Origin of the sequence: Leptospira limi (genome assembly GCF_026151395.1) — a bacterium.
In the GTDB taxonomy this organism is placed as follows: Bacteria; Spirochaetota; Leptospiria; order Leptospirales; family Leptospiraceae; genus Leptospira_A; species Leptospira_A limi.
In genome coordinates this window covers 1,862,501-1,920,171 of sequence record NZ_JAMQPV010000001.1, presented here as the reverse complement: position 1 = coordinate 1,920,171, position 57,671 = coordinate 1,862,501, and the positions used below count along the sequence as shown (strand labels likewise).

The window sequence follows — 57,671 nt, the reverse complement described above, 5'->3', positions numbered from 1 at the left end:
AATACCCTTGGATGTACCTGGCTCCGTAATTCAAAGCGTTGTATAATTCATCTTCCGATTCTATCCCTTCGAATAACAAACTACTGCCAAGTGACTCACCTAATTTTGATAAGTTGAGTAAGATCTCTTTAAAATTTCTGGAAAAAGTAGACCTACGTAACATCTGTAAATCTACTTTGATGATCTCAGGGTGAAATAAACCGATTCTATCTAAGTTACTTGCCTCCGAACCAGCATCATCTACGGCGATGGAAAATCCTTCGTTTCTGTATAAATTGAGAACAGGTTTTAAAAGTTCCAAATTATGTGGAAAACGTTCTTCGGTAATTTCAATCACGATCCTAGAAGGATCAAGTTCCACTTCTCTCACCATCCGAATGGTCTGAGGTAAGGTTGTTTCCAAATTGAGGAGAGCATGGTACAAAATGTTCGGCGAGATATTCAAAAAAAGTTTGGTTTCGGGAGGTGCTTCTTTTGCAAATTTCTGTAAGGCAGAAAATCGAATTTCTTCATCCACCTGTTTTTTCAAAAAAAACAATTCATCATAACCTAAGGTATGAGTGAGAAAAAAATCACCTAAACTGAATAAACCTTGGTCAGTGGACAATCGGCCGAGCAGTTCATAACCATAAATTCCAGTGGATTCTGAGGATAAGATAGGTTGGAAAACGGGTGTGAGTTCTCCACTGGCAAGCCACTCTTTCCACTCGCGAACCAGTTTATGACTTTCACTTTCTATTTGCATAGAGGGGTACATACATTCCTGTTGCAAGAACGGTACCAGTGAGCAATGTAGTGAAGTTTACTGCATCATGCTTGTTTTTTTAGCATTAGCGAACAAATATTGTAAAAATCTGGTTTTTATGTAGAAGTTTTTAGCAAAATGGTAAAAAAAAAGCCACCCAAGTCTCCTTGAGTGGCTTCCGAACACAATGCATCAATTACTTGATGTCTCTTGCTCTTGTTTTGAATGAGTCATCCAATTTTGGCTTTTTAGAAGGTTTTGGTTCTTCTACCACTGGCTGAGTCGGTTGTTTCACTTCTTCAGAGGCACAGTTGATCATAAATACAGCCAATAAAGCAATGATTAGCATAGACGAAATTTTTTTCATGTATTTGCTCCTTAGACTAAACTGTCGAATTTCGTAAATAAGTCGAGGAAAAAACGATGATTCTGAATATGGAGGAGATATGCCAGTAAAGTCGCAGTTTTTTGTCTTCGAAGGGATCGATGGTTCAGGGAAAACAACAGTTTCAAAGAGGGTTTCTGAAATTCTAAATGAAAAATTGTTCCCAAATGTATGGCACAGAGAACCTACCGATAGTGTTTTCGGTCAGAAAATCAGAGAATTCCTCCAAGGGAAAATCAAACTCACCCAAGAAGAACAATTAAAACTATTTTTACAAGACAGAGAACTATCAGTACAGGACGTCATCTTACCAACGTTAAAGAATGGTAAATCAATTGTGCAAGACAGGTATTATTTTTCAACTGCAGCTTACCAAGGTAGAGACGAAGAACATGCTGCGGACATTTTGTACATGAATGAGGACAAAGGTTTCCCAGAACCAAACAATGTTTATTTTTTAGATTTATCTCCAGAAGAAGCCCTAGAGAGAAGGAATACTCGTGGGGGAAAACAAGAAGTATTTGATGAAAGTTCCGAACAAACCCGAATTTACCAAAACTATCTGGCAATTTTACCTGAATCGACAATTTTTGTAGATGCAACTGCCGATTTAGAGGAAGTTGTTAACTTTTGTGTTGAGGATATTTTAAAATCACTTTCTGTTTGATTTGTCTTTTGTCACACGAAAGACCATCATGTCTCCCATTCGGAACCATTTCACAAAACGATCAAAAAATGCCTTTCGCATTCGGAAGAAAACACTGGCATTTTTTCGACTTGTGAGCCCACTTCCGTAGGTAAACGCTTTGGGAGATATGTAACCAAGCGAAGTGAGTAATTGTTTTAGACCAGAAAAAGAATAATAATAAAGATGTTCTGGTACATTCAAATACCTCCAATGGATTCCATTCCATTTTGCAAGGAATCCATGCCGACAAGTGGACAAAATCAAAATCCCACCAGGTAACAAGTGTTTCATAATTTTTTCTAAGGTTTCTTTGGGTTTGTGTAAATGTTCGATTGTTGCCCAAAGAGTGATGACATCAAATTGATTTTGGTAACCAAGGTCCCATTCTAAAAAATTTTCTTGGAAAATCGAAAGACCAAGAGTTTCCCTAGCATACTTTACAGGACCATCTGCAATTTCAATTCCTTTGGCATCATACCCTCTTTCCTTCATATAAGCGACAAAGTACCCGGCAGCACATCCTATATCCAGTGAGGAAAGTTTAGTCAAGGTAGACTCCTTTTCCTTGATTCGATTTTTCTCCCATTGAAAAAAATCTAAATCTTGTAGATTCAATTGGAAAACACGAGAAATTTCCTTTCTGAGGTCACTGGAATAATAATTATCATACCCACGTTCCGTCCTCTGGGTAAAATAAGAATCATCATAGTATTTTTTGACTTCTATCAAACTTGGCTGTGGGTTCACTTGTACGAGTCCACAATCATCACAACTAACAATCGAAAATGATTCGCCTAATGGGCTATTTTTCGTATGCAAATGGGTAAAAGAACTTTTGCCACAGGTATTACAAGGAATGGTTTCCACAGATTTCCTATCGGCTTTTTTGCGAAAAAAAGGAAGTGATTAGATATCGACTGATATGAATAAAAAATGCAAAAAAACAAAGAACAAGGATGATACTGGAGGAAGTGGGAAAATAAATCATTTCGCCATTCCTCTCCAATCCAATGAGAGATACCATAAATCCCAAACAAGTCGAAGTGATCGAAAACAATACACAAACAACAGTTAAAATTTTTAACGAACGAATGATGGGAAGTAAAGCAAACACAGGGAGTAAAAGGTGAGCAATGCTGTAAAAGGTTCCAAGTAAATTAACTGCAACAGTTAGGGAAGCAGCAAGGATGATATAAAACAAAAGATCAAATGGAAGCGGATTTCCTACTTGTATTTTGTATTCGTCTCGATCAAAACTAATAAACAAAAACCTCCGAAAAAAACTCAAATACAAGATAAAAAAGAAAATGGCAACATAGATACCAAGTGAATCTGCTCTGACTTGTGAGGTTAAAATATCTCCAAAAAACGCTGCCATCAAATGATTTTGAACATTTCCGCCGAGTGCTAACATAAACTGCGATGCTGCCGAAAAGAAAACAAATAAGATACCTAGGATCACTTCTTCCTTCATACCAGGAAGTTTTCGCACATACAATAAAGGAAACACTAAGATACAAGAGAATAGGATGGGAAAAATTTCACCAGGCCACTCCATAAACAAAGACAAGGCAACTGAAAACGTAACCGCTTGGGAAAGGGTCACACCAAAAAATGTCATACCCCTTAATACAATCAGAATACCGAGTACAGATAATAAGGCTCCAACAAGGCTACCGACTAAAATTTGAGGCAAAAATAAATTCCAACTGGAAAGGAGACTAGTCATGATGGTGGCAATTGGGAGGCCTTTCTCCTTTTGTGATGTTGAATAATTTCCCTTCATCGATTTCAAAAATCTCATCAAACCCAAATCCCCAATCATGTTCTAGGCTGTGGGTGATGAAAAACAAAGAGCGATTTCCTAGTTTTAGATATTCGGATAAAACAGACTGAAAGAGTTCCCTTGCATTATGGTCCAATGAATCCATTGGTTCATCTAAAAATATCAAGTTTGCTTTCGTCAGTAAGGATCGTAAAATCAGAACTTTTTGAAGTTGCCCACCACTACACAATGAAATTTGTTTTTTCAAATAGGAACTAACACCGGTTCGTTCTATTATTTCTCTATCCTCTTCTGAAAATTTAGATTTAGGTAAAAAACTTAGTCCAATATTTTTGGGCATAAGCAATACATCCTCCACTCTGAGAGGGAAATCCATTGCCATTTTTTTCGCTTGGGGAACATAGGAAGTGGTAATTGATTTTGAAAAACTGATGTTTCCCGCAAGTGGTGGGAGTAAGTCAGTGAGTGTTCGAAACAATGTTGTTTTTCCTGCACCATTTCCACCGACTAGAGCGTAAGTTTTCCCGGATTCAATGTGTAGGTGGATGTCTGAAACAACAGGAAACTCTTTTCTGTACCCAACAGACAAGTGGTCTGCATGGATAAAAGTGGTGTGAGCTTCTGGACTATTTAGTTTTGTCGATTGCATCGCGTATCTTTTGTAAACTCAAACGTAAGGTCTCTTCATAACTAGTGGTGTCTAATGCACCAACAGAAACGGGGAGAGTGACCACAACCGATCCTGGCACCTTGGACGATACGTACTCAGCATACTTTGGATTATGATAGGGTCCGATCAAGATAATTTTTATCTTTTCTGCTATCATATATCCGATCACCTGATCCATATAACGAACAGAAGGTGGAACTCCAGGACGTTCTTCGATAGTAAGGTTTGCATTAAATTTAAACCGAGATGCCAAATAAACAAATTGGTCATGGAACACCGCAACTTTTAAGCCAAAATAGGGTTCCATTTTTTTCATCTCTTCTTTTGTCAGTTGGATGATACGTTTTTTAAAGGAATTAAAATTAGTTTCATAGTACTCCCCATTGAGTGGATCCACTCTTGTAAGGGCATTTTTGATGTTTTGTGCCATTTGGATGGCATTGATCGGGTCATTCCAATAATGAGGGTTCCCATAAATGTGCATGTCTCCCATGGACCGATCCATCATCACTGTTGGTTCCCCAAGGATTTTGACCCCAAAAGAAGTGTCACAATACCCTGGTTGGCCTTTTTGGATTTTCATATTGCGAGATTGTTGTTGGAGATAAGGGATCCAACCAATTTCTAAATCGAGACCCACAACGCATAAAACATCAGCTTCACTGAGTTTGACCAAAAAATCAGGACGGGTCATCACAAAATGTGGATCATCAACTCCACGGATCATTCCATAAACATCGGCCCTATCACCTGCAACCTGTTCGGCGATGTACTTGATATCCGAGATACTGGCAACGAGTGATACCTTTCCGAATACAGGTGAAGAAAAAAACAAAAGGCTAAAGAGTATCAGATAATGAAAAATATGTTTATTCTTTAAATTTTGATGATGGTAAAATGCAGAATCAAATTGAGGCATGATTTCCTATTTCCTTAATAACTATGTGCTGGATGAGAACCTAAAATGGCGACTGCTTGCACATAAAATCTCCACTCGCGTTGTTCCTGGAATTCTTGTTTGGAAAAATCCTGGATGTATCGCCTTTCGATCGAACCACGAATCCTTCCAAATTCTGAACTATGAAAAGTAATTTGAGTCGAATGTGCTTCTATAGCATTGTCTGCTAGTTTTCCATTTTTGTCGACAAGTGATTTATCAGTAAAATAATCATACCGATATCCGAGTGACCAAAGTTGGTGGAATTTATAATCCACAAAAAAGTAGTAACCCCACTGGTCTCTGGATGCTGCTTTTGATTTTTGGAAGGTACTTGGATCCATTTGTTCAGGGAAAATTTCTTGTTGGTACCAACCTTCGGACATGATCATGAGTTCCCTGAGATTGGAACGATTCCACCTTAAAACTGCATCCATTCCATACAAATACCTTTGGTTTTTTCTATCCGTTGTTGGTTCATACCGAACTCCAGAAAATCCAAATTGGGTTCCCCAGTTATTTCCAAAATAATAAAAATGTTTGAGGTGGGCATAACCCATTGGATTATTTTTCTGTTGGCCTTCCGTATGGGCGTGCCCCCACTTCCTTCCATTTGTTGCACCTAACACTAATTCCTGGGTAATCCATTTCCATGGTAATAAAATACTAAACTCTGCTCCCGTATCCATAGCAGACTCAAAACCAATGAATTTTTCATGTACAATTGGATTCATCGTGAAGGGTCTGTCATGAAGGTGAATTCGATTCAACCTTCCAATATCGAGGAACATCTGTCCTACTTTGAGTGAAGTATTAAAAGGTAAAAATGGGAACAAAACATTGGCTTCATGGACTTCAAAATAATACTTACCATCTTCCCCGTGAGCAGCTCCCAAAAAATTAGCACGCATCCATTGGTCAACTGCCGCCGTAAATCCAAACTCAGCAGAACGGACATCCATTTTATTATCGATACGTTCCCCAGTCCCTCTTGGTTTATTACGATCCCATGCACCTACAATGTCAATCGCGGCTGAAACATCCATCATCAAGTTTTGTGCGGAACGATTAATTTGGTTGGGTTGTTGTACGTTGGATGTGACTCCACGACTTCCTTCTGTACTTTTACTTCTTGTTTCTTGGTCTTTTAAATCTTTGTCAAGTTCTGCTTCCCAATCATTGGGTTCTGGATTTGGCGATTTGGTTTTAAGTGAGTTTGATTGTTTTTTGGTATCTGGTTCTTCTAGTTCTTTTTCCCAGTCATTTGTATCCGCATACAACCAAAATGCAAAAAAGACTGGTAGCATAACAACCACCAGCCGAAGAAAAGAAAAATGTTTATGGAATCCAAGTTTCACAGTAATGTCTATTATTACCTATCGAATCATTCCAGAAGTGCCAATGACAGACGAATAAATTGTCATCGATTTGACAATCACCTGATTCAGTTTAAGCCCAACTCGATCACCATTGATATTCACAGTCACACTGTCCTCTTCAAATTGGTAAGTTCCTCGATTGACAGAATCACAAGATCCTTCCCAACCAAAAATATGTGCACCATTTTCTTCATGTACTTCTAAACAAAGAGTTTTTTCAATCCCAACAGAGGTGCCCCAAGAGGCAGGAGTGCTAAACGCAGAAGATACATTATCCACTAATTTCTGAATGGTAGTAGCAGATATCAGAAAACCAGGTCCATTAAAATTGGTTTCTCCAGGTAAAATTGCTTTTAATGTAGACGAACCTGAATTCAACACGTATGTAATTTCAATCCCCGCTTTTTTTTCCCCACCAGAAGAAGATAAACTGCTGGCACGTGTTACAATTGTAGATGCATCACTGCTTCCAGAAATCCCACCATTAAAACTCACATTCTGGGCAGTAAACCCTAAACCAAGTAAGGTTGTTGTAACATCACCAGAACAACCAAAAAAATTATACCGCGTTCCGTTTCCCGCTGCGCCAGAACGTGCCGATTGACCGCAGGATCCATTATTTGCAAGAAGTGCCGCAAGGATCGCATCATTATTATTGTCTTTTTTAGAAGATTGAAAAAGTTCCGCACAATTGCCCAGAGAGACAAATACCACAAATACCAGGATCGGTTTTAAGAAATTCATAATTACCTCTGTGGAGACATCATTTGCAACGCTGTTGCAAATGCAACCACGTTTCATTTAAAAAATCGGTTTTTTCCGTTTTCGAAGAGGATTTTTTGTTTGGCTTTGTCGGAGATGGGGAGGTCCCAAATTTTTGAAATGGGATGGTTTAGATTATAAGGAATATTAGGAAAATCAGATCCAAAGTAAATCTGATCCTTATAACGTTCTAGGAGAGGGATTGCCGCATCCACATCAGTTTCCTTGCCAGTCGCTAAAAAATCCACAAAGACCATTGTTGTATCCAAGGCTAAATTTTGATAGTCATCAAGTAACGAAGCATAGGCGGATATTTCATGAGCTCCCATATGAGCGACTATTACATGTATTTTTGGATAGGTTTGGATAAATGGTTTAAAAAATTGAATCCCAGTAAATTCGCCTGGTAATGGTGCGGTACCTGTATGGATGACGATTGGAATTTCTTTTTTTTCCAAATAACCAAAACAATCACTGAGTTCTGGATCGTTTAAATTGAGTTTGGAAACTTCACAGTGGAGTTTAAATCCTAAAAAACCATATACCTCTACCGCTTCTTTCACGTAGGAGTACACACCTTCTTCAGGGTAAAATGTCCCAAAGGGTATGGCACCTTGCCAATTTTGATAATTGTTATAGGTCCAATCATTGAGCGATTTTGCCATATTCTTTTTATGAGCATAGTTAAGAGTTGTAAACTGTTTGATACCATTGTGGTGCAGTCGTTTGACTCTTTCCAATTCTGGCAAGCGGTATCCAATTGCCCAATTGGCATTATCAAACCAACGCCAAATTAATTTCATAATGGTTTCTGGAAAAAAATGAGTATGGATATCAAATAGATGTGGGATTCCTAAATCGGAAATCTTTTCTAAGTGACCAGGGATTGGATCGTCAAGAATGGGAGGGAAAAAACCTCCCCTCCATGGAAAGGGAGAGGAGATTCGTGTGTCTGTAACATTTGCAGAAATTCCATCTTCTACTTCCTTCGCAAAACAAGCGTAACAAGGAAGTAGAGGTGAATCCAGTTTGTGGTTATGCAGTGACCGGAGTTTTTTTCTTTCCACGAATTTTAGTTAGGTTAGATGCCAAAATTGCTGCACTGTCTAATATATAACTTTCAGTCAGTGTCTTTCTATGATTTCGTCTTTCAACTTTGGATCTTCCAATACTTCTTTCAAGTAACAAACTGTTATGGAATCTTGCAGCAGATTCTACCACTTCAAATGCTAACTCCTCACGAAGAGGTGTTGAATCAATTTCAGCATATTCTGCCACAACAGTTTCAAATTGTTTGAAGAGTTCGTTTAATTCAGAAGAAGAAACAAAACCAGACATTTCCGATTTTAAGTATTCACGGTAAATTCCAGTTTCTGTCATACCAGATACTATACCACCGATACAAGCTACTGTTTGGAGTTGTGTGGTTCCTTCGTAAATGTTTGTGATCCGAACATCTCGATATAACCTTGCCACATCATAGTCTTCTGTATAACCTGATCCGCCATGGATTTGTAAGGCATCATAAGCAACAACGTTTGCCATTTCCGTGATGTAGTATTTGGAAAGTGGTGTGAAGAGAGAGGCTAGTTTTTCCCATTTTTTAAAGGTTTCATCCTTTTTGATGTCCTTTTCAGTGAGGCCTTTCATTTTTCCTCGTTCTTCTTTCCAACGGTATTGGTCGACTGCAAAACTTGCTTCGTATAAAATACAACGCATTGCAGCAACTTCACGTTCCATTCTTTCTAACATTTTTTTCACAGCTGTGATGTTGCTGATGGTTTTACCAAATTGGACACGTTCTTCTGCATATTTTTTTCCTTCAAAATAAGCAGCAGTTGCGATTCCCATAGCTTGGGCTGCAATGTTTAACCGTGCTTGGTTCATCATTGCCATTGAATATTTAACGAGTCCCTTTCCTTCTTCACCAATGAGGATACCTGGCGCATTCTCAAAGACAACTTCACAAGTTGGTGAACAATGAAGACCCATTTTCTTTTCAATGGAGGCAACAAACACATCCTTTGAATGAACTAAGAAAAAAGAAAGTCCTCTTGCACCACTGGTTGTCGTTCCAGTTCGTGCTAAGGTTAAAATGATGGAAGGTGCATTCCCAAATCCACATGCATGGGTGATAAATCGTTTCGTTCCAGTGATTCTCCAAACTCCATCCTCACCCTTAACTGCTTTTGTTTGTAAATTTGGGAGATCGGAACCATAGTTAGGTTCTGTAAGTGCCATCGCACCACAAAGTTCACCAGAAGCCATTTTTGGAACATACTCATGGATCATTTCATCTGTTCCAAATCGTTCCACAGTTTCCGCAAGGTTCATACAACCAAGTGTGATTGCAAGGGATCCGTCACCACGTGAGACACACTCAGATAACATAGATTGAACGACAGAAGGTAATCCAAGTCCACCGTAGTGTCTATGGATTCCATACGGCAATAAACCAGCAGATTTAATTTTTTCTACTACGTCTAACATTGGTTTTGGGAAACCAACTTGGCCATCTTTGTATTTGAGTCCCTCTTCATCCATTTGTTTGGCGATTTGGGAGATGTCATTTCCAGCAATGTCCCCACCAGCTTCGAGTGTGGATCTGTAAAATTCGATTGCATCTTCGTAATTTCCAGGAGCAAAGGTAAGTTCCTCTTTTCCTGATTTTTGGAATTCTGCAAAATCTTCGAACCCTTGTTCATATTGGTCAATGACCGCATTCCAAGGTGTGAGAGAATCAAAATGATCAATTAGGTCATCATTATCATTAAAATAGTTATTAGATATCATACAATTTATTGGCTCCTAACAAGGACTTTCACTCACCTTTCAATATCGTGAAAAGAATTACAAATGATTTTCCCTGGTGGATTCCTGAACGAATGTCCAATCCGTTAAGTTAATGGTGTTAAACAAGGATCATTTGATGCGATTGGCAAGGACTTGGATGTCTTCAATGTGTTCTGCAAGGACCCTAGTATTCTCAGCCACTACTTGGACTGCATCTTCAATGTTTTGGGCGGCACGCATCACTTCTTGGTTACCTATGGATTGTTCTTTGGCAATGGTTTCCAGTTGCGAAGAAATATCTTTTAATTCTTTTTGAGAATCCACTACCCTTGCATTTAATTTTTGTAATTCGATGATTTTTGTATTAAAACTTATGACCTTAGATTGGATATTTAACATCTCTTTTTCTTGGTTATTGGCTAGAGAATTTGCTTCTTTCGCAGATAAATTCCCTTTCATCAAATCTGACTTTGATTTCAAAATGGTTTTGGAAATGATACTCGCATTTGTTGCAGAATTATCCGCTAGTTTGGCTACCTCTTGTGCGACTACAGCAAATCCCCTTCCATGTTCTCCAGCCCTTGCAGCTTCAATTGAAGCATTTAACGCAAGCAAGTTGGTCTGATCTGCAATTTCTTTCATGATTTGGTTGACATCTTCCACTTTTTGAAAACTATCACTGACTTCGGAGAGTACGTTGTTTAGATTTTCCATGGAAAGTGTTACCATATTACTGAATTTTGAAGACTCTTTGATTAAACCAGAGATCAATTCAATTTCGGAACGAACCGAAGTAACAATACCTTCTAAAGTTTTACTTTCTTCATTTAAGGATTCAATCCTTTGGTATTGGTCTTTGACAAAGGAAAATGAATTTTCTGTTGATTGTGCAATTTCGGTGAGGGATGCTGATATTTCTTCTATCGATGCGGCTTGGTTTTGAACAAGACCATTCAAATCATCAGTAAAAACTTTTAAAGCAGCAACAGATTGGTTTAAGTTTTCACCAGTTTCGACCATTGCTTCTTTTTGTTCCGATACAACTTTTGCATGGGCATCAGCTTCTTTTTTGCCAACCATTGCTTCATCTCGGATAGATATAAGTAGTCCTACCATCTTACTCATAAAGTAGGTTGCTAAGATTAAAAAAATAATTTTGACAATCTCAATTGGTAAAGATAAGGAATAAGGCAAATGATGGACATCGTTTCTATCTACAAAACTTACCCCCATTTGGTATGAAAATACCAATGAACCAATATGGATAAAAATAAGAAGTACACCTACGATGATGGTTTGTATGGAAGAAAATAAAAACCCGGAATACAAGATCACAAAAAAACAAATTGTATAATTCACTCCCAGTTTAAGAGCAGCTGCTGATAAATCTAAAGTGATAAGTGACTGGCCTAATGTGGAGATTCCCACAAGAACTGCATCTCCTATCACAAACAAAAAAGGGTATGGATTTCGATGACTCCGAAATAAATACAATTGTGTAAAAGCAAAAATCCCATAGAAGGCAGTTGCAATGACCATCACAACCAATTGGTCAGTCCGAAGAGAACCTAAACTTCCCAAAATGCCCAATACATAAATTCCAAATAAAATAAAACGTATGGTATTGATGGTTTTGGCTGATTTTAATTTGTATTCGTCCATGGTATTTTTCTCGTATTTTTTACCCTATCAGATTGATAGGGGTAACAAAAATTAAGAGTTCAGTTGATACTTAATTCTTTAATTTATTATTTAATAATCGATTTCGCAAAGCAAGAAAGGGTTTTTCAGTCATTAGGTAATACAAATAAGCATAACCGAGGATAATGACTCCAATTGGAATTGTCCAAATCAAAATCTCATAATAATGAATTTTATTATAACCAATGAATTTTTTCGATAAAAACCCCAAACACAACAAATGTATAATATAACCACAATACGATAATTTAGCGACTGGAGAAAAAATTGGCACTGACAATACTTTATAAGTCACACTGTTTTCATCTAATGTTTTAATTAAGATAATTGACCAAGCGATGGAAGCAATTAGAAAACGGAAAACACATGTAAACAGATCTGGTCTGTCTTCAGATGTGAAAATCATAATGGAAAACAAAGTTACCAAAGACAAAAGAACAAAATAGAAGGAATTACGATTTTTCAAAAACTGATCAATTTTTTCTGGAAAATAATTTTGAATTGCTGCCAATAACACACCGAGAAACAGTCCGTCCATTCTCGAATGAAATGGATAATAAAATGTAACGGTATATTTCCAAAAATTCAATTCATCAGGATTGATTTGTAAAAATTGAATCAACCGTATAATAGTAGGTAATACTACCAATATAGATAGGGAATACAAAACCTGTTTTTTTTGTTTCAACTTTAGAATGAAAAAAAGTAAGACTGGCAATAAAATATAAAATTTTTCTTCCACACTAAGTGACCAGCCATGAACCATAATGCCTGCGAAATAATCACTCAGATAAGTATAATCCCAAACCACTCTCTTCACTAAATGTAGTGATTCAGTCTTAATCAGCTCATCAGTTGCAATTTTTGATAAGTTGTAGATTACTATAAATTGGAATGTTAAAAATATATAATAAGGAGGAAAAATCCTTAACACACGTTTTGTGATGAAATTCCCATAATTAATTGAATTTGTTTTGATTTTTTCTTTTAATAATTGGCCACCTATCAAATATCCGCTTAAAACAAAAAAGGCATCCATACACAAGGAGCCGTTATTTAAAAAATTTTCCATCCAAACATTTGGTTCATAAAATCCAAAATGTTTGTAAGGTCTGAACATATGAGTGTAAATCACCATAAAAAATGCAATCCCACGGATTCCATTGAGGCCCTTCATTTCTAGGGGATTGGTCTTAAAAACGGAAAAAAAATAATCTTTCATGAATTAATCTGTCAACTTAAGGAAACCAGGCTTACCCTTTCGGTCACTTTATTTTTTTACTGTATGTAAAAATTACGACTCTCTAAGATTCTGCACCTCACTCGAATGTTCATGGAGGAAACGTTAAAACCCGCAACAATGTTGCATTTATGTCAATCAGACAATACACGAAGACCTCCCCATTTCACCAACTGGGACTTCGGAACCCCTCATCGATGAAACGTTTTATGGAAAAACAAATCCCGATTAAGGATTTGCCTTCACCCAAAGATTCCACTCTTTAGCGGTTCTAAATTTTTGACCCGTAATGGCTGTTAGCGCATAATAACTTAATTTGCGTTTTTCAGCATTATCCCCATTTACAAATAAAATCAGGAGTGGAATGGATTTTTTGTCTTTTCGTTTGGCAATTTCTTCCATCGCAGGTCTGTATACTTCTGCATCCTTAGAACGAGTGGCTTCTTCGATGAGATACCTTGCCTCTTCTGTTGGAATTAGGGCAACGGTTGATAGGATTTGAGGAGCCATTTTAGGACGATCTGATAATAGTACTTTTAGTTTTGGTAAAGAACTTGGATCTGCAATGGATCCGAGTGCTTCCAATGCATATCCCATCAGTTTGGCATCCCCTTGGTCTAAGGCTTTGATGAGATCTGGTACGGCTTCTTTTGCTCCCATAACACCGAGGGCCCAAGCAGAACCATAGGGTCCCTCTTTTTCACCAGAAAGTAAAACTTTGCGAAGGATAGGAATGGAACTTGGATCACCAATCCATCCAAGTGCTTCTGCAAAATGATCCCTCTCAGGAGTTGATGGTTTTAGGAGTAATTCTTCGATTCGATTTTTTCCTTCTTTGTACTTTTGACGGCCAATGATTTTTGCCGCATAACCCCAGTTTTTCGTTTCGTCAGAAGTTAAGATTCCAAAGGCGAGTTTTGCTGCTTCTTTCGAAGGAATTGCACATAAGACATCTGTTGCGTACATTTTTGATTCTAAATTATCAGATTTTAAAACTGCAAATACCTTAGGAACAACAGTTGGATTAGCAATTTCAATGAGGGCCATGGAAGCATTTTCTTTTCCTTTATCATAAGGTATGGTAAGTGCTCTTATGAGGACTTCACTGGCATTTTTTGATTTAATCCTTCCGAGAGCTAAATAGGATGCAGCGAGTGTTGGAGTTTCATCTTGGATTTTTGTTAGATTGAGTAAATACGATTCAGCAGAAGTTACATTTAATTTCCCGAGAGCCATGGCAAAGGTTTTGTCTTTTTCTCTGTTTTTGTTTTTTAAAGCCAAGGCCAAAATTTGGGAACCTACGGATCGATTTCCAATCTGCACCAGTGCATCCACAGTTTGTAATCGTAGAGTTGCATTATCATCATCTAATAATGGATAAATGCGGTTTACGACAGAAGGTTCTTTCATACGAGTTAATGCATCCAAGTAAACATCTTTAGGATTTTCTGTATCAGACCACATCAAATTGGCAATGGTAGAGGAAGAAACTTTGTCCTTTAATTCTCCCAATGCAATCGCTGCGCCAGCCCTTAAGCCAGGATCTTTTTCATTTAACATCTTTCGAAGACTTGGAATTGCTTTTGTGATCCCACGGCTTCCCAGTTGGATCGCAGCTTGGCCTCGGTCAAAATTAGAACCAGTTTCCAATGTTTTGATGAGCATTTCAGTCGGAATCTCTTCTTCCACAGGTAGTACCTCCTGAGTTTCAGGTTCGTTCGGGCCACCAAAACAATTTAGGCTAAGGCTACATACGAAAAGGAAAAGGAATGATTTATCTAAAAGTTGCATGGATGTATCTATCGTTTTATATTTGGCGAGGATTGTAAAACAAAAAGCTTCCTAATACTAGGAAGCTTTATTCTTTGGAATGAATTGAATGTTTAACTATTAGGAACTTGGTTCCTTACTTCTTTTAATGTCGCTAGTTCTTTTCGCCAGGTTTGTAAATCTTTCTCTGCTGAACCTTTGACTTCGTTATCAGGTTTTTTGTTTTCGAGCCAATATTCAACCATTTGGATCCGTGATTCTAACTCATTGATTTTAAAATCAAAGTAAGCTTTTTGCGTTTTAGGAGAAGGACGTTCTCCTGCATTCGGCTCTTCACTCGAAGGTTTGTCTGACCATTTTTCCTTCGATTGGCTCGCAGAAAAACTCGCATCCATTGCGGTAAAAGAATCCAACATATCGAGTTGTTCTTTCTCTTGTTTTTCAGTGAGAGGAGCACGAATTTCACGAGGAATGTAAAAATTATTTGGGTATTTCGCCGCAAAATCTCTCCACTCCTCCTTAATCTCTTCCTTACGATTTGGTTTTTTTTCGAGAGCAAACGGCCAAAGTACTTCAGCCTGCGCCAATTCCAATTCTTCTGGATTGGGAGCATCCGCAAATTCTGGATCATCAAACAACGAATTTGCGTGTTTTTCGGAACTGCCAAAATCGGAATTTGACACAACTGTATCTTGTTTCGTTTTATCAGAAGTGAACTTCCAAATGGAAAAAACAAACAAGGCTAAGAAAAAACCACAAACCGAAAGAATTCCTATAAACCGTTTACTCATCGCTAACACCTTACGTAAAGATAGATACTACCCAAGAAATTGCCTGACCAAAAATATTCTCAGTTAAGAATTTTTTCAAATCAACTGGATTTCGATTCAAAGTATCATAGTACCAAGCAGTGTATTCACTAACTTGCGGAATTGAATATCCATAACGAGTGTTAATAGCTTTGATTAACTCGTTGGCAAAAAGTGAGTGCCCATACATATTTGGGTGAACACCATCTAAACCAAAAACACCTGGTTGGTTAGGAAGTGGCCAATTTGCACGTGCATTTCCTGGTGACCAACCTGAAGCACTACGAATAGGTCTTCCATTTTCTTTTAGGTCATCAAAAATCACACGTAAGTCAGCAACTGCAAAACGCATAGTAGCAGCCTGTGCTTTGATTTCATTGTTCAACATATTTAAGAAGTTGGAAATAGTTCCAATTTCAGTCGCATCTAAAACTTGGTTAGGATCTGATACAGAGTTTCTAAAAAATGCTTTGAGTCCTGAGTAATTTGCTCTGCCATTTGGATCTTTGTAAGGTTCAAGGAAAGCAATTGCTGTTACGTTTGGAACAGTAAATAAAACTCCACCTTTTAAACTTCCCATAGCGGCCATTCTTCTGAAAAATTCACGAATGTCTCTTTTGAAACGAGTTTCGTCTAAACAATCGATAGAAGTATGAAGTGCAGTACAAAGTACATGGTTTGCTCCAGCAGAACCAAACAAGAAAGTTGGTTTTACTTTCTCCATTACTTGCGCTTGAGTTCCTGCATCTCGTAAACCAAACTGGTGAAACTTGTCTGGTTCTTTACAATCAGCCACTGTCACCCAACGATAGGTGTACCAATACCAAGTTGCCCAATACCACTCTTTTTCTTGTTTGGTGGCCGTGATATCTTCACATTTACCAGATGTTTTTAAGAGCGTTGTATACTCAGCACCTGTGATACCAGCATGTGTTGGTAAAGAAACAGTGGATGCGTTTCCACCAATGATACTCTCAGCAATACAAAAAATCCCACAATCCCACTTGAGTACATCTTCTAAATTTACAAAAGGACCTTTCAAAACATTATAGGAAACAGAAGCTCCTGCTTGTTTTGAAACCAGAACGGGGTATGCCCAGTCTTGCGTTTTTTTCTCTACGGTGACACCAAAGAAACCTTGGCTCAGGGAATCTCCTACGACCCCAACTCTTTGGAACATTTCACCTTGTGTTTGTGCAGATACTGAACCTGCTAGAAACAAAGCGAGCACCAAACTGAATGCTTTATTTGTCTTCATATTTCCTCCCAATCGGAACATTTTCAACATACTTTGAACAATTGAGACATTTTGGTGTCTTTTTGAACGAGTGTCAAATAATTTATTTCCGAACCATTGCAATTTTTTGAACTAAGTTCATAACAAATCCCACTACAATTGATCCCGATTTTTCCTTTACGCAGAGAAGACAGGAAGAGAACCTTGTTTAATTGACAATGAGATTAAATCTCATTCGCATGAGGAGAGACGCCTACCATGTTCTGCAAGCGAATTTTTACAATGGTACTAACACTTGGGATATCCACCATGGGATGCACCAAACAGGAAAATAACGACACTTCCCTACTCGCTTCCTTAGCGCTTGTTAGTGCGGGTGGAAACCAAGCTGCTTTTTTAGAAACCTATTCGCAAATTGCCTTCCAAAACTATAGCGATGCTTATGCAGATGTAGTGTTGCTGCGGGAAAAAGTAACCACTTTCACGCAAAAAGCATCACCTACTCTATCCGACCTAAATGAAGTCAGAACTCTATGGAGAAAAGCAAGGATAAGCTACATACAAACGGAAATCTTCCGTTTTAGCCAAGGTCCAGTAGATAACCCAAATCTCACAAGTGGTGTGGAACTAGAACCATTAATGAATTCATGGCCTTTAGATGAAGGATACATTGATACAGTTGTGTTAACAGGAACTGTATCAAAACAAGGGTTAATCGATAAGAACCAGGGTGATTGTTCTAGTGGAACATGTCCCGATGGAGATACTGCAAAGAATATTTCCGTTGGTTGGCATGCAATTGAATACATACTATGGGGAGTTGATACAGCAAATAATACAACGCCAGGTACAAGCATCACCCAAGCTAACTTTACCACTGCGAACGGATCTGGCAGTGCACAAGCAAAACGTTCCGCTTATTTATTGTATGCTACAGAAATTTTAGAATCACATTTACTAGTCCTTAAAAATGCATGGGATCCTTCTATCTCAGGTTCCTATGTTCAAAAATTCAAGTCGAGTTCCACTTCTTTTGAAAATATTCTAAGAGGGATTGCAAAGTTTGCTGGTGGTGAATGGGGAGGAGAAAGAATGACAGGCGTTTTTGGTGGAGACCAAGAAGAAGAACAGTCTTGTTTTTCCGACAATACAAAATCAGATTTTTATTATGACGCCAAAGGTTTAGAAAATATCTATAACGGAACCTACTCAGGTTCCAAAACCATAACTGGGTATGGACTAAAAAACCTTTTAGGAAAAGAAACAAATTATATCAAAGATAGAATCACAACTTCTGAACAGTTTTGTTTGAATGAATTTAATGAAGATACTTCCCTCAATCAAACCTGCAGTGGCAGTCTTATTTCCAGTCGTTTTGATCGAATTATTGCAACAGTCAATGTTTCTGGCTCTCCCACTGAAAATGCAGACTACCAACTCTTTCGTTATCAAATCCAACCAGCTGTACAAGAAATCGCAAAGTCAATGCAAAGAACTGCAGCAAGTTTCGGAGTTTCTATTGGAAACGATGGTCTTGTAGTAGAATAAAAATAGAATCAAAATGAAATACATCCACCTTATCCTTGTTCTAATATCATTTGCCATTGTGAATTGCAAAACCAATCCAAATGATGACGAGAAAAATTCTTTGTTACTTGTGGCACTTTTATCTGCTACTTCCTGTTCTGCGGGAGACTCACTGAACGACCCTTGCGAACAATACAGTGGTGGAGAAACCACAACATTCGATTCAACAGAATCTGCCTTTGATCTTGAAGCTGCCAATGTTTTAGATTCCAGAAGGTCTATTGATTTCCAAGATGGAAATGCTAACTTTAACCGAACATGGTTACCGGCAGGTAACTCTTCAGTTACTGGACTTGGCCCAGTTTTTAATAACAGGTCTTGCCAAAGTTGCCATGTAAAGGATGGACGTGGACGCCCTCCCGCAGACGGAACAAGTTTATCCTCCATGTTGATTCGTTTGAGTATTCCAGGAAACAACCCAACAACAGGGGGACCTGTTGCGATGACAAATTTCGGGACACAATTGAACACAGAAGGGATTATCGAATATGGAACTGGGACTCAAATTCCAAAAGAAGGAATTGTTACCATTACGTATACAGAGGAACCAGGAACCTTTCCCGATGGAGAGTCCTATTCATTAAGAAAACCAAGTTATGCAATCACATGGAATGTGGGAGGTGGAGCCACTCAAATCAACGTAGCAAACCCTGGCCAACCTTACCACCCAACAAACAATGCTTCTGGATCCTATCTGATCTCACCAAGAACATCACCTATGATGCCAGGACTCGGCTTACTGGAAGCAATCCCAGAAGCCACCATACGATCGTTTGCTGATGAATTCGATACAAATGGAGATGGGATTTCAGGTAGACCTAATATTGTTTGGGACACCGCACAAGCTAAAACGTTCTTAGGTAGATTTGGTTGGAAAGCAAACCAACCAAACTTAAACCACCAAAATGCGAGTGCCTTTCTTGGAGACATTGGTCTCACAACATCCATTTTTCCTACAGAAAATTGCGCAACAGGGCAAAACTTATGCTCCTCCAGTCCCACTGGAAACGGAACAAATCCTGAAATTTCAAATGATCGTCTAGCGAGAGTTACATTCTATACAAGTTTAGTCAGTGTTCCTGGCCGAAGGGGATGGAAAACTGAAGATGTTAGAAAAGGAAAAGAAATTTTCATTCAAATAGGATGTGCATCTTGTCATATCCCTAGAATCAAAACAGGAGATCATCCTATTCCTGAAGTAGCAAACCAAGAGATTAGGCCTTATACAGATTTACTCATCCATGATATGGGAGATGGGCTAAGTGATTTCCGACCTGATTTTAAAGCGAGTGGGAATGAATGGAGGACAACACCATTATGGGGATTGGGTCTGATCGAAAGAGTCAATGGTCATGAACTTCTATTACATGACGGCAGGGCAAGAGGAATCCAGGAAGCGATTCTTTGGCATGGTGGCGAAGCAGAACAATCCAAAAATAGCTTTAAGTCATTAACCAAAGACCAAAGAACCAAATTAATTTCATTTCTAAAATCATTATGAAAACAAACAGCATTCGATCAAAAATTATCTTCTATAGTTTCTACATACTACTGGTCAATTGTGGAACAAAACCTGGCCAATCCTCTGATAATGCCCAAATATTAGGACTTGTTGATACTTACTTTCGAAACTATTCAACTTCCAGTTTACTGCTGGATATTTCTAATAATCTAATCCTTCCTAAATATACCAATTTAAACAACAAAATAAGCGCCTTGCAGACTGCTGCCAATGCATATGTAACAACATCTGATGTTACAAACCTTACAAATGTAAGAAATGCTTGGATTGATGCAGATTTAGCCTATCGGCAAATTGAATGGGCCTATTTTGGTCCCGCATCAATTCCTTATAATGTGTATTTATATTTAGATAGTTTTACTAGATCCTATCCCATTGATCCAACTTCCATTGAATCAAAAATCACTTCTAATTTAGCACCAACTGGATTAAGAGTTGATGGTATGGATGCAGTTGAATATCTACTTTTCAAAGACAATGTTACAACTACCAATACAGCATTTGCAGATACTAATCGAAAAACATACTTAACCAAACTCATTCAAGACATTAAAACACAATCAGGATTGTTACTATACTATTGGGATAAATCCAGATCATCTTCGTTTTATAATTCCTTCACAACAGCTGGGAAAGGAAGTGTTGATTACCCAAATACAAAAGACGGTTTAACTGAAATTACAAACCAATTGGTTTTTTTCTGTAATACAATGATCGATATTAAAATTGCCGAACCTTCTGGCTTACGTGCAACCAATTTAGGCGTAAAAGATATTACAAAAGTGGAAACTCCCTATGCAAATTTATCCTTAGACTCACTCATCCAAAATTTACAAGGAATTTCTGATTTAGGAGACGTAGGACTCTATCGATTTTTATCTCTCAGAAACGAATCCATAGTCCCAAGGCTACAAGAACAAATTAAAGCAACAACTACATCCGTTAATAATCTTAAAACAAAGTATGGAACTTTACAAAATGCTATTACAAACGGGAATCAGGATGTAGAGTTAATGTTAGATGAATTCAAAGAACTCAGAGTGATGATCAGCACAGAATTAATTAGTTCTCTTGGTGGGACCATTGGAGCGAGTACCAATGACGGTGATTAAAAATTTTAATCACCCCGTCTCCTCTTTATCATTACAGTTTCTAAGATTTGGTTATGGGCTTACAACGACGATCGTCGTCATTCGATACTTTTATTTTGGATGGATCCATACCTACCTCGTCCAACCTACTTTTTTCTTCAAACATTTTGGCCTGGAATGGATTCCAAATATACCATCAACTTTTACATACCTTCTCTTTTTCATTTTACTTTTAACTTCCATTGGCATTTTACTTGGTTATTTTGTAAGAATTAATTTATTGATTTTTACAATCGGATTCACTTGGTTTCATTTTATAGATGCAACCATTTACCTAAATCATTATTATCTGATTTCGATTTTAGGTTTTTTACTTTGGTTATCTCCAATCTCAAAATATGATACACCGCTCATAGGAATTCAAAATTGGATCCATACTCCCATTCCAATCGCAAAACTATGGATTGTTGCATTTCGTTTGCAAATTGGATTGGTTTATTTTTTTGGTGGACTTGCCAAATTACAACCCGATTGGATGTGGGAAGCATTACCTTTAAAATTATGGTTATACCAATCCGAAGGGAAACTTCCTTGGCTCGATCCAATTCTTGGATTACCAGTTACCGCTTATGTTTTCTCATGGATTGGGATCCTATTTGATCTATCGATACCTTTTTTACTAAGTATCCGCCGCTTTCGATTGTATGCATGGAGTCTTGTCCTTCTCTTTCATTCATTTACGTCGTTTTTATTTCCGATTGGTGTTTTTCCAATTGTGATGAGTTTATCTTCTTTAGTATTTTTTCCTCCAAACTGGCCAAAACAAGTATGGAATCGATTTCTTAAACAGAATGATCATAAGATTCAATTGGAAGACGATGAGAATGAAATGCCATCAAACAGTCGTTTGTTCCCAATCGAATGGATTCTCATTGTTTTCCTTCTATTTCAAATTCTAATTCCTTTTCGCCACTTAATTTATCCTGGTCAGGTGATTTGGACAGAAGAAGGGATTAAATTTTCATGGCAAGTGATGGTAGCCGATAAAGTGGGTGAAGCCCTCTTTTTTGTCCAAGGCAAATCCATTGATCCAAGGAACGAACTTACAGAATACCAATACAGAATGATGGTGATTCAACCTGAACATCTCATTCAATACGCCAAACACATCCAATCGAAAGCCGCAATCGAAACAGGCCAAAGTGGTCTACCAGTGTATGTTCAATCTCATGTATCATTGAACGGTAAACAAGCAAGGCCCTTATTCTCACCCGATCTAGATTTAACTAAAATTGAAATTAATTTTTTACCATTAAAAGGACTCATTCGATGAATACTTTCCGATTTCACTTCCTCTTACTTCTTGTTCTCTTTTTCTTACTGAGTCAAAAAAATTACGCACAATCTGGGACAGAAGAGAAAGAACCAACTTCTCAAAAGAACGAAGGAATCCATGTCATTGGTAACAAAAAAGAAGACCTAAAAAAAATCCCAGGTTCTGCTTATATCCTCGATAATAAATATCTACAAGAAGCATCACCAACTGATCCAATGGAAGCATTAAGGAGGGCTCCTGGAGCAAGCGTTAGGTTCCAAGACGCAGCAGGACTCACGCCTAATATCGGATTTCGAGGGGTAAGTAATGAAGAATCAAGAAAAACACTAATTCTTGAAGATGGTATTCTCACATCTCTCTCTCCTTATGGGCAACCAGAAAGTTATTACTCTCCATCAATTGAAAGAATGGAAAGAATTGAAGTGATTAAAGGATCTGGTTCCATTTTATTTGGACCCAATACAATTGGTGGAATTGTAAATTTTGTCACCAAACGTCCGCCAGTTGAATCGACTTTTTATACAAAAAACGTAGGTGGTGAAAATGGTTATCTTTCCACATATAATTCATATGGTAAAAGTTTTGGATCAAGTGCTTTTGAAGTTTCTCTCTTAAGAAAACAAGGAAATGGATTTCGTAATTATCAAAATTTTGATGTAACCGAAGGAAACGTTAAATGGATTCAAGATTGGAATGAGAACCATAGCACAACAATCAAATTAGGTTATCATATGCAAAATGCGCAGTCGACTTACTTAGGTTTGTCGCAAGGTTTATTTTGGAAAGACCCAAGAATCAATCCAGCTAAATATGATGAAAAACAATTAAATCGTAGCCAAACCATAATTTCACATAACTGGAAATTAACTGATGAACATGCTATCATTATTCGAGGATATGTTTCCCAAGCGGAAAGAAATTGGGCAAGACAAGACTTTTTATCTGGAAAATCCGATGAAGGAGATTATTTAAATCCGCCAATAGATACTCTCAGAACCTACTCTCCTGGAATCATTGGAAATCGACCTGGTGACAGTATCTATATGCGTGAAACATATACAAGCAGGGACCAATCTTTCTTAGTTGGCGGAGTAGAAACAAAACTTGAATCCAAATTTAATACATTTGGTTTAAAACACGAAACAGATCTCGGAGTCAGATTCCATGGTGAAAATAATCTCACACAAACAAATGTAAAAAAAACAGACGATCCATTAGGGTATCTAACCAAAGCAAGTCTTCAAGACGAATCCCTCACGAATAATCTATTACAACCTTCATTACCGAATTTTAACCTTAACCGACAAGAAAGAAAAATTGAAGCCTTTGCCTCTTATTTCCAAGACAGAATTCAATTGTCTGAAAATTGGAAATTGATTCCAGGGATTCGATATGAAGAAGTGAGACAAAAAGCAATTACAACAAGAAGGCAAGCAACACAAGAAGATTACAGATTAGGTGCTGTTTTACCTAATGATGTTTCTGTCAATAGAAGGAGTTCTAGTGAATCCAGAACTCATATCATCCTTCCTGGAATTGGAATCACTTATGATATCACAAAAAAATTCATTTGGTTTTCAGGAGCTCATAAAGGATTTTCTCCTCCTACCTTTGGAACTTCTTTTAGCCCACAAGGTAATGACTATCGACTCAAACCAGAAACTTCTACAAATTACGAATCAGGTATAAGAGGTGATCTAACTTCTTATCTTTATACAGAACTAGTTGGTTATAAAATGTATTTTCGTGATCAAATCATCAACGTGAACGAAGTTGGTGGTGAAAACGGAATCAGGCCAACTAACACAGGTTACTCTACACATACTGGTGGTGAAGCAGTTGTCGTTTGGGATCCAGCAAAAATGCAAAAATCAGAATGGAGAATTCCCATTGAGTTGATTTACTCTCGCATTGAAGCCAAATCAAGAAGTTTTAATCCTTTCCCAGTATCCCAAACTAGTGATGGCCGTGAATTGATAGAGATTGTACCAGCTTATACAGTCAATAATTACCAATTCATTTCAAGTGATACAACAGGAAATTATTTACCGTATGTTCCAAAAGAAACAATTACAACAGCAATTTCGATATCGTCACCTCAAGGGTATTATGGTCGTCTAGAATACCAATACATTGGAAAACAATATTCAGATTTACTAAACACAAAAGATGAATCGGAAGATGGAAACAAAGGGATCATTCCAAAAGTAGAATTATGGAATACTAGTTTGGGTTACCGTTCACCTGACAAATGGTCAGTGTTCATCAATGCAAAAAACATCCAAGACAAACAATATGTCTCGGGAAGGTTACCAACTGGGATCCAACCTGGTCCATTCCGCCAAATCAATGTTGGTTTTACTTTGGAATTATAATACGTAATTTACGAGCCCAATGGGAACCAACCAAATTATAAGCATGGAAAGGGATTAAAAATACTTTCCTACTCGATCATAATTTAATAGGGCAGACTGCAGAGTTGTCTCTTCCCAGGAGTCGAGGATGATACCATTGCCTTTTAAATACACTAATACATCATTTCGATCTGCGGTAGCTATCTTTGTAAGTTCTTTTAAAACGAGAGACATACGATTTGAATCTCTTTCTTTGGGAGTTAAATTGATTTCTTTTTGCAAATCATACTTATCCTTTACTTCCTGGCAAAAAGTTTCCCAGACATGAATGGAGCTTAAAATTGCCTCAAGTCGTTTTCGATTTTCCATTTCCTTATCACTGAATTCTTCAGTCTTTTGATTTCCGGATACCATCATCATTCTTAAATAATAATACAAGGTATGGCTGTTTAATAAAATCTTACGTATTTCATTTTCCCTTAGGTTCGAAAATATTCCGAGCAAGGTTTGCATTGTCATATTTTTTTCTTCTAAGAGATCAAAGTAAGCTTCCCAAGTTTGTGGGTCCAAATTCGAAAGGAGATGGATTTTTAAAGTAGGGTCACGATCCATCTCTTCACCAAGAGATAATATTCGTAAACTTTGAGCAGAATCAAACAGAGCTCGAATTTGCAAAAAGTAAGCATTGGAATCAAAATGGTCTAATAAAAACTGTTTTCCATATCCAAAATAAATGAATCGCATCAATAGTTCAGGGGTTATGTTTGGATCGTTTAGAAATTGTTTTGTCGCGTCCTCTGTGCGTAACAACCATAAATATTCGAATACCAAGTCACAAAACTCAGTATCTGACAACATGTGCTCTGCTAATGATTTAAGATCTTCGCCTTTGTCAATTGAGGAGAAAAAAGATAGAAGCTCATTTGGCGATGCGTTTTTCCAAAATTGAGAGGCCTTCCATCGCATGACTATTAGTAGTGTGTAAAAAGAACAAAGTCAAATGAAATTTAGATAGTTCTTTTTTTTAGTATATTAATATACATTCCAATACGAGCTAAGTAGAAGATTTTTACATATCTTACCCCTAGAACCGGTATTAATCGTCAGGATTGAATCATATGTATGTGGTACGGCAACTATCTTTCCGTTAGGTGCCAGAACCCCGTCTCCCCATTTATTACCAGTCCCAATTCCCGTATTATGTGTTGTATAAGTAAACGTGACTGGATCAATCGCAAGTATATCTGTGATATCGGCAGGGATTGTAATAATCCTTCCATCAGCAGAAAAAATACCACCTCTCCATTTTCCTGTCCCACTTGTTGGAGAAGTTCGAAGGGATACCGAATCATTAGTAGGGTTTAAAAAGATAAAGTCGGAATCGTTTGAAGGAATACCTACTAACAAACCATCTGATGTTACTACAGCATGCCTCCACTTTCCTAAACCTGTTTTTGGTGAAGGGATTGTATACGTTCTTTCTGAATAAGGATCCAAAACAAAAATTGAATCGATATCAACTGGGAATGCATAGATTTTTCCATTAGGAGCAAGCACACCTCCTTCCCACATATTTGATAATGAGACTGGTGAAGGGATGAGACGAACCAAATCTGTTTGAGGGTCTATGACTAAAATTTGATTCGCAGAATTGGGTATCCCATAGATAAGACCATTTGGAGCAAGAATACCACCTCGCCACTTACCAACACCTGTTATTGGAGAAGTTAAAAAATAACTTTGATTAGAAGCTGGATCAAACACTAGGATTTGATTGGCATCTCTTGGGATTCCATAAATTTTACCATTTGGTGCAAGAACCCCTCCTTCCCATTGCGCCGATCCAGACGATGTTGTATTCACATTGGATGAGGAATTTTGTGTGGGGTCAATGACCAATAAATCAGATCGATTGTAGGGAAGAGAATACACCAAATCTTGGTTAGTGAGAACACCACCAAGCCATTTGGCTAAACCCGTTACTGGTTGGGTGAAAGTTTGAAAACTCACTCCGTCAGTACCTAATGCTGCTTGTTTTTTTAGTTCTTCGGCCACATACTTCCAACGACGAGGTTGGATGATGGAAAGAGGATCCATTTCACAAATGGATTTATTGGGGGCACGAGAACCACAAAATTCACGGTCATCATCCGTGAGGATCCTTGCTAAATAAAAATCACGGAAAGATTCTGAGTTTGGATCACAACCATTCCCGAGTTTTGGGAGTTCGCAATTCAGGATCATGAATGAGATAAGGAGAATTACGTATTTATAATATTGGTTTCCTCGAATTTCCAATCCAAACCCTCTAGATAGAATGATTCCAACCAAGATCGTAAATTTGTCAAATGAAAGAAATTTATTGCCAACCGGAATACTGACTTATGTTTATTTCCAAAAATAATTCAATGGGTCAAATGTAAGATTGTCTCAGTGTATCGTATGTAGAGTTAAGCAAAAAGAAACAACCAAGATTCATACGAATTTAAATTCATTGACGTAGTTTAAAAAAATAATTTATTTGAGTCGTCGTCATGGTGAAGTCCCTTTCCTTTATTGATCCTCTTCTTTTTTCTCAGGACTTGTCCCTAGTAAACACAATCAATTATCGATAGAACCAATATTCAATGAAGTCAAATACAGAACATTTAAACTTATCAGCGAGTTCCCAAACCAATTCTGGATCCGAAAAATTCCAAACTGCAAATTTAGCAAGATGTATCTATACTCTTGTGATGGTTTTGGTATTTTACCACTTCCAACTTCCTTGGATTGTTGTGATTGGTTCGGTACATTTAGTTTTTTCCGTAATTTGGTTTTTACTCATCCACTTTGATATCTTAGTAGAAAAAGATGTTTGGTGGAGTGGTTATGTTCCCGCGACCTTTGATTTGATTTGGCTTACTGTCCTTGCCTATGGAACGGGACATATCACTTCATTTTTTATTCTTGGGTATCTAGGTTCTATTGCACTCAGCAGTATGTCACTTGATCGAAATTATGGTGTTTACAATGCTTTTTTAGCAACGGTCTTATTTAGCGCCATGGGATTTTTTGTGTATTATGATGTGATACCACTTGTAAATATCTTAATGCCACCTGTAAAACCTACATTACTCAGTATCTTTATCTCCTCTTTATTACTCGGAGGAAGTGCATTCATAGTGAATCAAATTGTTTCAAAGTTGTTTTCTTCATTAACGGATGTTAACGAAAAATTATTAGCAATTGCAATGACTGATCCACTAACAGGCATTTCAAATCGTAGATCTTTTTTTTCTAATTTAGAAATTGAAATGGCACGGCAACACCGGAGCACCTCACCCTATCCCATTGCATTCTTATTGTTCGATTTAGATCTATTCAAATCCATTAACGATACATATGGACATGAAATCGGAGACTTAGTGCTCGTTGAATTTGCTAGTGTATTAAAAACTTCCTTACGAAAACAAGACTTTCCAGCAAGGTGGGGAGGAGAAGAGTTTTTGGTATTATTACCAAATACTGACTTGGATGGAGCCATTGTGACCGCGGAAAAAATCCGACGTACATTTAATTCCTTAAAAATACCAATCAAGGGAAAGGAACTTCAGTGTTCGACTAGTGTAGGAATCTCCATCTTAAGAGACCAAACAACGAATCCCGAATCGATCATCAACCTTGCCGACGAATATTTATATGAAGCAAAACGAAAAGGTAGAAACCAAGTATATTCTGAAAAAAATCTTTAATTGTTTCATCAGAACAGTTGGACTTTTACATTTGGTCACGACACATTTAAATTTAGACATTAGGAAAGTTCTTTCACGAGTCGGTCAAACCCAGCATTTGTCCCTTCGATTCTACCTTCAATCTCGATCTTCTGCACTCCTTCATTGGAAATTCCTCCAAGAAGTACAATTTGTTCGGTAAATGACATTTTAGTTCTACCTTCTATTAATGAATCAAAGATGACAGTAACCAAAGAAACTGAAACTCGTATATCATTCATATACATTCCAAATGCATAAACGATTCTTTCGTTTGGAATGATATCATAATAGGTAGCATCAAAAACATGCCGACTTCCAGAAGGTGTGATCACTAAATTGGATTCTTTTCCACCTACTTTAAAATCCAAACTGAACTCCACAGTTTCCCAATCATCATGACATGAAAACCACCTGCGTTTTGACTCTGGGTTCGCCCAAGCAGCAAAAACTTTTTCTTTTGAAGCTGGCAAAATTCTATCAATGGTAAAAGATGTATTGGTGACTAACATTTTGTTTTCTTCATACTCCATCTGAGTTTTCATCTGACGTTTCGATTAAAAATTGACTCAATCGATCAAAACTACGATTCCAATCTGACTTTCGTTCATCTAACCATGAATTGATGCCATTCAATTTAGAAAAATTTAATTCGTATGTCCGAACTCTTCCTGATTTGTTGGATTGCACCAACCCGCCATTTTCCAAGACTTTCAAATGTTTTAATACAGATGGTAAAGCCATATCCAATGGTTCTGCTAATTCCTTAACGGAAGCAGATCCCAAACTCAATCGTTCCACCATTTGCAAACGACTTGGATCAGCGAGTGCATGAAAAATTTGGTCAATTCCAGGTTCGTTCAGTTTCATATCGGAATCAATTCAAAGTCTAATATCCTGAAAAAAAGTCCTTACTTTTTTTCTTTCAAAAATCTTTTTGGAATTTTATCAAAAAAAGGATACATATAAAAATATGGTTCCGCTTCGTCTAATGTTCGCTTAACGGAATTTTTTTCCAATAATCTTTCAAAATACTTAGTTAGTTTTGGGTAACCATTTCGAAAACTAAGAAGGGTATCGGAATAAAACAAAGCAGGAACCGCGGAACAATCTGCCATAGTAAAGTGATCATATACAATGTAGTTTTTTGTATCCAATTGTTTTTCTAACATACCATAAGCGACAGGTAATCTTTCATAAGCACGTTCAACACCAAATGGATCTTTTTGCCCTTCAGGTCGAATACGATCCAAAACAATCTTTTGTACAGAATCACTGATGTACAAATCAAAAAATCGGTCCCAGAGTCTCACTTCAATGGATTCTTGCGGATGCGATGGTAGTAAATTGGAAGTCCCTGGATAGTATTCGCTGATATATTCAATGATGACACTTGTCTCTGGGATGATTTGGTTTCGCAGCCGATCCCGTAATAATGGAATTTTCCCGACAGGCCAATAGGCAAATAATTCCGATCTCGACTCTTCCTCCAAAAGGTCTACGAACCTAGGTTCAAATTCGGTTCCATTTTCATACAAAGCGATGAGGACCTTGTGGCAAAAGGAAGCCAGCGGGTGGTAATAAAGGAGCAGGTTTGTTGGGTTATTGTTATCCATTTGGCTAACTTTCTAATTCTAGACAGCTTGGCAATCCAAATAGTTACCCAAATGGTTAAGTATTGACTTTCTAGCACTGATTCCCTCCTAAGGGGATCAAAACACAAACATTCTTCCAAAAAAATGCAATTCCTTGGGTTGTTTCTCTGCAAATCAGGTGGGTGTGTTAAAGGGGGGAAGGAGCACCCTCCCACAAGCTACTCACCGTTTGGCCTAACTCGGGTGGGGGATTTCTGTAAATTCTCAGAATTTAGGATCGATGATACTTTCTACAAGTTAACCCAATTCACAAAATATTGATAATGTCAATTATTCGAATCTAAGATCATCTAATCTAAATTTTTCATTCATCACAATAAATCGAAATACTTTTGGAAGAATAAATTCCACCGATCAAGACATGGATTAGTTTATCTTTCCAATCTCTATGCAATACAATTGCCTTGGTTTTTTCATTCCTACAATTTGATTTAGAAGGATCAGAAACTTCAGTATATCCAAACACCAAACTTGCCTGATGTGTTTGATTTTGTTTAAGCTCCATCTTATTTATATCTAATTCTGATTTCTGTATTTTAATCACAGTTGTATGGCATCGGCCAAAAAAAAACAAAATACTAAAAATTGTAATCCATTTCATAAACATTCCCTTTTAAAAACAACTAATGTCCATTGTCCTTGGGGTATACATCCCAAGGGTAAAATTTTCATATATTCCATCCGAAAACGAAGTATATTCGTGGATTTCTTTTACTTCAGAATTTTTACAAAAATCTTCCATACCGTATTCTAATTTAGATGGATACAGCCCCCAAAAATAAAACTTAGAATGAATTTTAAATGATTTTCCGTTAGTTGACTCCTTTAGATAATACTTACATCTTTCACAAGAATCAACCTTGTATCTAGAATGATAACAACTAACATTTAGAGTAGTTGTAAAAAGTAAAATTAATGCCAAATTAAATTTCATAAATCTATCCTCGTTAACCTTTATGCCTCATCAATTAAATCGAATTTCAATTAATGGGAAACGTTAAATTTTCAAATGAATCAACGGTTTAACAAACAAACCACATTGATCAAAATCATTTTTCGCAGGATAAATTTTCGCATCATAACCTAACTTTCCATCAAATCAATTAGTCTGCCTAAATACTTTAACAGCATTACTACCTGTCCCAACAACTACATAGATATAGGAATTAATCCCATCGTATACAGAGGTAGATGAAAAGATTCTCGTATATCCACCGCCGAGACCCTGAACAGATTGAAGAGTAAAATCCGCATGCCCATTCCCATCATCAGAAGGATTGATTTCAGTAGCAGTAGATTTGTAGATCCTTGTTCCGAATTGATTGTCAAATCCGATGTAAAGAGAACTACCATTTACTTGTAATAATGAGATAGCCTTGTTGTTCGAATCGGACCCAAAATTGGATGCAGTTGCAATCTTTTTCCAATTGGAATTTGTCCCACAACTCACTTCACATTTCCAAAGTTCGGCTCCGTTATTAGTTGTCTGGGTAGTACTATTCGTCTCACCTGTGGAAAGATTTCTAGCTAAATATAATCGACCATTATATTCTACCATTAAAGGTGCTCCTTTTTGACCCGGACTTAATTTTTGTAAACCCGTTGGAGATCCGGGTAGAACCAAAGTTGCATTCCCACGTTCGGCAGCTCGTAATGATAAAGCCAAGCTAAAATGTGCGCTTGAAGTGGGAGGAGTCGTAGTTGAATGTACAACACCTCCATTATTTGCTAAAAACAATTTTGGTCCACCTAATGTTGGATTTGCAACATATAACATACTATCAATTCCCACAACACAGCTACTATTCCCAGCCTTACAAGGGTTATCTATGCTTGCATTTTTTCCAATATAATTGACACTTCTTAACGATAAATCGGAACCCGCTCCTAAAGTAACTTCACCGCCTGTTTCTGTTAATGAATGAACAGCAACTGCAGGGGCTTGAGTTCCATGGGCTGAAGATGCTGCGGAATAAACTCGATCATTAAATCCATAAATTGTCTGAATACTTTTAGTATTCCCTCCTCCCGTTGCTGACCATGTTGCCTCTTTCCAATCAAGTACTGAATCTTTATCCTGCGTGTAGTAAACCTTATTGACCCCATCCTTTAAATTACCAATGTATAGAAGTTCAAAATTAGAAGATGAGATGGTTGAAGTAATACTTGTAAAACCGACAACTCCATACTCTGAATTAGGGCCGATGGAATCTGCTCCACAGGTCCCAGATGCATTTGTACCAAATCCAGTCGCAGTGGAACAAGTTGGAGATAATAGATTTAAAAAACTAAATGTTATCAAAGTTGAATTGAGACCAGAAGGTTCAAATCGAAATGCTGCTGAATTTTTATCGTTTGTTCCCAAATAAACTTTACCATCATAATTAAATGCAAAGGAAAAGGTAGTACCGTCCAGGAAAGGATCATCAAAGTATGCTCCATCTGCAAATGAATCAATTGTTGCTCCAAGTCCCATAAACCCAGCTCTATCCTTCGGTTGGGATTGGACATATTCAGAATCACTCGCATTTCGAATTCCTTTAAATGAATTACTAGTGTTATTAAATTGATCATCATCAACATTGTTAGCAACAATTACGGTATATACATAACCACCTTGAGCAGTCTGATGAGCAAGCGTAACCGTATTATCTTCGTTTCCAGTTCCTACCATTGCATTTGTAACACTTCCCAGTGCTGTTGGTATTTTATATCTCTCTGAACAAGAAGAAATAGTAGAACAAGAAGAATCAGCTTTCACGGCTTTACTAAATGTAAGTTTAATGCTATTTGCAGAAATCGCTTGCGCTGAAATCAATTTTAATTGTTCCACACCGATGAAATTGAGCGAACTGGGTGAACCCATAGAGTTCGGAGTTGAAGCTATATCAACAACTGTAGGAGCAACGACAACTTTATATCGAATTGCACACTGAGCCCAACCAACAATATTAAGTTTGTAAGTGCTAGAACTGACTTTCGTTACGGATGATACTGATGGAGAAGTCGGGTCCGCACAAAGATTATTATTAGATGAATTATCATCCTCACTTATGATCCAGTTAGATGGAACAGTTGCATCTGTTACTCCACCTCCAGTTGAATTCACTGCTTCAGAAAATGTAACCTGAATCGTCGTTGAATTCGTACTAACTGCACTTAAAAGATACGGCTTAACGGAATCTTGACCAGTAAAGTTTAATGAATTGGGACAAACAATTTGGTTATTAGCAAGGTCTTTTATGGCACCAGCACCTGTATTATTTACGAGGACTGTATATAATTTAGCCTGTGTGTTTGCAGAAAAATTTATCTTATATTCGGAAGGAGATATTGGTGTTATAGAACTGATTGAAAAATCAGAAGTTTGGGTAGAACCAGAAAAATTATTCAACGTAGTGCAAGATCCTGCTTGGGTATTTGGATCTGCAACCTTCCAATTTGCAATTGAACCAGCTTGTGTAATATTTACGTTCTCAGTGAAAGAAACAATTACATAATTTGCACCTGATCCAGTAACTGTTGATAATTCAGGCGATGTACTGTCAGAAGTAATTGTCACTATTGCGGTTCCACTGATTCCATCCTTTGTTGCAATTATCTGTACATTTCCTGTACCAGCTGGTGAAATAATACCTTGATTAGGTGAAGAATTACTTACGGTGGCAACTGAAGTATTTGAGCTACTCCAAATAACTTGAGATGTTAAATCCATAATGGTACCATCTGAATACGTTCCAGATGCAGAAAATGGTTGGTTCTTCGGGAAACCTGAAATGTGTTGCATAGAAAAAGTGGAAGGAGTGATCGCCAATGAAGTTAAAGTGATTCTCCTTACTTCAAGTGCCGTATTTCCAACAATAACCCCCTTTGTAGCTTCAATGATTACCGTTCCAGCACTCACGGAACTAGCATAACCTGCATTGGGTGTTGAATTGCTAATGGTTGCAATTTCGGTATTGGTTGAATTCCAAACAAAGTTTGAAGTTATATTCTGACTTGAACAATTTGAGTATGAACCTGTTGCCGTAAACTGAATTCCAGTCCCTAGAGCAATAGGATTCGTCGGAGTAATTGTGATACCAGTTAAATTACAATTCGCAACTATCAAACTAGTACTTCCTGAAATCGCACCTTTTGTAGCAAGGACAGTTGCTGTCCCTGCACTTGTACTTGCTGTGACTAGACCTGTTGATGCCGATATCGTCGCATGGCTAATTCCTGATGAAATTGACCAAGTAACCTGATTCGTTATATCTGCTGTAGTACTATCTGAAAATACTCCAGTTGCACGAAATTGTTTTGTGTCATTGATAGACATCGTGTTGTTTGCTGGAGAGATTGTTATCGCAACCAAACTAGAATTGGAGACATTCAAAGAAGCAGTATCCGAAACGGAACCATAACTTGCAGTAATTGAACTAGAACCAACTCCGATTGTTGTCACAAGCCCTGTACCATTAATGGTTGCAACTGCGGTTTCAGATGAAAGCCAATTGATTGAAGGATCAGCAGTAAGATCTTGTGTGGTAGAGTCAGAAAAAAGACCCACAGCTTGAAATTGAGCTTTATATCCATTAGCCAAAGTTATCTCTTTACTTGCCACTTGAATTGTTTTTAGAGTAGCGGAGGTAACGGAGACACTAGCTTCAGCTTTCATAGATTGATAATCAGCAGTAATTATTGTTGTCCCTGTTGAAGTTGCAGCAACAGATGTACTGACTCCATTTTTATCCACTGTCACCAAGTTGGTATCGGAAGATGTCCAAGAAGTTTCGGATGTTATGTCTTGAGTCGTTGAATCTGAATAAATCGCAGTAGCTTTTAGGTTAGCAGAAGTCCCTTTTGCAATTTGAACATTCTTAGGTGATATCTCAATAGAAGATAGGGACTTACCAGAGTTTCCTCCAAATAATAATGAAATAAGTGAGTTTGACCCTCCAGAAGAATTTCCGCCAAAAATTCCAAATAAAGCTGCAGAACCAACAGGCCATGCCATACAGGAACTGAATAATACCGTACTACAGATTAGAATGATTGCTTTATGAATTAGGAATGTAAATGATACTTTCTTTATCTGAATTACCTGCTACACTATAACAGGACGTGAAGAAAAATAACTAAACTACAGTTACATATTATTTTTTAGAATAAATCTAACGCGAGATTCTTGATTTGTTTTGATACTCAAGTAATTGAATTGTATAATTCAGTACTATTCTTTCGTATAATCACCTAGTTTTCTTTTCATTCATAATTATTTTCAGAATGAAATCAGAAATATTTTTTAAATGATCAACTATACATCGGAGAACTACTTATTTTGTACTGATTCCAATGGATTTATGTATCATTGAATCGAATCTTTAAATATAAAAATCCATTGAAATAGACAAAGAAACTTCACATTCATTTCAAAAGAATCAAGTCACCAACACACTTCTAAAAACGATCGTTCCTTCCTTTGTTTTGTTTCGAATTCCAAAATCTCATTTGCGTGTTTCAAAGTGATATCGATGTCATCCCAACCATTGCGGATTCGATTCACGGAAGCAGAATCCAATTGGAATGAAAAACTATGTTCACCAGCTATCAATTCATATGTTTCTAGATTGATTTGGATTTGTGCGATTCTTTGTTTGGAAACCCATTCCAACAAAGAACGGATTTCTCCTTCTTGCAACCGAACGAGAGCGATTCCATTCTTAGCAGCATTAATCGAAAATATGTCAGCAAAAGAAGGGGCGATAATCACTCGGAATCCAAAATCAGCAAGTGCCCAAGGTGCATGTTCCCGACTCGAACCACAGCCAAAATTTTTTCCTGCAATGAGAACACTTGCATTCATAAATCCCTCTTGGTTCAAAATGAATTCTGGATTCGATACCTTTCCTTCAAAATCTAAATACCGCCAATCATGGAATAAATGGGTAGCAAAACCATTTTTATTGATTAACTTCATAAATTGTTTTGGAAGTATTTGATCTGTATCAATGTCATCTCTTGGAATGGAGACAACAACTCCCGTATGTTTTGTCCAATGATTTGCCTTCATGCGAATCTCCTCACATCTGTTAATTTTCCAGTCACTGCTGCTGCAGCTGCCATAGAAGGACTCACTAGATGTGTCCTCCCGCCTCTTCCCTGCCTTCCTTCAAAGTTACGATTAGAAGTAGAAGCACATCTTTCTCCTGGTTGTAAAACGTCGTCATTCATCGCAAGGCAAAGAGAACAACCAGGTTCTCTCCATTCAAATCCTGCTTCTACAAAGATTTTGTCCAAACCTTCTTGCTCTGCTTGCCGTTTGACTCTACCAGAACCAGGAACCACAAGAGCTTGTACATTCGGATGAACTTTTTTTCCTTTTGCCACTTCCGCAGCAGATCGTAAATCTTCAATTCTACCATTCGTACAGGACCCGATAAACACCTTATCGATGTTAATTTCAGACATTGGAGTACCTGGTTGTAAATCCATATACGCTAAAGCATTTTTTGCAGTTTCTCTTTCCCGAATATCTTGGAACTCTTCTGGATTAGGAATGACACTTCCAATCGATATCGTCTGTGATGGATTTGTCCCCCACGTGACCTGTGGTTCAATCTTAGAAATATCCAATTCGATCTTGGAATCAAAAATAGCATCAGCATCTGAAAAAAACGTTTTCCAATACTCGACTGCATTTTGAAAACTTTCACCTTTCGGAATGAGTTTTTTATCTCTTAAATAATTAAATGTTATCTCGTCTGGTGCGATAAGACTTGCTCTTGCACCGGCTTCGATACTCATATTGCATAAGGTCATTCGAGCTTCCATCGATAACGATTCAATCCATTCACCAGAATATTCTATTGTATACCCTCTTCCTCCTGAAGTTCCGATTTTTGCGATGAGGGCAAGGACAATATCTTTTGCCGTAATCCCAAATCCTGGTTTCCCAACAAATCGAACTAACATTGATTTGGTTTTTGCTTGTTTTAAAGTTTGAGTCGCAAGAACATGTTCCACTTCACTCGTTCCAATTCCGAACGCTAACGCACCAAAGGCGCCATGGGTTGCAGTATGAGAATCCCCGCATACAATCACAGAACCTGGAATTGTAAAACCTAACTCGGGACCAACAACATGTACGATCCCCTGTTCGGGATCTTCTGGTCCATACAATAGGATCCCAAATTCCTTACAGTTTTTCTCCATTGTATCAATTTGTAAACGTGAGACTGGCCCCGCAGCATCTCGATTTTTTCGATCCCTAGTGGAAACATTGTGATCCACAACGCCAAAGGTGAGATCTTTCCTTCTCACATCCCGATTCTTAGATCTCAAACCTTCAAATGCCTGGGCTGAAGTCACTTCATGAAGGATATGCCTGTCCACATATAATATCGTTTCCGAATCTGAACTTTCAATGATCCGATGGTTTTCCCAAATTTTGTCGTATAGAGTCTGTCCCATATTTCCCTCTTGGTAAAGACAGTATCAAATATTTGAATATAATGCAAATAAATTGGTTTTATGAAATATATAACTAAAAGTTATATGTGTTTATGGAATTCCGTCAGATCATTTACTTTCTAGAAATCTCAGAATCAGGTACATTTCAAAAAGCGGCAAGTCGTTTGGGATTAACACAACCAGCACTATCCAAACAAATGTTTCTTTTAGAAAAAGAATTAGGGATCACCGTTTTGGAAAGAGGAGGAAGATCAGTTCGACTCACACATGAAGGTGAAAGGTTCTATCAATATTCAATTCGGATGAAAGAGTTATGGGAAGAAATTCAAAATGCTTTTTCAAAAGAGAATGAATTAAAAGGAAACTTTTCAATTTCTGCAGGTGGGACAGTATCCGCTTGGATCTTACCTCAAATCCTAAAAGAAATTCTAAAAAAAAGACCAGGACTCTCCCTATCCGTTCGAGAAGGAGATGCATCTGAAACTAAGGATGCAATATTAAAAGGGGAAGTTGATCTTGGTGTCTTAACAGGACCCATTTCGGAACCAAGTTTGAATGTATTGGAATTTTTATCCGACAGAATTTATCCTGTTGCCGCAAAAGACCATCCAATCTTTCAGAAGACAAAAATCAAAATTGAGGATTTAAAAAAACAACCTTTTGTATGTTTCCATCCTGGTTCCGCTCTGAGAAAGGCCGTCGAAAAAAAGATCAAATCATTTACAAAAGATTTTGGTCCAAACATAGCAATGGAACTGAGGAGTGTAGAATCCGTGATCAAATCATTAGAAGCAGGACTTGGGATTGGATTTTTATCTGAATATTCTATTAATTCCAAATTGAAAAAAATTAAATTCGATGACTGGAACACCGAACGAAAATTTTACCTCTGTTATCGCAAAAAATCGGGACCAACACTTGCTTATCTCGCCGAGGAGATTTTCAAATCAGCAGAAAAATGGAAATTGGAACGGGAATAAGAGACCAATTTGAATTAAGGAAATCGTCTAACTGAGTTTATGTGGAGTTAATGCGTTGAAGGGAGTTATTGTTCGACACAGATTAACTGTTGGTTACTTAAATTACAAGGATCTGGAGTCCAACCAGCTGTGATGTCAGCTATCAACGTAGAATTTCCTTGTCCCATAACACCCGTAAAGGATCCAGTTGCATTCCTCCATAAGTCACAGGTATTACTTGTATTGGTAGTCCAATTGGTATTTAATCCAGTCCAATATTTTGAATTGACTGAGAATCGAATTGTCAACGCAGTCACGAATAATCCTGCAGAATTTGTAGTGCTGATATCGCCTTCAGATTGGCGATATGTCCGATTTGGTGCAAATACCCAATCGATTTGTCCATCTCCCACATTAGCAGTGTTCGATGCATTTCTTGTTACGCCATCAACTACCATCGCTTTATAATTTCCGGTTCCAGGATAATAACCATCAGCCATACAGGAAGTATCGAAATTTTTAGCACTTCCTGGGTTTGGTGGGTATCCGGATAACGTAAGGAACAAATTACAAGGATTACAAGTGGGAACACAAGAAACGGAAACTGAAGTTACATCGGAATTTTTTACAATTCCTTCTCCATTAGTGACCGTACACAAAAAACCTGCAGGTTGGCTCGAGACCTTCACTAAATACGAAGATCCGTTGGTAAGTATGTTCAAAAAATAAAAATTTTTACTGCCGTTCTCCACCGGCAGGGTAACAACTCCATTGAGAGAAAGTCTTAAGCCAGAACTGACTAAACCTGAAATTGATCCTGTGATTGAATAAGGGATAATGTTTGATATATAATCTTTACCGCAAAGAGGAGAGTTATCCTTTGCGAAGATTTTCGTAATTTGAGTTTCTTTAAATGTATCTGAACTTGGATCGCAAAGATTATTATTTTCAGGTGCCTTACACTCTACTATTGTAAGTGTTAATAAACACAATAAAAGGACGAAAAGAAAAAATTTTTGAACCTTTCTAAACATCTTGAAGCCTAATTGAAATGATCTCAGGATTCTCAATTCCAGGCAATAAATTATTCCGGGCGCACGGATTTAATTAAAAAGTTATCCCTCTCTATTTGTAGTAAATTATACTTTAGAATAAGTTTTCTTATTAAAAATTAAAGCGATAATTTGCACCAACTTGAACAGACGTGAGAATAGTCTTTGAATCCAATAACATAGGAATGAGAATCTGAGGAGCATATACTTTCACTAAAATTTGAGAAGGATCTGAATTCCCTCCACCTCCATCGTTTTCTGTAATATAACCTGATCCTAATTTATTTTTTAAGACCATATTACTTGCTTCCAAAAAGAAACTAACATCACCTTTGATCTTAGTCGAGAATTTTACATTCACTTCTGTACCAGTGGATTTCCATTGGTAGTCTAAACCAAATGGTCGATATTTAATTGGCGAAGCGTCAAAACTAAACTCATTATTTCGAAAGGAAGATGGTCCTTGCATATCCAAATGTAAAATCTGGCCTTGTAAAGAAAATCGATCCCAAAATTTCCATTCATAACCAATCCCAATACTATAGCCTTTCAGTGACTGACTCGATTCACGGTAACTAATACGACTCGGATTCACTCCTGTACTTGTTGTGGCACCAATGCTATCCACTTCATGATTGGATTTTGTCCAAATCCGTTCCACACCTCCGACAATTTGAAAATCAAATAGAGGGTGCGGGTACGGAGTAAACCCAACCCTTGAGGAGACTTTTTGGAATTTTGTATCGCCATGACCAAACAAAACATTTGTCGTACGTTCCGTACTAGTAGATGATCCACCTCCACCACCGAAGCTAAGAGTTTGGAAACCACTAACATCAAAATTCCCATTGGCTTCTGTTCCACGAATTTCAAAGGTAAACCGATTCCATGCATAAAACAATCGAGGAGTAAAACTGTGATTTTTGGTTTTGTAAGGGGTAGTTTGTAACTCTGTTTGCCCACCGCCAAATAGAAGTCCAGCGATTTGGATGGTCTGAAAGAAAGGACGGAGTTCCATTTGGTTTTCTCCACTTCCTAATCCTAAGGATCCTTCTAGATAATGGCGTTTTGCATTCGAAAGTTGTTCTTCCCTTTTTTTAAGTTTCTCTTCCTTGGCCTTGAGTTCCTCTGATTCCTGTTTTTGTTTTTCAGCGAGTTCCTTTTCTTCCCTCAGTTTTTTTTCCTTATCAGAAGGTTGAGGTTCTTTTTTAAGGACTTCCGAATCTGTTTTCCGACCATAGAACACTTTTTGAATCAATGACTTTGGATAGACTTTTGTATTTCCGTCTGGCAGTTTGATCTTCACGGAATCCTTATCTTGGGCTAAAACAGAACCTTCTACTTTTTCTCCAGACTTAAAAAGAATGGTTTCACTATGAAGGGAAAGATTGGCGAAAAGAAAAAGGGTGTAAAATAAAAGTAAATATTGTTTCATATGTCGGACAAGAAGATACCTAAGCGTCTTTCTATCGTAACACAAACGAAAAATACTGCAATTCGATAAACCGATTTTGGTTCGAATTAAAGAAAAATATGGATCTAAAAAAGGGAAAGCCCGAAGGTAATTTTGACAAATCCAAAAATAAACAAAAGTTGGTAAAAATCCTTTGTATCTCAATTTGAAATGGGAAAGACGACAGTCACAAATCGAAACAGTGTTTGTATGATTGGATTAGATAGAATGCAAAAACTATATGCATATGAATTTCTTTGTTTTCAGAAAAAGGACCAAACTCCTCTTGGCGACCAATGACTAAAGGCAATCAATTGAAAGAACCACTAGAAAATAGAGTTAATCTCTTGCCTGGTTCTTTCATTTTTCTATCCGACTTTCGATGGATCGCTTCGGTGTGTGCATCAGTTAAACCGAAAGAGAGTTTTACCTATACTTATGTTTGTGATTTGAAACACTTATTAGAAAAATTGACAGATAAAAAAGCAAATTCGCCATTCAAATTTTAATATCTTATGATAGATTTAAGTTGTATGAAGCCAAACTTACTCTTCGTTTTCACTTTTTTATTCTTTAGTTTCTTAACGCTTGGAGCACAAACTGAAAATGCATCGAATGAAGTCAGAAAAAAACATTTTCGTCTAAATCATTACGGTGTAGCACTCGATGGGTATGACCCAGTGTCCTATTTTTCAAACCAACCAACAAAAGGCAAAAGCGAAATCATTAGCCAGTATAAAGGAATTATATACTATTTTTCCTCTTTCGAAAACAAAAGGAAATTTGATAAACACCCGGATCAATTTGAACCTGAATATGGTGGTTGGTGCGCATTTGCAATGGGAGAAAGCGGAGACAAAGTGGAAGTTGATCCATTGCGGTATAAAATCATCAAAGGTAAAATCAATTTGTTCTACAATGGAACATTTGGCGATACCCTAATCCCTTGGAATGAAAATGAAAAAGAGTTAATCCCTAAAGCAAATGCAAATTGGAAGGAAATAATGAAATAACCTTAGCTTAAGTGTTTCATTCTTACTAATCAATATTTTGTAAACAAATCAAAGGGCTGACGTAGATTGCTTCACTTGTTGAGTAGAGTAAGCAATTCCAAATCCTTCGCCAACAATGATATTCGGAAATGAATGTAATAGAGCAATTTTAATAATCGCTAAATGATGTATCGTATGTTCATTACAATAAGCTAGTTCACGAAAGCTTGTACTCGTAAGCAAAAGCCTCTCATTTTTATCATGAGTGGAAACCCGGACCGTAACTGGGAAATCTACAAATCCATCAAACAATTCTTTTTGAATGAATCCGATCACTTCAATTGCAAACTGTGAATTTTCTTCTAACTGCTTTGATCTTTTTCTCTGATCAAAATCGATTTCTCCACGTTTTATACCCACAATCAATTCCTGATAAAATTCCAAAATATGACGTATGTGCTGTGAAATACTTCCCTGGTTCAAGATCGAAAGGGGCATAGAAAATTCATTTTGAGAGAATTGATGGATGACCTCAGTAATAGAATTGAGTATTAATCGTGATTCTTCAACTAGGATCATTATTTTTTCTTCAACTGATCCAAAATTTTCAATAACCTTTCACGGTCAGTATATAGGAGAAGAGAACAACCTATCAAATTAATAATCGCAAGGGAAAATAACAATCCATGGTCTTGTGACACCTCAATTCCAATGAAAAATATATGTGCGAAAATGGCTCCCATCATTGTAAAAAAACCAAACATTGCGCCTAACCAAACAATCCGAGGAATACAAAACATCAATACGATCAAAAGCTCAATGATTCCAGATCCAATTCTTCCCCATGGTTCTACTCCAAGTTTTGAAAAAATATAAACAGATTCATCTGCTGCACTAAATTTGAAAAACAAGGTTTGCAAAAAAATTACTCCAACTGCCAATTTCACTAGTTGCCGAATCCATAATAAATTCATATTATAAAGGCTTTCCTTGTTTATGTATCAATCTTTTTATGTACATCTTTTTTATTATATCGTTTTCATACTAAAATACAATGGATATATGGGAAAAATTTATGTCAATTTTTCCTGATTCTAAAAGTGGAAGGCGATTTTCCTGTGAGTTTTTTGAATAATTTACTAAAATGACTGGCATCTTCAAAACCTAATTCTTCTGAAATTTCGTTAACTGATTTAAGAGTGAATAAAAGCATACGTTTTGCTTCTAATATTGTCCTCTGATGGATTGTGTGAAGTGGAGGATCTAATTTTGCATACCGAAAGATTTCAGACAATTTTTTTGAAGAAATATTTAACATAAAAGCATATTCAGAGATTTGTTTGTATTTTCTAAAATTTTGCTCCACTAGTAAATTAAATTTCCGAATCGTTTCGATACTTTGATAATCACTTTGAATTCCAATAATACGATTTCTCCCAATTCTTGTTAATCTTATGATTAATATTTTTAATAAACTAACTAACATTTCCCCATGTAGACTATCATTTTCTTCAAATTCTTTTAAAAATAAATCTACCAATTTTTCAAATGGAACAACTTCTACTGAAGGGATCTTTAAAACCGAAAAATTTTGCGCTCCATAAAACAAAATGCCATTACATGAAACTTCATGATCATGATCACGAATGCAATAAAATTCTCTATTGAATGCAATTGCGGTTACTTTTTGTTCATTGTCGGGGAATTTAATGTAATTCAAGGCAGTGAGTGTACAAAAAGTGTTTTCCCTTAAGGTTACCGTTTTTTCATCGCATGAAAATTTAAACTGTCCCTTTCCTTGGTTCCAAATGATACGATTAGCAGTTGGATTTGCGAGAGCCTTACTTAAATCTCGAGTTAAATCGTTCGTAAAATAAAAATAGGAACCAGTAAGGGGGTCATTTAATTCGTATTGTATGTAATTTCCATTTGTATTCATTCTATCGTATTGGAATTTTCACAAAATCCATTAATATTAAAAAGTTAGATCAACCCTTCGAGCCATAAATTTGTTGTTTCATGACAGTTTCAACTTCATCAAAATATCTCTGTGTTCGTTTACCTTTATAAGCCAATCGGATTGTAAAATCCGAATCGATTAAAAAAGTAGCTGCTTGAGCAAAATCATTTGGTTGAATTCTTACACCAAAATATTGACAAAGCTCCATTGTTGAATCACTTGCAAAAATAAAATTCATAGGATTGAGATTTAGCCAACTTTTAAGCGAATGAATCGGTTCTGTTGATACAACGATCACGTTCCCTTCCTTTTCATTTAAACTCGTTGCCCATTCAGAAAGGTTCTTCAAATGAATTTGACAAAAGGGACACCATGTTCCCCTTATAAAAACTAAAAGAAGTGGTCCTCGCTGAATGATATCAGAAATTTTAATCTTTTGATTAGATGTTAAAATCAATTCCCAATCACGAACTTTAAAGTCGAGTGGGAGAGGTTGAATGGATACATCAACACTTCCATCAAATTGCATCATAAACCAATCTTTTAATTTCATAAGGAATAATTACTGAAATGCCTAGCCAATTTAATCCAAGTTTTGAAACGCTTTTTATCTTTCATTGTAATAGAAAAATAATTCGATTCACTTGTATACTATGATGCAATTATGATTTCCACAATCATAGTCAATTTATTTCCCCTGCCAGAATTTTTCAAAAATTAATGGCCATTCCTTTCAAGAATTGGCATAATTTCCAAAAGGATCAGATTGTTTTCCTTCCAAAATTAACCGGACTGTTATTTCTAAAGAATAGAAATTGAAAAAGTTAGAGTTGCAATTTGAATTGGGTGGATTAAAATGTGATGAACATTTGCCAAATCAAGGAAGTTTTTTGGATCGATTTCGAATAAAATAGCTACTTTGAAAAAGATCGGAGCCATCCCCATCATTATTTTCCTAACAGCCACTTCATTATGAATCAAATACTTCACCAAGATTTGGGAGTGGATCTATTCCTACTCCTATGGAATCAAGTCATTGCCATTTTATTTGTTACGGTAGTTTGTTATTTAGCGGTATACCTACAAAAGTTGCTTCTTTTTTTCATTTTCACCTTATCCATGTATGCTGGTATCCAATTCCTTTCACAATCAACTCATGATATGATTTCTATCATGGGATTTACCAAATTGATACTTCTTCTTCCATTTGGATTAGGAGCTGTCATTGGTTATGTGAGCCTACCGAATTCAAAACAACAAAAGTTCCTGCCATGGTTTACTCGATATATCAATTTTGCAGTATTAGGGAATATCTTTGTTATGATTTTCTCTCCAGATGGAGGAACGTATCGGGGAATTATCAGTCGCATTGTTTGTTTATTTCTCCTCATTTGGTTACTCCAAGAAATGACAAAAGTTCGATTTCAAACCACCGCGACCAATCAGAGAACGTTTACCTTTAATTCATCACCATTATCATGGATTTATTGCCATGCTGGTTATCGAATTGTCCTCCTATCGTTACCAACATTTGTTAGTTCCAATTACTTACTTTTGGAACCAATGAGTATAGTAGTGATGGTTGTTCTCTACTATCTGAACAAAAAAAGATACCCACTTTCCTATTATTTTGGATTGGCAGACACCATTGTTGTCACAACTCTAACCGTTCTCATGCGGTATCCATTTCCACCTCCTTTCCAACTGAGTGGACCTTATATGACTAATTTGTCTGAACAACAATTGGACATGCTTTTGATTCCGATCCAATTGATTGTGATTGTTTTTGTTTTTCGGGCAATTTACATGAACAAATACCAATCGAAGACAGGCCATTCATTGGACTTGAAATAAGATCCTTACTTGATTCAAAAAAACTCTAAAAAATTGTGAGTCATCCTATCAAAAAATTAAGAAAATACTTGATAACCTTGATTGTATCGAAAATTGTTTTTAACAAATGTTAGCAATTTTTATTTTGAAAATCAAACCTGAGAGATAGAATGGGGAAAGGGAATTTCGTGCTTCGTTCGTTATTAGTGAGAAACTTCGTAGGAATCTTGTTAATTCATTTTTCCATAAGTTGTAATCAAGTAACATTGAATAACCCCTGTGACCAAAAATCAAAAGGGTATCGAGAAACCTTATTACTCACATCCGTATCGGAAAATCCTATTCCCTTTTGTGGATTTAGCGTTGGAAATTCGCCCAAACTCTGGGAAACACAGGCCTATCTCAAAGCATCGAATGCAGATGCAAACGATCTCTTCGGAAATTCCGTAGCCATCTCTGGTGATACGATCGTGGTAGGAGCTGCAGGTGAGTCAAGTAACCAAACGACAATTACGAATGGAAACTCTGCGAGTGCAGACAACTCAGCTGCATCAGCAGGTGCCGCTTATGTCTTTCAAAGAACTGGTTCCTCTTGGGCACAGGAAGCTTACTTAAAAGCACCTAATGCAGAAGCATCGGACTTTTTTGGAGGTGCCGTTGCCATTGATGGAAATACCATCCTTGTTGGTGCCAACCAAGAAGATAGCAATCAAATCACAATTACGAATGGACCTACTGCCAGTACAGACAATACTGCTTCCAGTTCTGGTGCAGTCTACGTGTTCCAACGAACGGGCTCTACATGGGTGCAACAAGCTTACATCAAACCACCAAATGCGGAAGCAAATGATCAGTTTGGGATTTCCCTTTCCATCTCAGGCGATACGATTGTTGTAGGTGCTTTTAATGAGGCGAGTAACCAAACAACGATTACAAATGGAACATCTGCAAGTGCTAACAACTCAGCTGCATCAGCAGGTGCCGCTTATGTCTTCCAAAGATCAGGTTCAACTTGGGCACAACAAGCCTACTTAAAAGCATCCAATATAGAAGCAAATGATCGATTTGGAAACAGTGTTTCGATCTCTGGAGATACAATCGTTGTAGGTTCAAATTTGGAAGATAGCAACCAAACAACGATTACAAACGGTGCTATTGCCAGTTCAGACAATTCTGCAACTGCTTCTGGTGCAGCCTATGTTTTCCAAAGAACGGGTTCCACTTGGGTAGAACAAGCGTATCTAAAAGCACCCAATGCAGATGCAAATGATCAATTTGGCAATAGGGTTGCTATCGATGGAAACACCATAGTAGTCGGTGCATTTTCTGAATCTAGTAACCAAACTACAATTACAAATGGACCTACTGCCAGTGCCGACAACTCGGCTAGCTTAGCAGGTGCCGCTTATGTGTTCCAAAGAACGGGTTCGACATGGAGCCACCAAGCCTACCTGAAGCCTCCTAACGTTGAAGCTAATGATAATTTTGGTGTCACAGTTGCTATCCAAGGGAATACGATTTTAGTTGGTTCTATTTTTGAGGACAATAACCAAACAACGGTCACAAATGGAACGAACCCAAACGATGACAATAGCCTATCCAATTCTGGTGCGGTTTATGTGTTCCAAAGGTCTGGTTCCACTTGGGCATATAGGGCATTTATCAAGGCTCCCAATGCCGATGTCGAAGACAGATTTGGCAATGCGATTTCTTTATCAGGAGATACTGCTGTTGTTGGGGTGAACCAAGAAGACAGCAATCAAAATACAATTACCAATGGACCAACTGCCAGTGCAAATAACTCAGCTTTACAATCTGGTGCTGCCTATGTGTTTTTTAGAAAGTAAAACGGATTGGAAACATAAATTACATTCATAAATGAAAAAACAGATTCCCTATCAAAAAGAAATCATTCTTGTCACAATAACTACCCTTATCTTAAGCATTTTGTATTTTCTTTTCCTTCGACCAAACTCAAATGGAAATCAATTCACGCCACCCTCAATGGAAGTGGATAAAAAAGGTCTCTCACCTTACCACAAACGAGAAGTGAATTTTACCATCACCAAACACAAACGGAAAATTCAAATTTGTTACAATTTATACTTAGAAACAAATCCTAAAATCGAAGAAGGCAAAATCCAATTCGATTGGCAAATCGAACCCAATGGATTTCCTACAAAAGTGGAACTCATCCAATCCGATTTTACATCTGATACCCTCATCGGTTGTATTCAAAATGAAATCAAGTCTTGGGAATTTCCTCCTCCGCCTGATAGGTCACGTAATACTTATGCAGAATATACTTTTTTCTTTAAAAAAGAAGTGGTGAACATTCCTAAATCATTTTGATCCGCTAGCTCGTCTTTACTTCGTTATCTTAACTTTGTATTTGAAATGATTGTGTTATACGTTTCAAATCAACTTTTTATCACAAAATCGAATGTTTTGGAATATATCAGGTATTAATGGTCTTGATTCTGCCACTTATCTTGATACCGGCTAATTTACATGTGAATCAGCCAAATCCATAATTTTTTATCAGTGATTTGGAAACTATTTCTTAACCACTGAAATTTATTAACAAATGTTAACGAATTTTTAAAAAACTTTGCAAGTCAGACAAATAAACGTTTAGAACGTGGTCAATCATCAGAATTAGTTGATCAGAAAGTCTGGGAGTATTTTTGCAAATGAAAAGTTTAAAGTATACCTTTACCCTTTGGAGTGTTCTTCTCATTGTATTTTTAGCGACTCTCATATCGATCGCAACTTACATTTTAGGGAGTCGTAAAATCTCAGATCATTTTAAAATACAAATGAAAACAGTAGTTAAAATCGTTGCGATGGAGATCGACAACTTCTTGATTTCACATGGAAATATCGCAGAGACACTAGCACATGATATACGAACGATCCAATCCATACGCAAAGGAAAACCCATAGCCAGTACTTTCTATCAAGAAATTCATAAACGGTATGGAATATATGAAAATATTTTTATTTTCCCTAATATTGAGAATCCAACTGTGATAGCTGATTCAATTTCTGGCAAAACACATGGATATGGTTCTATATCATTGGAACGGGATGACTTATTAATGTATCGTAATTCTGCTGTTATGGAGAAAGTTGCCATAGGCAAGGCAAAAAAATCGCCTATCACGGGAGAAACTGTAATTGTATTAGCAACATCCATTCGAGATCAGGGAGGAATCATTAGAAAAAATAACATCTCAATTTTCCAATATTCTTTCATCATCAGAACAAATGTCGAATATCCTTGAAATGATACATGAAATTGCAGACCAGACACAACTACTTTCGCTAAATGCATCCTTGGAGGCTGCTCGCGCTGGAGAGGCCGGGAATGGGTTTCGAGTTGTGGCTTCTGAAATTGGAAAGTTGTCAGAACGAACCACAGATTCGCTTAAATCCATTACAAAAATTTTAATAACTAACCAAAAGGAAGTTATACAAGGAACTGATGGAACAAAATTATCAATCAACAGAATTAAATTGATCATTTCTGACATTGAAACAATGACTCAGAACATGAAAAACTTATACGAACTTACAAAAAACCAAGAGCCACTCCAATCGCGAAGTTGATTTACAATCTGAACAATTGGGGATAGAAGCAAAATCAATCAAAAAATCCATCGATGAGCAGAAAAGAGCTGTCGAAGAAATCTCACGTGTCATTTCCGAATGGAATCAAAAAGCATTTATTACAGCATCAAGTTCAGAAGAGATGTCTACTACTTCGGTTATTTTATCTTCTAATGCAGATTTACTAAATGGAATCGTTGCACAATTTCAGTTTTAAAAATGAGATGAATATGATGAACAAGAATTCTTTTATATAACGTTACTCGGATATATCTTGACTAGGAAGAAGTAAGTGATGAAATAACTTATAGAGCTAATTATGTTAGATATTCCGTTAATCGCTGAAATGAAGTCGAAAATCCCAAATATGGAAAAGAACTGGCATAGATATGAAAAGTTTTTCATTCATAAGCAGGTTCCCGCAAAAACAATATTGGTTGAAAAAGGTGAAAAATCGAAATGTTTATTCATCGTCAAACAAGGTGTTCTTCGAGCGGCATTTGAAGGAAAGGGCAAAAGTTCAACAATAGCCTTCTTTTGCGATAATCGGATTTTCGTTAATCCTGAAGATTTTAGCACACAGAGACTACATGAAAAGTTTTTTCTAGAATCAATTTTGCCAACTGATTTATATATCTTAGAAGAAGCGAATGCGGCCATCATCTATCGAGAGAACCCAGAAGTAAAAGATTTTGTAATTCAACATTTAATTGGAAGATTATTCAATTACATAGATTTATTTTTATCGCGTATCCATTATAAGCCTGAGGAAAGATATCTTAATTTAATTGAAGAAAATCCAAGATTAATCCAAAATATTCCTCAACATTATATTGCTTCGTACTTAGGTGTAACAACGGTTTCACTCAGTCGGATCAGACAACGTGTATGGAAAATTGTCGAAAAAAAAGGAAATATAAAAACTCAAAATCTAATTACTGAAAACAAACTTCTCAGAACACCCCATCCATAGACCGCAATGCCAATTATCACTTTCTAATTTCTTTTCAATTTCCCTTTACACAAATTAACATTTGTTAACAGAAAGTTAGCAAATGCTTCATGTCATATATGTAGATTTAAAAAATCTTGTCATATGATATGGAGCTATAATGCCAAAAAATAGTCTAAAATTCTCTTTTACAGTTTGGAGTATCGGACTGATACTATTTCTAACTGTTTCTATATCTGTTTTGACATATTTTCTCGGTAGCCAAAAAGTTTCGGAACATTTTCAAACACAGATGAAAACAGTTGTGAAAATTGTTTCTATGGAAATCGATGATTATTTTATTTCCCATGCCAATATAGCACAGACACTCGCACTAGACGAAAGAACAATTCAGTCCATACGAAAAAAAGAACCAATTGCAAGTTCTTTATTTAAGCAAATGCACACTCGATATGGAATGTATGAAAATATATTCATATTTGGAAAAAATGAAAATTTAAAAGTAATCGCTGATGCACTTTCCGGGAAGACTCTTGGTTACGGATCGGATCCAGAACAAAAGGAGGATCTCCAAAGATACTATGCCTCTGCCTTGTTTGAAAAAGTAGCTATTGCAAAAGCAAAGAGATCACCTATTACAGGTGATACGGTTGTAGTCTTATCAACCTTAATTCGAGATCAAGGAAAAGTGATCGGAACCCTTTGTATTGCACTTTCTCTCAATCGTATCACCGACAAACTCATTTCACGAATTCAAATGGGAAAAGAAGGATACGTCTTTGTTGCGGAAGAAGATGGTCCGATTCTTGCGCACAAAATGAAAGAACTGATTTTGGATTTTGACATCTCAAAGGCAGAATTCGGTAAAGAAATTATGGAAATGAAATCAGAGGAGATTGGAAATATTACCTTCAAAGGTGAGCCAAGGTATCTGATGGTCCAAAGATTAAAACAGTGGAAAATGATGGTCGTAGCCATTCAGCCATTAAAAGAGATCCACAACTCGTTAAAAAGTTTACTTTCAGGGATTGTCTGTATTGCGATAATCGTGATTTCTCTCTCAATTTTCCTAGTCTATCGAATCGCTAATCAAAAATTAAGCCCGTTAGGAAAAATTGAAACTACTTATCGAGATGAGATAAGGTTAATGAGTGATGATTTGAATAAGTTCATTCATTCTGTATCAAAATCGATTGAGAAAGTGGAAATTATTTCAGAAGAAGTTTCGGATTCAGCAACTGAACTGAGCAAAACTGCCGAATCATTATTTAATTTCCAAAACAAGGAAAATTCCAAAGTTAAGGCACTATTTGATGGTGAAAGTGACCTTGATCATAAACTAAAATATTTTAATGAAGACATGCGCAAATTTTATAACAAAATAAATAATCTTACCGGAAGTGTAAAAGCAATTGAAAGAGAGATTCAAATTGCAGTTACAAGATCAAATTATATTTCATTAGAGGTAATTAAAGGAGAAAACCAACTCAAACAAACACAAAAACTTGAAACGTTAGGTCAAATCGCTGGTGGAGTTGCTCATGACTTTAATAATATATTGGCTATAATAAGTGGAAATCTTGAATTGATACAAAGAAGAAATCCCAATCCAGATCCTTTGTTTATCAAAAAGATAGAAAGCGCAATGGGAGCTGTAGAAAGAGGATCTCAACTCACACAAAAACTTCTTTCTTTTGCAAGAAAACAAATCGTCTCACCTAACGAAGTTGAAATCAACCAGGTTATTTCTAACATGGAAGAAATGCTAAAACCAGTCATCGGCAAGCATATTGACTTAAAAATCCAACTTTATAAAATCCCTTTGCGTGTCTTTCTTGATCCCTTTGATCTAGAAACATCAATCTTAAACCTTGTCATCAATGCGAGAGATGCTATGGAAAATACAGGCGTAATTGAAATTAGAATAAACAAAGTAAAAAAGAATTCTCTTTCAGATTTAACAAATGTTACGCAGTTAGCAGAACATTATGTAGAAATATCTGTCACAGACACGGGTAGAGGAATGAGTCGTGAAATCATGGATCGAATTTATGAGCCTTTTTTTACCACAAAACCCGTGGGCCAAGGTACTGGTCTTGGCTTATCCATGCTTTTTACATTTGTAAATCAATTCAATGGATTTGTAAAAGTGAATAGTGAAATTAATGTTGGTTCCTGTTTCCGAGTCTACTTCCCTTTACTTGAAAATATAGCTTCATTCAGAGAGGAAATTGAATTAAGTGCCAAAAGGGAGAACCCAACAAAATACAAAGGAAAGGTTCTATTGGTAGATGATGAGATTGAAATTCTTGAAATCGCAAAAGATTTACTTAGTGATATGGGATTCACTGTCCAATGCGTCACCTCTGGCGATGAAGCAAAAATATTATTAGAATTAAATAATTATGATATATTGATAAGTGACGTTATGATGCCTGGAAAAATCGATGGCTTAAAACTGGCAGAGATTGCCCAAACTAAACACAAAGATTTAAAAATAATTTTAACCTCAGGGTTTCCTGGTGATTTAAGGAAAAGAGAATATATAGATTTAGATAAATACCATTTCATGAACAAACCATACCGAGCAGCACAATTGGAAAACACAATTAAAGAAGTTTTGGAGTCTTCAAATGAACACAGTTAATAAAAGAGTCACTAAAGCCCTCATCCTAGATGATAATTTAGAGATGACTTCATTTTTATCTGAAGTGCTACAGGATGCCAATATATCTGAAATAATTTCCCTAACTGAATCTACCAAACTATATAAAATATACAATGATTCGATCGATTTAATTGTTTTAGATCTATTTATGCCAGATATGGATGGAATTGAAATATTACGTTTCTTAGGTGAAAAAAAATCTAAAGCTTCAATTATACTTATGAGCGGTTATAACCAAGCAGTATTGAGCAGTGCTGAGCGAATTGCAAAAGCTTACGGTTTAAATGTTATCGGAACTGTCTCCAAACCTATTAATATGGAAACTATATTAATTCTTATAGAAAACAGAAATAAAACTCTAAATCATTTCCAAAATGATAATTCAAAAGAACTTCTATTTACAAAGGAAGAAATTTTAATAGGAATTAAAAATAGAGAATTAGTATTGTATTACCAACCTCAAATCCATCTACAATCTAAAAAGTTAATTGGGTTTGAGGCATTAGTTAGGTGGAATCACCCAACTCACGGTATTATTTTTCCCGATCAATTTTTACCCGTTTTAGCGAAGCACAATCTTTCCGCTGAATTGACAAAGTATTTAATTGCGGAAGCATGTTCTTTTTTCGGACTATTAAATAAAACGGGATTCCGATATCGAGTTTCCATAAATATTTCGGTTTTTGATTTAATTGATAGCTCTTTACCTGATGCCATGTTAAAACTAATCGAAAAAAATAATTTAAATCCTAATCAAATTGTCCTTGAACTAGTTGAAATAGGAAAAATAGATAATGCTCCTCAAAAGCTAGAAATTCTTACCAGAATTTGTATGAAAGGAATCGGTCTTTCTATCGATGATTTTGGAACCGGTTATTCTTCACTTGACCAACTAACAAAAGCTCCGTTTTCTGAGCTTAAGATAGATAAAGGATTCGTATTCAATTTATTAAAAAATGAAAATTCTCTAAAAATAATAGAGTCAACAGTTCATTTGTCTAAGAAATTGAAGATGGATATTGTTGCAGAAGGTATAGAAAATAAAGAAACAAGAAATCTTCTTCAAAACCTAGGAATCGAAATTGGACAAGGATATTACTTTAGTCTCCCATTACCGGAAGCTAACGTGATCCAATATATCAATGATTTTAAGTATGAAGAAGTGGATGTTTTGAACTAAATGTTAATAACAATAATGATATTTATCATAGGATAAGTTTAATCTTATAACGAAGTTTACAATATTCGATTATAGATTTTTTAAGTTTCAATTAATGGGACCAAAACTTTTACGAGTAAAATATAGATGAATAGTGATTATAATTCTTAACAGGCAAAGGACAACCGCATAGTACATTGCCGAGCTTCCTGCCTTGAGGAAACTCATTTAGAATGCAATGTTTAGATTCATAATAAGACTTTAAGGTCTAACGTAAAACTGTTGCCATACCCCATATCGATCAGTTCCCTGAAACAAAAGGTAACCATTGTGATAGATCAGTTGATTTGGATTAGAACTTGACGACAATCCATTACCATCAGCCAACAACTTTGTACCACTTTGGGTACCGTTGGATGTCCAAACTTCTGTGCCATTTACACCATTATCTGCTGTAAAATAAACCGTATTAGCAATCCCCGGAACCATTTTCGAATAATTGATGGAACCGCTGGCGCCAGGTTTAATATCCTTTAACATCATTGTTCCAGATGTAGTGCCATCACTTACCCACAACTCATCTCCATTCACTCCATCATTTGCAGTATAATAAATGAGTGAACCTACCTTGTTAAGATTAATGGAGTTAAATCCATGGGCACTCCCAGAATTAGCATCTTTGATAATGGAAGTTCCATTTAACGTGCCATCAGATTTCCATAGTTCCCAACCATAAGTCGGAGTTTTCAAGATAAATAACAAAAGGTCACCTAATGTAACAATACCTTCTGGACCAGCATAGTTTCCTGAATTGTCCGAGTTTAAGTCTGCAACTAATGAAGTACCTGCACCTGTTCCATCTGTTTTCCAAAGTTCACGTCCATACGATGGATGATAAGCATTGAAATACAAAACATTTCCAATTACAGTCAAACTTTGAGGGACCGAGGCACTACCCCCGCCAATATCAGATACCATATAGGTTCCAGAAGGAGTTCCATCGGTTCTCCAAAGTTCTATTTGACCGTTGTTAGCTGTAAAATAATTTATACCACCCATCAAGACAGGTTTGGTCCAAATTCCACCTGCCATTCCATTCGATGAACCTGGGTAAATATCAAAAAGAAGATTTGTTCCCGAAGCAGTTCCATCCGACTTCCATAACTCAATCCCTTCTGCTGCCGATCTCCCCCCATAAAACAAATTTGTCCCATTGGAAAAAAAGATATAAGGATCGTGATTCGCAACTCCTGGATTTGCATCTTTGACTATAGAAGTTCCCGCTATCGATCCGTCTGTTTTCCAAACTTCTTTCCCATAGGTAGGGGAATTATTTGTGAAAAAAATCATGTTTCCAACTTTCTCAATTTCAAAAATTGATCCGCCAGTTGTATCAAACTGCGTTAAAGGTATTTGAGAACCAGGTGTACCATCAGTTACGAAAAAATAGTATTTTCCATCGTTTTTGTTATAACCGTAGACATACAATTTGTTACCATCTACAAACGTTTTGTTATCCACAAACATAAGTCCTGGCCATATCCCAACATTAGAAACCGAAATTACTACCTCTCCAATTCTTGTTTCCGAAATTCCGGAACATGAACCGACTGTATCAGTAAAAGATAATCGTAAAATATAATCTCCAGGTACATCAGGGGAAAAGGAAGCTATGAATTGATTTCGATTTAGTATCGAAGAATCAACTAGGTTTGAAGTTGGAGGTTTATTCGCAAAACTCCATTGAATCGAGTATGAACTTGGATTAACACCGCAGAAAGCAGCGTCTGGATCCGATGAACCACTTCCATTCAGACTTACCGTTTCTCCATTATATACATACTGCAATTGACCTGGGTTAACAGTTGGTGGTTGATTTCGATACGGAGTAGTTGCTGTCAATACACCTGACCATATGGAACGATTTCCGACATCATCATAACCTCGAATGCAAAAATGATATACGGTATTATGAGATAACCCAGATACAACAAATGTAATTGGACTTAAAGCTAAAACAGGACTAATCTGATTCGGAACTATAGAGGCTAAATCGCATGCATTATCATCTGGGATTGGACTAGTAGAACGCCTGATCTCATAAGAACTTGCCGCACCATTCGATCCATCATCACCCGTTGCATTAAAATTGAGTTGAATGGATTCAGAGTTTAAAGCTGTTGCACTGAATGCAGTAACACCAGATGGAGCAACCGTATCGGGTGCCAACATAGTTGTAGCCGATACAGTGTTATTCCAAATATTACGATTTCCTCGACTATCATAGGCCCTTACACAAAAATAATACTGGGTATTGGGTGTGAGTCCATTTACGTCGTAAATTTCAGAACCACCAGCTAATTTAGGAACTAAATTATGAGCAACTGCAATTGCTGAACTACATGTAACATCATTCGAGATGATTGATGTGGATCGACGGATTTCATAAGCAGATGCATATCCTGCACTTCCATCATTTCCGGGAGAAGTCCAAGTCAGTCTGATCCTATTCGATGATAATGTCTGTGCAGATAAATTTGTAATACTCGAAGGAGCAATGGAATCTCTGACAACTACAGTTGCTGTCGCATTTAATGATCCGATTGTTGCCACTACCCCCGCAGCACCTGGTAAATTAGCTGTAAAGACTCCGTTCACTAGGTTTCCAACTGGTGATCCACTCCATCCACTTCCAGTGGTTGAAAAACTTGGATTCACATATCTTAGCTGACCAAGATAACTTGCATTTACGGCAAATACTTGTGATTCACCAGTATCCATCGTCACCAATGATGGATACACTGAGATTTGATCAATTGGGGGATTCGTCTCACCGTTAGGTGTTTGATCATCTGAATTTGGTATTCCATCTCCGTCAGTGTCGGGAAACATACCAACGGTTGGGTTCGATGGATTATTTGGATTAAATCCATGATCCACTTCCCATGCATCATTAAGGCCATCATTATCACGGTCATTATCATAACCCGAAATATATGCAGGAATTCCTGAATCAGTTGGATAATTAAAAATACCACTTCCTGGTCGCGTTGTCACGAGGCCATTCGAATCTACAGCTACAATTTGAAATGTAATTCCAGTAGAACTCATCGATTCATAGGGAATATTAGCAGCATACCAATTGGTCATTCCTTCTCTTTCCATAGGCAAACTATTGAGGCTAGCACCAGGACGACCAACCATCAAACTTACTGTCATACTCTCTCCATCAGGTTCAATAACCTGAGCTCTGACTCTGTAAGGTAAAAAAGAACAACCTGGTTTAAAGTAATAAAACGCACCTAAAATATCTGGTGCACCATTGCCAACAGGTGGTGTTCCACCACCGAAGAGGGAAAAGGTGCGGCTAGTAATCA

The 57,671-nt window shown here is 36.9% G+C and carries 50 protein-coding genes (2 of these 50 running past the window's edge); 18 read left to right on the top strand and 32 right to left on the bottom strand.

Features of this window, described 5'->3' with window-relative positions; genetic code table 11:
- Both ND812_RS08815 and ND812_RS08810 read right to left on the bottom strand, forming a co-directional pair.
- Positions 1 to 745: the 5' portion of an EAL domain-containing protein gene (locus tag ND812_RS08815; RefSeq protein WP_265375155.1), read on the bottom strand. 515 nt of this gene lie to the left of the window's left edge; 745 of the gene's 1,260 nt are visible here — the first part of the coding sequence; its start codon is at positions 743 to 745; its stop codon lies beyond the left edge, outside the window.
- A gap of 196 nt (positions 746 to 941) precedes the next feature.
- Positions 942 to 1,112 (bottom strand): hypothetical protein, encoded by a 171-nt coding sequence (locus tag ND812_RS08810; RefSeq protein WP_165780331.1) that lies wholly within the window; start codon positions 1,110 to 1,112, stop codon positions 942 to 944.
- 79 nt (positions 1,113 to 1,191) lie between these two features.
- Here ND812_RS08810 and tmk point away from each other — a divergent pair, with 79 nt between their 5' ends.
- A complete protein-coding gene (gene tmk / locus ND812_RS08805) occupies positions 1,192 to 1,797 on the top strand; it encodes a dTMP kinase (RefSeq protein WP_265375154.1) in 606 nt (201 codons plus the stop codon).
- Here the strand turns inward: tmk and ND812_RS08800 are convergent.
- The 13 genes from ND812_RS08800 to ND812_RS08740 all read right to left on the bottom strand — a co-directional run bounded on the left by ND812_RS08800 (position 1,783) and on the right by ND812_RS08740 (position 16,953).
- Positions 1,783 to 2,685: a class I SAM-dependent methyltransferase gene (locus ND812_RS08800; protein ID WP_265375153.1), complete on the bottom strand. Its 903-nt coding sequence runs from the start codon at positions 2,683 to 2,685 to the stop codon at positions 1,783 to 1,785. The two genes, tmk and ND812_RS08800, sit on opposite strands and share 15 nt — an antisense overlap.
- A gap of 7 nt (positions 2,686 to 2,692) precedes the next feature.
- Complete coding sequence (locus ND812_RS08795) at positions 2,693 to 3,547, bottom strand: metal ABC transporter permease (RefSeq protein WP_265375152.1); 855 nt, start codon at positions 3,545 to 3,547, stop codon at positions 2,693 to 2,695.
- Entirely contained in the window at positions 3,540 to 4,253 is a 714-nt protein-coding gene (locus ND812_RS08790) for a metal ABC transporter ATP-binding protein (protein WP_265375151.1), read from the bottom strand. The genes ND812_RS08795 and ND812_RS08790 overlap by 8 nt, the downstream gene beginning before the upstream one ends.
- The gene (locus ND812_RS08785) at positions 4,231 to 5,193 is read right to left on the bottom strand and encodes a metal ABC transporter substrate-binding protein (RefSeq protein ID WP_265375150.1); all 963 of its coding nucleotides are present in this window, start codon (positions 5,191 to 5,193) and stop codon (positions 4,231 to 4,233) included. The genes ND812_RS08790 and ND812_RS08785 overlap by 23 nt, the downstream gene beginning before the upstream one ends.
- 14 nt (positions 5,194 to 5,207) lie before the next feature.
- Positions 5,208 to 6,518 carry a hypothetical protein gene (locus tag ND812_RS08780; RefSeq protein WP_265375149.1) on the bottom strand — a complete coding sequence of 437 codons (1,311 nt, stop codon included), beginning with the start codon at positions 6,516 to 6,518 and terminating at the stop codon, positions 5,208 to 5,210.
- Positions 6,519 to 6,587: 69 nt separating this feature from the next.
- Positions 6,588 to 7,334 carry a hypothetical protein gene (locus ND812_RS08775; RefSeq protein ID WP_265375148.1) on the bottom strand — a complete coding sequence of 249 codons (747 nt, stop codon included), beginning with the start codon at positions 7,332 to 7,334 and terminating at the stop codon, positions 6,588 to 6,590.
- Between the two features lie 53 nt (positions 7,335 to 7,387).
- Positions 7,388 to 8,323 (bottom strand): amidohydrolase family protein, encoded by a 936-nt coding sequence (locus ND812_RS08770; RefSeq protein WP_265375933.1) that lies wholly within the window; start codon positions 8,321 to 8,323, stop codon positions 7,388 to 7,390.
- Positions 8,324 to 8,387: 64 nt separating this feature from the next.
- Entirely contained in the window at positions 8,388 to 10,145 is a 1,758-nt protein-coding gene (locus ND812_RS08765) for an acyl-CoA dehydrogenase family protein (RefSeq protein WP_135688009.1), read from the bottom strand.
- A gap of 129 nt (positions 10,146 to 10,274) precedes the next feature.
- Entirely contained in the window at positions 10,275 to 11,807 is a 1,533-nt protein-coding gene (locus ND812_RS08760) for a methyl-accepting chemotaxis protein (RefSeq protein WP_265375147.1), read from the bottom strand.
- Between the two features lie 70 nt (positions 11,808 to 11,877).
- Positions 11,878 to 13,068: an acyltransferase family protein gene (locus ND812_RS08755; protein ID WP_265375146.1), complete on the bottom strand. Its 1,191-nt coding sequence runs from the start codon at positions 13,066 to 13,068 to the stop codon at positions 11,878 to 11,880.
- Between the two features lie 246 nt (positions 13,069 to 13,314).
- Positions 13,315 to 14,877: a HEAT repeat domain-containing protein gene (locus tag ND812_RS08750; protein ID WP_322113658.1), complete on the bottom strand. Its 1,563-nt coding sequence runs from the start codon at positions 14,875 to 14,877 to the stop codon at positions 13,315 to 13,317.
- A 92-nt stretch (positions 14,878 to 14,969) separates the two neighbouring features.
- Positions 14,970 to 15,647 carry a hypothetical protein gene (locus ND812_RS08745; RefSeq protein ID WP_265375144.1) on the bottom strand — a complete coding sequence of 226 codons (678 nt, stop codon included), beginning with the start codon at positions 15,645 to 15,647 and terminating at the stop codon, positions 14,970 to 14,972.
- Between the two features lie 10 nt (positions 15,648 to 15,657).
- Positions 15,658 to 16,953, bottom strand: a complete 1,296-nt coding sequence (locus tag ND812_RS08740) for a hypothetical protein (RefSeq protein ID WP_265375143.1) — start codon at positions 16,951 to 16,953, stop codon at positions 15,658 to 15,660.
- Between the two features lie 258 nt (positions 16,954 to 17,211).
- Here ND812_RS08740 and ND812_RS08735 point away from each other — a divergent pair, with 258 nt between their 5' ends.
- Genes ND812_RS08735 through ND812_RS08715 form a run of 5 tightly spaced genes read left to right on the top strand, consistent with a single transcriptional unit; the run spans position 17,212 to position 24,813 of the window.
- Positions 17,212 to 18,450 carry an imelysin family protein gene (locus ND812_RS08735; protein ID WP_265375142.1) on the top strand — a complete coding sequence of 413 codons (1,239 nt, stop codon included), beginning with the start codon at positions 17,212 to 17,214 and terminating at the stop codon, positions 18,448 to 18,450.
- 13 nt (positions 18,451 to 18,463) lie between these two features.
- Entirely contained in the window at positions 18,464 to 19,990 is a 1,527-nt protein-coding gene (locus ND812_RS08730) for a di-heme oxidoreductase family protein (protein ID WP_265375141.1), read from the top strand.
- The gene (locus tag ND812_RS08725; RefSeq protein ID WP_265375140.1) at positions 19,987 to 21,123 is read left to right on the top strand and encodes an imelysin family protein; all 1,137 of its coding nucleotides are present in this window, start codon (positions 19,987 to 19,989) and stop codon (positions 21,121 to 21,123) included. The genes ND812_RS08730 and ND812_RS08725 overlap by 4 nt, the downstream gene beginning before the upstream one ends.
- Complete coding sequence (locus ND812_RS08720; RefSeq protein ID WP_265375139.1) at positions 21,110 to 22,435, top strand: HTTM domain-containing protein; 1,326 nt, start codon at positions 21,110 to 21,112, stop codon at positions 22,433 to 22,435. The genes ND812_RS08725 and ND812_RS08720 overlap by 14 nt, the downstream gene beginning before the upstream one ends.
- Entirely contained in the window at positions 22,432 to 24,813 is a 2,382-nt protein-coding gene (locus tag ND812_RS08715) for a TonB-dependent receptor family protein (RefSeq protein WP_265375138.1), read from the top strand. The genes ND812_RS08720 and ND812_RS08715 overlap by 4 nt, the downstream gene beginning before the upstream one ends.
- 54 nt (positions 24,814 to 24,867) lie before the next feature.
- On the opposite strand, the gene ND812_RS08710 is transcribed toward ND812_RS08715, so the two are convergent.
- Together ND812_RS08710 and ND812_RS08705 are read right to left on the bottom strand one after the other, a co-directional pair.
- Positions 24,868 to 25,758 (bottom strand): LBF_1199 family protein, encoded by an 891-nt coding sequence (locus tag ND812_RS08710; RefSeq protein WP_407658492.1) that lies wholly within the window; start codon positions 25,756 to 25,758, stop codon positions 24,868 to 24,870.
- A gap of 66 nt (positions 25,759 to 25,824) precedes the next feature.
- Positions 25,825 to 27,090, bottom strand: a complete 1,266-nt coding sequence (locus ND812_RS08705; RefSeq protein WP_265375136.1) for an NHL repeat-containing protein — start codon at positions 27,088 to 27,090, stop codon at positions 25,825 to 25,827.
- Positions 27,091 to 27,419: 329 nt separating this feature from the next.
- On the opposite strand from ND812_RS08705, the gene ND812_RS08700 reads away from it, so the two are divergent.
- On the top strand, positions 27,420 to 28,526 hold the full coding sequence (locus tag ND812_RS08700) for a GGDEF domain-containing protein (protein WP_265375135.1): 1,107 nt from the start codon (positions 27,420 to 27,422) through the stop codon (positions 28,524 to 28,526).
- A 59-nt stretch (positions 28,527 to 28,585) separates the two neighbouring features.
- Here ND812_RS08700 and ND812_RS08695 read toward each other — a convergent pair whose 3' ends face one another.
- The 8 genes from ND812_RS08695 to leuC all read right to left on the bottom strand — a co-directional run bounded on the left by ND812_RS08695 (position 28,586) and on the right by leuC (position 37,654).
- The gene (locus tag ND812_RS08695) at positions 28,586 to 29,089 is read right to left on the bottom strand and encodes an SRPBCC family protein (protein WP_265375134.1); all 504 of its coding nucleotides are present in this window, start codon (positions 29,087 to 29,089) and stop codon (positions 28,586 to 28,588) included.
- Positions 29,067 to 29,414: an ArsR/SmtB family transcription factor gene (locus ND812_RS08690; RefSeq protein ID WP_265375133.1), complete on the bottom strand. Its 348-nt coding sequence runs from the start codon at positions 29,412 to 29,414 to the stop codon at positions 29,067 to 29,069. The genes ND812_RS08695 and ND812_RS08690 overlap by 23 nt, the downstream gene beginning before the upstream one ends.
- Positions 29,415 to 29,455: 41 nt before the next feature.
- A complete protein-coding gene (locus ND812_RS08685; RefSeq protein ID WP_265375132.1) occupies positions 29,456 to 30,160 on the bottom strand; it encodes a glutathione S-transferase family protein in 705 nt (234 codons plus the stop codon).
- A gap of 343 nt (positions 30,161 to 30,503) precedes the next feature.
- A complete protein-coding gene (locus ND812_RS08680) occupies positions 30,504 to 30,800 on the bottom strand; it encodes an LIC_10461 domain-containing protein (protein WP_265375131.1) in 297 nt (98 codons plus the stop codon).
- A gap of 12 nt (positions 30,801 to 30,812) precedes the next feature.
- Positions 30,813 to 31,133, bottom strand: coding sequence for a Bor/Iss family lipoprotein (locus ND812_RS08675; protein WP_265375130.1), 321 nt, complete (start codon positions 31,131 to 31,133; stop codon positions 30,813 to 30,815).
- 165 nt (positions 31,134 to 31,298) lie between these two features.
- A complete protein-coding gene (locus tag ND812_RS08670; RefSeq protein ID WP_265375129.1) occupies positions 31,299 to 35,198 on the bottom strand; it encodes a beta strand repeat-containing protein in 3,900 nt (1,299 codons plus the stop codon).
- 429 nt (positions 35,199 to 35,627) lie between these two features.
- A complete protein-coding gene (gene leuD / locus ND812_RS08665) occupies positions 35,628 to 36,254 on the bottom strand; it encodes a 3-isopropylmalate dehydratase small subunit (RefSeq protein WP_265375128.1) in 627 nt (208 codons plus the stop codon).
- Positions 36,251 to 37,654, bottom strand: a complete 1,404-nt coding sequence (gene leuC / locus ND812_RS08660) for a 3-isopropylmalate dehydratase large subunit (protein WP_265375127.1) — start codon at positions 37,652 to 37,654, stop codon at positions 36,251 to 36,253. Before leuC ends, leuD begins: the two co-directional genes overlap by 4 nt.
- A 92-nt stretch (positions 37,655 to 37,746) precedes the next feature.
- Here leuC and ND812_RS08655 point away from each other — a divergent pair, with 92 nt between their 5' ends.
- Positions 37,747 to 38,634, top strand: a complete 888-nt coding sequence (locus ND812_RS08655) for a LysR family transcriptional regulator (RefSeq protein WP_265375126.1) — start codon at positions 37,747 to 37,749, stop codon at positions 38,632 to 38,634.
- Positions 38,635 to 38,699: 65 nt separating this feature from the next.
- Here the strand turns inward: ND812_RS08655 and ND812_RS08650 are convergent, their stop codons facing one another.
- Complete coding sequence (locus ND812_RS08650) at positions 38,700 to 39,335, bottom strand: DUF1554 domain-containing protein (RefSeq protein WP_265375125.1); 636 nt, start codon at positions 39,333 to 39,335, stop codon at positions 38,700 to 38,702.
- 442 nt (positions 39,336 to 39,777) lie between these two features.
- Positions 39,778 to 41,100 (bottom strand): LA_0442/LA_0875 N-terminal domain-containing protein, encoded by a 1,323-nt coding sequence (locus ND812_RS08645; protein WP_265375124.1) that lies wholly within the window; start codon positions 41,098 to 41,100, stop codon positions 39,778 to 39,780.
- 551 nt (positions 41,101 to 41,651) lie between these two features.
- Between ND812_RS08645 and ND812_RS08640 the strand changes: the two genes are divergently transcribed.
- A complete protein-coding gene (locus ND812_RS08640) occupies positions 41,652 to 42,131 on the top strand; it encodes a YHS domain-containing (seleno)protein (protein WP_265375123.1) in 480 nt (159 codons plus the stop codon).
- Between the two features lie 48 nt (positions 42,132 to 42,179).
- Here the strand turns inward: ND812_RS08640 and ND812_RS08635 are convergent, their stop codons facing one another.
- The 4 genes from ND812_RS08635 to ND812_RS08620 all read right to left on the bottom strand — a co-directional run bounded on the left by ND812_RS08635 (position 42,180) and on the right by ND812_RS08620 (position 44,623).
- Positions 42,180 to 42,689, bottom strand: coding sequence for a hypothetical protein (locus ND812_RS08635; RefSeq protein WP_265375122.1), 510 nt, complete (start codon positions 42,687 to 42,689; stop codon positions 42,180 to 42,182).
- Complete coding sequence (locus ND812_RS08630; RefSeq protein ID WP_265375121.1) at positions 42,689 to 43,084, bottom strand: DoxX-like family protein; 396 nt, start codon at positions 43,082 to 43,084, stop codon at positions 42,689 to 42,691. Before ND812_RS08630 ends, ND812_RS08635 begins: the two co-directional genes overlap by 1 nt.
- Positions 43,085 to 43,188: 104 nt before the next feature.
- Positions 43,189 to 44,049 carry a helix-turn-helix domain-containing protein gene (locus ND812_RS08625; protein WP_265375120.1) on the bottom strand — a complete coding sequence of 287 codons (861 nt, stop codon included), beginning with the start codon at positions 44,047 to 44,049 and terminating at the stop codon, positions 43,189 to 43,191.
- Positions 44,050 to 44,098: 49 nt separating this feature from the next.
- Positions 44,099 to 44,623 (bottom strand): peroxiredoxin family protein, encoded by a 525-nt coding sequence (locus ND812_RS08620; protein ID WP_265375119.1) that lies wholly within the window; start codon positions 44,621 to 44,623, stop codon positions 44,099 to 44,101.
- 419 nt (positions 44,624 to 45,042) lie between these two features.
- Here ND812_RS08620 and ND812_RS08615 point away from each other — a divergent pair, with 419 nt between their 5' ends.
- The 9 genes from ND812_RS08615 (at position 45,043) to ND812_RS08575 (ending at position 54,315) form a co-directional block, all read left to right on the top strand.
- A complete protein-coding gene (locus tag ND812_RS08615; RefSeq protein ID WP_265375118.1) occupies positions 45,043 to 45,924 on the top strand; it encodes a hypothetical protein in 882 nt (293 codons plus the stop codon).
- Positions 45,925 to 46,073: 149 nt separating this feature from the next.
- Positions 46,074 to 47,750, top strand: coding sequence for an FG-GAP repeat protein (locus tag ND812_RS08610; protein ID WP_265375117.1), 1,677 nt, complete (start codon positions 46,074 to 46,076; stop codon positions 47,748 to 47,750).
- Positions 47,751 to 47,781: 31 nt separating this feature from the next.
- Positions 47,782 to 48,255: an AgmX/PglI C-terminal domain-containing protein gene (locus ND812_RS08605; protein ID WP_265375116.1), complete on the top strand. Its 474-nt coding sequence runs from the start codon at positions 47,782 to 47,784 to the stop codon at positions 48,253 to 48,255.
- A 341-nt stretch (positions 48,256 to 48,596) separates the two neighbouring features.
- A complete protein-coding gene (locus tag ND812_RS08600; RefSeq protein WP_265375115.1) occupies positions 48,597 to 49,190 on the top strand; it encodes a PDC sensor domain-containing protein in 594 nt (197 codons plus the stop codon).
- Positions 49,174 to 49,515, top strand: coding sequence for a methyl-accepting chemotaxis protein (locus ND812_RS08595; protein ID WP_265375114.1), 342 nt, complete (start codon positions 49,174 to 49,176; stop codon positions 49,513 to 49,515). The genes ND812_RS08600 and ND812_RS08595 overlap by 17 nt, the downstream gene beginning before the upstream one ends.
- Positions 49,516 to 49,531: 16 nt before the next feature.
- Positions 49,532 to 49,732: a hypothetical protein gene (locus ND812_RS08590; RefSeq protein WP_265375113.1), complete on the top strand. Its 201-nt coding sequence runs from the start codon at positions 49,532 to 49,534 to the stop codon at positions 49,730 to 49,732.
- Between the two features lie 102 nt (positions 49,733 to 49,834).
- A complete protein-coding gene (locus ND812_RS08585) occupies positions 49,835 to 50,488 on the top strand; it encodes a Crp/Fnr family transcriptional regulator (RefSeq protein WP_265375112.1) in 654 nt (217 codons plus the stop codon).
- A gap of 139 nt (positions 50,489 to 50,627) precedes the next feature.
- A complete protein-coding gene (locus tag ND812_RS08580) occupies positions 50,628 to 53,114 on the top strand; it encodes a hybrid sensor histidine kinase/response regulator (RefSeq protein WP_265375111.1) in 2,487 nt (828 codons plus the stop codon).
- The gene (locus tag ND812_RS08575; RefSeq protein ID WP_265375110.1) at positions 53,101 to 54,315 is read left to right on the top strand and encodes an EAL domain-containing response regulator; all 1,215 of its coding nucleotides are present in this window, start codon (positions 53,101 to 53,103) and stop codon (positions 54,313 to 54,315) included. The genes ND812_RS08580 and ND812_RS08575 overlap by 14 nt, the downstream gene beginning before the upstream one ends.
- Positions 54,316 to 54,555: 240 nt before the next feature.
- Here ND812_RS08575 and ND812_RS08570 read toward each other — a convergent pair whose 3' ends face one another.
- Positions 54,556 to 57,671, bottom strand: partial view of a fibronectin type III domain-containing protein gene (locus tag ND812_RS08570; protein ID WP_265375109.1) — the 3' portion only. It continues 520 nt past the right edge of the window; only the last 3,116 of its 3,636 coding nucleotides appear in the window; the start codon falls outside the window, past its right edge; the stop codon is at positions 54,556 to 54,558.

What these genes read in the sequence shown, in the direction of transcription:
- ND812_RS08780 (WP_265375149.1), bottom strand. Translation starts at nt 6,518, where the DNA reads ATGCTACCAGTCTTTTTTGCATTTTGGTTGTATGCGGATACAAATGAC.
- ND812_RS08620 (WP_265375119.1), bottom strand. Translation starts at nt 44,623, where the DNA reads ATGAAATTAAAAGATTGGTTTATGATGCAATTTGATGGAAGTGTTGAT.
- ND812_RS08640 (WP_265375123.1), top strand. Translation starts at nt 41,652, where the DNA reads ATGAAGCCAAACTTACTCTTCGTTTTCACTTTTTTATTCTTTAGTTTC.
- ND812_RS08595 (WP_265375114.1), top strand. Translation starts at nt 49,174, where the DNA reads ATGTCGAATATCCTTGAAATGATACATGAAATTGCAGACCAGACACAA.
- ND812_RS08745 (WP_265375144.1), bottom strand. Translation starts at nt 15,647, where the DNA reads ATGAGTAAACGGTTTATAGGAATTCTTTCGGTTTGTGGTTTTTTCTTA.
- ND812_RS08685 (WP_265375132.1), bottom strand. Translation starts at nt 30,160, where the DNA reads ATGGATAACAATAACCCAACAAACCTGCTCCTTTATTACCACCCGCTG.
- ND812_RS08730 (WP_265375141.1), top strand. Translation starts at nt 18,464, where the DNA reads ATGAAATACATCCACCTTATCCTTGTTCTAATATCATTTGCCATTGTG.
- ND812_RS08625 (WP_265375120.1), bottom strand. Translation starts at nt 44,049, where the DNA reads ATGAATACAAATGGAAATTACATACAATACGAATTAAATGACCCCCTT.
- ND812_RS08690 (WP_265375133.1), bottom strand. Translation starts at nt 29,414, where the DNA reads ATGAAACTGAACGAACCTGGAATTGACCAAATTTTTCATGCACTCGCT.
- ND812_RS08785 (WP_265375150.1), bottom strand. Translation starts at nt 5,193, where the DNA reads ATGCCTCAATTTGATTCTGCATTTTACCATCATCAAAATTTAAAGAAT.
- ND812_RS08775 (WP_265375148.1), bottom strand. Translation starts at nt 7,334, where the DNA reads ATGAATTTCTTAAAACCGATCCTGGTATTTGTGGTATTTGTCTCTCTG.
- ND812_RS08725 (WP_265375140.1), top strand. Translation starts at nt 19,987, where the DNA reads ATGAAAACAAACAGCATTCGATCAAAAATTATCTTCTATAGTTTCTAC.
- ND812_RS08760 (WP_265375147.1), bottom strand. Translation starts at nt 11,807, where the DNA reads ATGGACGAATACAAATTAAAATCAGCCAAAACCATCAATACCATACGT.
- ND812_RS08575 (WP_265375110.1), top strand. Translation starts at nt 53,101, where the DNA reads ATGAACACAGTTAATAAAAGAGTCACTAAAGCCCTCATCCTAGATGAT.
- ND812_RS08680 (WP_265375131.1), bottom strand. Translation starts at nt 30,800, where the DNA reads ATGAAATGGATTACAATTTTTAGTATTTTGTTTTTTTTTGGCCGATGC.
- ND812_RS08795 (WP_265375152.1), bottom strand. Translation starts at nt 3,547, where the DNA reads ATGACTAGTCTCCTTTCCAGTTGGAATTTATTTTTGCCTCAAATTTTA.
- ND812_RS08720 (WP_265375139.1), top strand. Translation starts at nt 21,110, where the DNA reads ATGACGGTGATTAAAAATTTTAATCACCCCGTCTCCTCTTTATCATTA.
- ND812_RS08810 (WP_165780331.1), bottom strand. Translation starts at nt 1,112, where the DNA reads ATGAAAAAAATTTCGTCTATGCTAATCATTGCTTTATTGGCTGTATTT.
- ND812_RS08585 (WP_265375112.1), top strand. Translation starts at nt 49,835, where the DNA reads ATGTTAGATATTCCGTTAATCGCTGAAATGAAGTCGAAAATCCCAAAT.
- ND812_RS08670 (WP_265375129.1), bottom strand. Translation starts at nt 35,198, where the DNA reads ATGGCATGGCCTGTTGGTTCTGCAGCTTTATTTGGAATTTTTGGCGGA.
- ND812_RS08615 (WP_265375118.1), top strand. Translation starts at nt 45,043, where the DNA reads ATGAATCAAATACTTCACCAAGATTTGGGAGTGGATCTATTCCTACTC.
- ND812_RS08630 (WP_265375121.1), bottom strand. Translation starts at nt 43,084, where the DNA reads ATGAATTTATTATGGATTCGGCAACTAGTGAAATTGGCAGTTGGAGTA.
- ND812_RS08755 (WP_265375146.1), bottom strand. Translation starts at nt 13,068, where the DNA reads ATGAAAGATTATTTTTTTTCCGTTTTTAAGACCAATCCCCTAGAAATG.
- ND812_RS08600 (WP_265375115.1), top strand. Translation starts at nt 48,597, where the DNA reads ATGAAAAGTTTAAAGTATACCTTTACCCTTTGGAGTGTTCTTCTCATT.
- ND812_RS08655 (WP_265375126.1), top strand. Translation starts at nt 37,747, where the DNA reads ATGGAATTCCGTCAGATCATTTACTTTCTAGAAATCTCAGAATCAGGT.
- ND812_RS08710 (WP_407658492.1), bottom strand. Translation starts at nt 25,758, where the DNA reads ATGCGATGGAAGGCCTCTCAATTTTGGAAAAACGCATCGCCAAATGAG.
- ND812_RS08635 (WP_265375122.1), bottom strand. Translation starts at nt 42,689, where the DNA reads ATGATCCTAGTTGAAGAATCACGATTAATACTCAATTCTATTACTGAG.
- tmk (WP_265375154.1), top strand. Translation starts at nt 1,192, where the DNA reads ATGCCAGTAAAGTCGCAGTTTTTTGTCTTCGAAGGGATCGATGGTTCA.
- ND812_RS08735 (WP_265375142.1), top strand. Translation starts at nt 17,212, where the DNA reads ATGGGATGCACCAAACAGGAAAATAACGACACTTCCCTACTCGCTTCC.
- ND812_RS08695 (WP_265375134.1), bottom strand. Translation starts at nt 29,089, where the DNA reads ATGAAAACTCAGATGGAGTATGAAGAAAACAAAATGTTAGTCACCAAT.
- ND812_RS08580 (WP_265375111.1), top strand. Translation starts at nt 50,628, where the DNA reads ATGCCAAAAAATAGTCTAAAATTCTCTTTTACAGTTTGGAGTATCGGA.
- leuC (WP_265375127.1), bottom strand. Translation starts at nt 37,654, where the DNA reads ATGGGACAGACTCTATACGACAAAATTTGGGAAAACCATCGGATCATT.
- ND812_RS08675 (WP_265375130.1), bottom strand. Translation starts at nt 31,133, where the DNA reads ATGAAATTTAATTTGGCATTAATTTTACTTTTTACAACTACTCTAAAT.
- ND812_RS08740 (WP_265375143.1), bottom strand. Translation starts at nt 16,953, where the DNA reads ATGTTGAAAATGTTCCGATTGGGAGGAAATATGAAGACAAATAAAGCA.
- ND812_RS08715 (WP_265375138.1), top strand. Translation starts at nt 22,432, where the DNA reads ATGAATACTTTCCGATTTCACTTCCTCTTACTTCTTGTTCTCTTTTTC.
- ND812_RS08605 (WP_265375116.1), top strand. Translation starts at nt 47,782, where the DNA reads ATGAAAAAACAGATTCCCTATCAAAAAGAAATCATTCTTGTCACAATA.
- leuD (WP_265375128.1), bottom strand. Translation starts at nt 36,254, where the DNA reads ATGAAGGCAAATCATTGGACAAAACATACGGGAGTTGTTGTCTCCATT.
- ND812_RS08610 (WP_265375117.1), top strand. Translation starts at nt 46,074, where the DNA reads ATGGGGAAAGGGAATTTCGTGCTTCGTTCGTTATTAGTGAGAAACTTC.
- ND812_RS08645 (WP_265375124.1), bottom strand. Translation starts at nt 41,100, where the DNA reads ATGAAACAATATTTACTTTTATTTTACACCCTTTTTCTTTTCGCCAAT.
- ND812_RS08790 (WP_265375151.1), bottom strand. Translation starts at nt 4,253, where the DNA reads ATGCAATCGACAAAACTAAATAGTCCAGAAGCTCACACCACTTTTATC.
- ND812_RS08750 (WP_322113658.1), bottom strand. Translation starts at nt 14,877, where the DNA reads ATGCAACTTTTAGATAAATCATTCCTTTTCCTTTTCGTATGTAGCCTT.
- ND812_RS08700 (WP_265375135.1), top strand. Translation starts at nt 27,420, where the DNA reads ATGAAGTCAAATACAGAACATTTAAACTTATCAGCGAGTTCCCAAACC.
- ND812_RS08765 (WP_135688009.1), bottom strand. Translation starts at nt 10,145, where the DNA reads ATGATATCTAATAACTATTTTAATGATAATGATGACCTAATTGATCAT.